Here is a 54,292-nt window from a genome sequence, read left to right as displayed (position 1 = left end):
CCGTGCCCGAGCATCGCAGCTTGCCCCAGCGCCTTCAGGCGCTGGGGTCACGGATAGCCGGGGCGCCTTTCTTTGGGTACTTTCTTGTGGCGGGACAAGAAAGTACCTCGCCCGCCGGGGCGAGTCCCGGCCTCCGGCCTCAAAACAAGGCCCTGCGCTTGCCCGCTGCGCTGAGCCCCCTTGCGCGGCGCCCAGCGCGGGGGCTAGCTCTTCTTGCGCGCCCTTGGGTGCGCCTGGTCGTAGACCTGCGCCAGGTGCTGGAAATCGAGCCGCGTGTAGACCTGCGTGGTGGTGATGCTGGCATGGCCCAGCAACTCCTGCACCGCGCGCAGGTCGTGGCTGGACTGCAGCACATGGCTGGCGAACGAATGCCGCAGCATGTGCGGATGCACCGGCGTGGTCATGCCCGCCTGCAGGCTGCGCTCGCGCAGCCGCTGCCAGATGCTGGTGGCCGACAGCCGCGCGCCGCGCACGCCGATGAACAGCGCCGCCTCGCCCGCGGCGGCCGGGTTGCTGCCGCGCAGCTGCAGCCAGGCCCGCAGCGCGGCCAGCGCGGCGCGGCCCACCGGCACGGTGCGGCGCTTGCTGCCCTTGCCCAGCACATGGACTTCGGCGCCATCCAGGTCGACCCAGCCGCGGCCGGCGCGCTCGCCCTGGGCACTGGCGCCCACATCCAGCCCCGCCAGCTCGCCCACGCGCAGGCCGCTGCCATAGAGCAGCTCGACCATGGCCTGGTCGCGCGCCGCCACCCAGGGATCGCCGCCCTGCGGCGCATGCTCGGCGAAGCGCACCGCGTCGTCTACCGCGAGCGCCTTGGGCAAGGGCTTGGGGGCCTTGGGCGCGCGCACGTCCTGCACCGGGTTGTGGGCCACCAGGCCTTCGCGCCCGGCCCAGGCGAAGAAGCCGCGCCAGCCCGAGAGAATCAGCGCAATGCCGCGGCCACTGCGGCCGGCGCCATGCAGCTGCGCGACGAAGCGGCGGATGTGCGCGGCCTGCAGCTGCAGCACCGGCACCTGGATGGCCTGCGCCATGGCCTGCAACCGCTCCATGTCCAGCGCATACAGGATCTGCGTGCGCTCGGCCAGGCGCTTTTCGACCCGCACATGCTCCAGGTACCGGAGCATCTCGGGCTCCAGCGTCACGGGTGGGGCCGCCGCCGCGCGCATGCCGCTCAGCGCAGCCGCGACAGCAGGCCGCTGGAGAGCTCGCCGATGCGGGCGAGGAAGTCGGTGCTCATCTGCGCACCGAAGCGTTCGGGGTCGGGCGAGCCCATGACCAGCAGGCCCCAGGCGGGAGAGTCGGATTCGAGCGGGCCGTCGCGCAGCGGCAGCAGCACCACCGATTGCATGTGCTGCGCATCGGGCAGCCACTGCTCCGCCTCGACGCCCATGTTCGGGCCGCAGTACGGCGCGGTGAGCGAGCCGGCGAAGCTGCGGGCGTCGTCGCTCGCGCCATGCGCGAAGGCCTCGTGCAGGTAGCTTTCGTTCACATCCCACAGCCTGATGGCGGCCTGCGGCACCTCGAAATGCTCGCGCAGCCCCTGCACGATGGCCTGCGGCAGCTGCGCCGGATTGCGCGTGCGGGTCACCTCGCAGGCCCAGTTGTGGATGCGGTCCACCGTGTGGTGGTTCTGGCTGCCGTTGCGCATCAGGTCCATGATGCGGTGCTCCAGCGCCTTGATCTTCTCGCGCAGCATCTCGGCCTGGCGCTCCTGCAGGCTCACCGCGCGGTGGCTGTGCGGGCTGACGATCTGCACCGTGGCCAGCACCTGGGCATGGCGCACGAAGAACTCGGGCGTGTTCTGCAGGTATTCGGCAATGTCTTCTTCGGTGATCGGGGGAACGGTTTCGTTGCTGTTCATGGCTTCAATCCGGGATCTGTATCTGCCCTTCGAATACGGTCGTGGCCGGCCCGGTCATCATCACCGGATCGCTTTCCCGCCCGCCCCAGGCGATGGTGAGCAGGCCGCCGCGCATCTGCACATCCACCGGCGACTGCAGCAGGCCCAGCTGGATGCCGGCCACCACCGCCGCGCAGGCGCCGCTGCCGCAGGCCAGCGTCTCGCCCGCGCCGCGCTCGTAGACGCGCAGCCGCGCATGGTGGGCATCCTGCACCTGCAAGAAGCCCGCATTCACCCGCTGCGCGAAACGCGCATGCGACTCAACCAGCGGCCCCTGCTGCGCGACCGGCGCGGTGTCCACATCGGCCACCAGCGTGACCGCGTGCGGATTGCCCATGGACACGGCGACTACAGAAATAGTAGCTGCCTGCGCTTCGCTGCCAAGGGCCAGCGGCCATTTTTGTGCAAGATTCTGTGTCTGCGGCTGCAGGCCCGCCGTGTCGAACGGCAGCTGCTCGGGCGCCAGGCGCGGCTGCCCCATGTCGACCGTGACGCGGCCGTCGGCCGCCAGCTCGGGCAGGATCACGCCGGCGCGCGTCTGCACGCGGATCGCGCTCTTGGCGGTCAGCCCCTTGTCGTGCACATAGCGCGCAAAACAGCGCGCGCCGTTGCCGCACTGCTCCACCTCGCCGCCGTCGGCGTTGTGGATGACGTATTCGAAATCGATGCCCTCGCCCGGCGAAGGCCGCACCGTCAGGATCTGGTCGGCGCCCACGCCGAAATGCCGATCCGCCAGAAAGCGGTACTGGTCCTCGCGCAGGTTCAGGCGCGCGCGGGTTTCGTCCAGCACCACGAAGTCGTTGCCGGCGCCCTGCATCTTGGTAAAGCGGATATCCATGGGCGCATTATCGCGGCCCGGCGATACCCCGGCAGCATGGGTGACAGCGCGGCCGCGCGCAAATCTCCATAATGCGGCCATGACCCGCCCCCACCAGCTGCTCCAGCCCCAGGTATCCCCCTCTCCAGCGCGCCCGGCCTCCACCCTGCTGCTGCTGCGCGACGCGCCCGACCCCGCGGGCGGCGCGGGCGCCACGCGGCTGGAGGTGCTGATCTCGCGCCGCTCCGACAAGGCGCGCTTCGCGGCCAGCAACTACGTCTTTCCGGGCGGCTCGATCGATGCCGACGATGCGCTGCACCACGAGCAGCTCGCCGCCCGCGCGCAGCAGGGCACCGCCGAGCTCACCATCGCGCAGGCCGCGATCCGCGAGACCTTCGAGGAGCTGGGCATCCTGCTGGCGCGCCACGCCGATGGCCGCTGGGCCAGCCAGGCGGACCTGGAGCGCATCGACCGCGCCCGGCCGCTGCTGCCCCAGTGCCGGCAGCAGGGCCTGACGCTCGCCGCCGATGCGCTGTGGATGCTGGCGCACTGGATCACGCCGCTGGAGATGAAAATCCGCTTCGACGTGCCCTTCCTCGCCGCCCGCATGCCCGAGGGCCAGACCGCCGTGGCCGACGAGGCCGAGCAGTTCGAGACGCTGTGGATCACACCCGCCGATGCGCTGCGGCACGCGGCAGACGGCACGCTGAGCCTGATGTTCCCCACCATCGAGACCTTCCGCCACCTCGGCCGCTACCCCACGGCGCAGGCGGTGCTCGACGTGCTGCAGGCCCAGCCGCCGGGCCAGCCGCTGTGGCGCTGCCTGCCGCGCAAGGCCATGAAGCAGGGCGAGCTCACCCGCTTCATGGAGCACGAGAGCGCCTACGGCGAGCTGGCCCTGGTCAGCCCCGACGGCCAGATGCAGCCGCCCATCGACTGGCAGCATGAGCGGGCGGTGCCGCTCGCCAGGAACCTGCTGCGACTCACCGCCGCCAACCCCGGCGTGATGACCGGCCCCGGCACCAACAGCTACCTGGTCGGCGATGCGGCCACTGGCTACATCGCGATCGACCCCGGCCCGAACCAGCCCGAGCACCAGCAGCGCCTGTTCGATGCCGCGGGCGGCGACATCCGCGCCATCGTCTGCACCCACTCGCATGCCGACCACTCGCCCGGCGCCGCGCCGCTGCAGGCCCTGGTGGCCGCCAGCGGCCGGCCCGCGCCGGTGATCTGGGGCCTGCCCTCGGCCAGCACCGCGCGCCCAGCCAGCCAGTTCCGGCCCGACCAGGTGCTTTCGGACGGCCAGCGCCTCGCCCTGCCCCACCCAGGCGGCCCCGAGTACTCGCACACGCTGCGCGCCATCCACACGCCCGGCCATGCGGCCAACCACGTCTGCCTGGTGCTGGAGGAAGATGGCCTGCTCTTCAGCGGCGACCACATCCTCAACGGCAGCACCACCATCATCGATCCGCCCGACGGCAACATGCACGACTACCTGGCCTCGCTGGCCAGGCTGGATGCCGCCTGCGAGCAGGGCGGCATAGACTTTATCCTGCCGGCCCACGGCTATGCGCTGCAGCAGCCGCGCCGCATCATCGCCCACCTGCGCGCCCACCGCCTGGCGCGCGAGGAAAAAGTGCGCGCCGCCATGGCCGCCGCGCCCGACGGCACACCCGACGACTGGGTGCGCCTCGCCTATGCCGACACGCCGCCGCGGCTGTGGCCCGCGGCGATGCGCTCGCTGCTCGCGCATGTCGAGCACATTCGCACGGTAAGATAGCCGCCCCCCGCTGAGCGCGCTGCCTGCCCCAAGGCATGGCATGCATGCCGGGGCAACGCAGATGACCGACATGAACGCCACCAACGAAATCCGCCTGTCCAAACGCCTGGCGCAGCAGCTCGGCTGCTCGCGCCGCGAAGCCGAGCTGTATATCGAGGGCGGCTGGGTCAGCGTGGACGGCACGCTCGTCGAGCTGCCGGGCGCGCGCGTGGCGCCGCAGCAGCAGGTGGCGCTGGCGCCCGGCGCGCGCGCCGAAGAGCTGCCGCCCGCCACCTTCATCCTGCACAAGCCCGCCGGCTACGAGGCCGGCCTGGGCGGCCCCCACGGCCAGGCCGCCGGCGCCAGCCCCGCCCACGGCAGCCGCAGCCAGGGCGCGCCCGCCGCGCTTTCGCTGCTGCGCGCCGACACCGAGTACAGCGGCGGCGGCCCGCCGCTGCGGCAGCGGCACCTGCGCCAGCTCGAATGCGTCACGCCGCTGCCCACCGAGGCCTGCGGCCTGGTGGTCTACACGCAAGACTGGCGCGTGGCGCGCAAGCTCACCGAAGACATCGAGACCCTGGAGCAGGAATGCATCGTGGAAGTGGCCGGCGAAATCGCCGAAGGCGGCCTGCAAAAGCTCTGCCACGGCCTGAGCTTCAACGGCCGGCCGCTGCCGCCCATCAAGGTCAGCTGGCAAAGCGAGCGGCGCCTGCGCTTTGCGCTGCAGGGCATCCGCCCCGGCCAGGTACGCTCCATGTGCGAGGCGGTGGGCCTGTCGGTGGTGGCGCTCAAGCGCATCCGCATCGGGCGGCTGCCGCTGGCCAAACTGCCCGAAGGGCAATGGCGCAGCCTGCAGCCCTGGGAACGCTTCTAAGAACCTGTTCACGATCTCTACGCAGCCGCGTTGCAGACGCAATCGGGATGAGTGCGAGTCGATGTGGCGCAGCATGCACTGGTGTGCATGCAAGACGCAGCGCGAAGCAATCGCCCGATTGCGTCCCAACCCTTAGGGCCAGTGTATTTGCGGGCGGTCTGCGGCGTTGCCTCGCCGGCCGCGCGAATCCTCGCAATAGCTGGGCTATTGCTGCGGTATCGCGCCTTGCATCCCATCCCCTAGCCGGGCGCCCGCAAATGCACTGGCGCGGCATCGTAGAGATCGTGAACAGGTTCTAACGGCGCCCCAGCTCGGCCGCTCTGCAAAAACCAGAGCTGCCAGCGCCGACTGGTAAACGATTTCCATATCAAATCGATTCAAAAGTCAAGCGCAACAATAGATACAAGCTATTGATTTTGAATTTAACAACAATCCAAGCAAAAACGTAATGAGAATCTTTACGAAAAACACCACATTGATTTACTGATGGCTACACTGGTTGCTCCAAGAGAGGGAGAACCATGTCTTTGAATCTATCCATGCCGCTGCAGGAGGCGGCAGCGCCGCCGCATTCCGTATCGCCCACCCAGCCCACGCCCTTCGATGCGCACACCAGCGCGTACGGCGTGCAATTCGAAGGCAGTGGCCGCGGCTACTTCCGCGTCTGGCTGGTCAACCTGCTGCTGACCATCGTCACCCTGGGGCTGTACACGCCGTTCGCGCGCTGGCGCACGCTGGCCTACTTCCTGAACCACACCGCGCTGGCGGGCAGCAGCTTCGAGTTCGTCGCCAGAAAGCTGCGGATGTTCCTGGGCTTCCTGCTGATCGTGGGCCTGACGGCGGCCAGCCAGATCGCGCAAAACACCGGCCACCACGTGCTCTCGGCGCTGCTGGTCCTGTGCCTTGCCGCGCTGGCGCCCTACCTGTGGGCCAGCGCCATGCGCTTTCGCCTGGGCAACACCCGCTGGCGCGGCCTGCGCATGCACTTCCTGCCGGACTGGAAGCAGGTCTACACCGCCAGCTGGCCGATGTTCGTGGTCGCGCTGGCCTGGGTCGCGCTCAACCTCGCCGTGGGCGACAAGCCCATGCCGCCCGCCCGCCCCTCCTGGCCCCTGCTCGGCGGCCTGGCCGCGATGTTCCTGGCGAGCCTGCTGTGCGCGATCCAGCTGGACTACAACTACAAGCGCCTGCTGCTGCAGCACAGCTTCATCGGCCAGGAGCAAGGCCGCTGGGAGGCGCGCTACCCGCAGCTCGCCGGCGTCTGGCTGCGCGCCATCGTCATCGCGATCGCCACGGCCGTCGCCTGCTACGCGGCCGCGAGCGCGCTGCTGTACCTCGTCGTCAAGAACGTCCCCCAGGTGCAAGCCCTGTTCATCAGCATCTTCGGCATCCTGCTGATGGTGCTGCTGATGTTCCTGCTGCTCATCGTCACCCTGCTGCCCGCGCTGGCCTACAAGCAAGCCGCCATGTTCAAGCTGCTGTGGAACCACATCCGCATCGGCCAGCTGGCGCACTTCGAGTCCACGCTGTCGGTGCCGGCCTATATGCGGCTCAAGCTGAAAAATGCCGCGCTCAACCTGGTCACGCTGGGCTTTTACCGGCCGCTGGCGCGCACCAGCGAATACGCGATGCGCTTCAACTCGCTCACCATGCACCTCAGCGGCGATCTGGACGACATCCGCGGCCAGCTGCTGGAGCAGCAGGAGCACGGCCTGGGCGATGCCCTGGTCGATGCGGCGGGGCTGGACTTCATCGGCTGAGCGATGGCCGACAGCCCCGCGCCCCTGCTGCTGAGCGGCTACTGGTTCGACGGCATCAGCAGCAAGGCCCAGCCGGTGCTGCTGCAGCTGGAGCCGTCCGCGCAAGGCCCGCGGCTGCTGGTGCACACCCAGGCCGGCGCGCAGAGCTTTGCCGCATCGCAGCTCATCTGGCCCGAAGCCTGGAGCCCGCGCTGCCCGCCCTCCAGGCCGATCGTCAACCTGCGCCAGGCGGGCAGCATCGAGATCGACGACGCGGCGCAGTGGCAGGCCGCCTTCGAGGCCGCCGGCGGCCGCGACAGCATGGCGCAGCGCATGCAAAGCCGCTGGAGCTACCTGCTGGCCGGCCTGGCCCTGGCCGCCGCCGCGCTGCTCCTCTTCTATCGCCACGGCACGCCGTGGCTGGCCGGCCAGCTGGCCGCCCATGTGCCGCTGGGCTGGGAGCAGGCCCTCACCGCAAGGGTGATGGCGCAGCTGGACGGACCGCTGCTCAAGCCCAGCAAGCTGGACGCCGCGCGCCAGCAGGCGCTGCAGCAGCAGTTCAGCGCCATGCAGGCCCGGTGGCCGCAGCAGCTGCTGCGCTATCCCGGCTACCGGCCGCCGATCCGGCTGCTGTTTCGCAGCGGCCTGCCGGCGAATGCGTTTGCGCTGCCCGGCGGCACGGTGGTGGTGTCCGACGCGCTGGTACAGCTGGCCGCCAAGCGCAATCTGCCCGACGACGCGATCCTCGGCGTGCTCGCGCACGAGGCCGGCCATGTGCTGCAGCGCCACGGCACGCGCCTGGTGATCGAGCAAGGCGTGCTCAACACCGGCCTGGGCCTGGCGCTGGGCGATGTATCGTGGGTGGTGAACTACGGCAGCACGCTGCTGACCGGCCTGGCCTACCGGCGCAGCCACGAAACCGAGGCCGACTGCTTCGCCATCGGCCACCTGCGGGCCCTGGGCCGACCCACGCAGCCCATGGGCGCGCTGCTGCTGGCGCTGGCCGAGCAAGACCCGCCCGGCCGGCCCGACGGCCACAAGCCGCCGCCCGGGCCGGCCCGCAAATCCGCCTGGCCCTCGTGGCTCAGCAGCCACCCCGACACCCAGCAGCGTGCCCAGGCGCTGGCGCAGGGGCAGGCGCCGGAATGCGGGCGTTGAAGAAGGTGTGAAGTCTGCCGATAAGCCGGATTCTGTGCACCGCGGTTGCCCGCGGCGTGACCGCCATTACTCTGGGCCGGGTGTCGCCACCACGGCTCGATGCTACCTACCCGCCAGCTCTGCGGAACCACATCAACGCTGGCCTACTTGGTATTGCTGCGCGTAGAGATTGCCCGTTTCACCTTGAGGCGCCACGCGCCTCAAGGTGGCTATGGTGCATGCAAGGCTTGCGCCTTGCATGCCTGGCTTGCGCCAGCCGTCGCGGCTTTCGCCGCGACACCATAGAACACTCCGTGGCTACGTCGCGCTCAAACTCGTCTCTGTTGCTCTGATCCTCACCTCGCGGTGGGCAGCCGTTAGCTGCTACGCTGTCCTGTGCAGTCCGGACGTTCCTCCAGTGCGGTGTTTCCACGCTTGCACCAGCGGCGGTCTGGCAGGCTTCACAGACGGCATTATCCTACGCGGCACAGAACTCGCGGCGAAATTGCTCGGGCGACATGCCAGCCTCGCGCTGGAACATGGCGATGAAGGCCGAGGGCGTGCCGTAGCCCAGGTCGTAGGCAATGCTCTGCACACTAGCGCCGGCCTCCAGCGCGTCTATCGCCTGCAGGTAGCGCATGCGCTGGCGCCACTCGCCCAGGCTAATGCCCAGCTCGCGCTGGCAGTGGCGCGCCAGCGTGCGCTCGGTCAGGTGCACGCTGTCGGCCCAGGCGGCCAGGCTGCGGTGGTCGTGCGGCGCGGCGCGCATGGCCTCCAGCACCTGCACCAGCGCCGGATGCTCGGCCGCCGGCAGGTAGCCGGACTCCACCGGCACCGCCAGCAGCTGGTCGTAGAGCACGCGCGCCAGGCGCAGGTCGGCGTCGCTGCGCGGCTCGTGCAACTCGCGCGCGGCAAAGTCGGCCAGGATGGCCCGCACGATCGGCCCGATGCGCAGCGAACAAGGCTGCGCCGGCAGCGCCGCGCACAAGGCCGGCGCCAGGTAGACCGAGCGGTAGACCACCGCCTGCGTCACATAGCAGCCATGCACCACGCCCGGCGGTATCCACACCCCGTATTGCGGCGGCGAGACCCAGTGGCCCTGCTCCGTCTCCATGCGCATGCTGCCGCGCAGCGCATAGTTCAGATGCCCCCAGCTGTGGCTGTGCGGCGGCGCCTCGGTGTGGGCGCCGAACTCGTCATAGCGGAAGAAATACTGGCCCTGCACCTGCTCGACGTTCTGGATGCGCATGGGCTGGCGTTGGCTGGGCATAGGACTGCGGACGGGGTATCGAGTGGAAAGCAGGCTGTACTTGACGGATCAGTGCCCTGTGTTGCCAGTGTCCTGGCCATCCTGCAGGATGCCTTCGTAGTCTCGGCCTCCGTAGAAAATGCCAATGACGTATACCACTTCCGCGACCACTTCGAAAGCGATCACGGCACGCTTTCGGTAATTCGTGATCCGCAGGCCGGGCCGCACATCATCTCGCCGCGCGCCACGGTGCGGGAAGGTACCCAGGCTCTCGCAATAGTCCACGATGGCACTGGCATAGCGGGCAGCAACAGCAGCAGATGCTGCCTGCGAGATGTAGCGGTACAACTCGACAAGCTGGCCCTCCGCCTCAGGTGAGAAGACGACCCGATAACCCATCACGCCTTCGCGTACTCGGCCGCCAGGCGGGCCCGCAGCTGATCTGCAGTGACCGCACGGCCGGGATCTGCCTTGAGCGCATCGTAGGCCGGCCCGACCTGGGCATGCAGCCAGTGCTCCACCGCGCGATCGCGCGCCATCAATGCGCGCAGGCCGTCCCGGATCACTTCGCTTTCGCTGGCGTATTCGCCAGAGCGCACCTTGGAGCGCACGGCATCCGCCATTTCATTGGGCAAGGTGATGCTCATCTGCTGGGTGGTTCGCATGCTCGGTGCTTGAAGACAATGGGATTCAATCCTACTCCCGCGAGAGCCGGCCGTCCAGCCGCCCGGCATGGGGAAGGTCCGACTTGCGCTATCGCTTGTCCGAAACCAGCAATGCACTTTGATTCGGACAGAGCGATGATAGCGGCCAGTCTGAGGAGTATGGCGATGGGGTCTTATCTTTTTCCGCTGACCGCGGTGCTGATCTGGTCGATCAACACGGTGGTCAGCAAGCTGGCTGCCGGCAGCATAGGCGCGGCCGAGATCGGCTTTTTCCGCTGGCTGGTGGCGGCGCTGCTGTTCACGCCCTTCCTGCTGCCGTCGATCTGGCGCCAGCGCGCCCGGATCAGGCCGCTGCTGCCGCGCCTGCTGGTGCTGGGCCTGCTGGGCATGGTGATCTACCAGAGCCTGGCCTACTATGCGGCCCACATGACTTCGGCCACGCACATGGGCATCATCGGCTCGCTCACGCCGATGATGGTGCTGGCGCTGTCCACCGCGCTGCTGGGCCAGCGCCTGAGCTGGGGCGCGGTGCTGGGCTGCCTGCTGGCGATCGCGGGCGTGTCGCTGGTGGTGTCGTCGGGCGATCCGGCCAGCCTGCTCACCCAGGGGCTCAATGGCGGCGATGCGCTGATGTTCATTGCCATGCTGGCCTATGCGGTCTACAACATCCTGCTCAAGCGCTGGGCCATGCCGCAGGTGGCCACGGTGCAGCTGCTGTACCTGCAGATCCTGGTGGCGGTGGTGGCGCAGCTGCCGCTGTACCTGCTGTCGCCCAAGACCGGGCTGAACGCGGCCAACCTGCCGCTGGTGGGCTTTGCCGGCATCATGGCCTCGATCGCCGCGCCGCTGCTGTGGATGACCGCGGTGGCGCGCATCGGCCCCAGCCGTGCGAGCATGTTCTTCAACCTGACGCCGATCTTCACCGCGCTGATCGCGGTGGCCGCGCTCGGCGAGCCGCTGGCGCCCTACCACGCGCTGGGCGGTGCGCTGACCATTGCCGGCCTGCTGCTGGCCGAGCTGTGGAAGCAGCCGCTGCGCGCGCCGCGCCCGGCGCCGACCACCTGCTGAGCGTCGCCTGCCCGCGCCGGCCACGGCGCGGGCCATAAGAAATTCTGTTCGCTGCCGCTCAGAATTTCTCGTTGGACAGTCTCCCCCCGGCTTTCGATACTGCAGCCACCGGAACACGGGCCCCGCCCGCGCTTCCACCGCGCACCGACAGCCCACAGGAGACAGCATGAGCAGCCCGACTGCCACCCACCCCCACCCCCCCAATCCCGGCCTCGCCGGCGATGCGGCGCATCCCGACATGGACGCCGCCTACCGCAAGATCGCCTGGCGGCTGATCCCCTTCCTGGTCCTACTCTTCATCCTGGCCTGGATAGACCGCGTGAACGTGGGCTTCGCCAAGCTGCAGATGCTGCAGGACCTGCAGTTCAGCGAAGCCATCTACGGCCTGGGCGCAGGCATCTTCTTCATCGGCTACTTTCTCTTCGAGGTGCCGAGCAACCTGCTGCTGGAGAAGATCGGCGCGCGCAAGACGCTGGCGCGCATCACCATCCTCTGGGGCGCGGCCTCGATGGCCATGGCCTGCGTGAGCACGCCCACCATGTTCTACGTGCTGCGCTTCGTGCTGGGCGTGGTCGAGGCGGGCTTTTTTCCCGGCGTGGTGCTGTACCTGACCTACTGGTTCCCGGCGCGCCACCGGGCGCGCGTCAACGGCCTGTTCATGACCTCGTTCGCGATTGCCGGCGCCGTGGGCGGCCCGGTCGCGGGCGCCATCATGAACGGCATGCAGGGCGTGGGCCACCTGTCCAACTGGCAGTGGCTGTTCATCCTGGAGGGCATCCCCTCGGTGATCGCCGGCTTCTTCGTGCTGGCCTGGCTGCCCGAGCGGCCCGAGAACGCCAAGTGGCTGAGCGCGGCCGAGCAGCGCGCGGTCACCGCCGCCGTGGCCGCAGAGAGCCAGCAGGGCCACAAGCAGCATTCGTTCGGCGCTGCCTGCCGCAACTACCGCGTGTGGCTGTGCGCCGCGGTGTATTTCTGCATCGTTGGCGGCAATGCGACGATCGCGTTCTGGTCGCCGTCCATCATCAAGGAGATCGGCATCCAGAACAACCTGCAGATCGGCCTGGTCTCGGCCATTCCCTTTATCGCCGGCACGCTGGCCATGGTCTGGAACGGCATGCACTCGGACAAGACCGGCGAGCGCCGCATGCACTGCGCCATCGCCGCGCTGATCGCCGCCGCCGGGCTGATCCTCACCGGCGCCCTGCTGCACGACGCGCTGCTTGCGCTGTGCGCGCTGACGCTGGCCTCCATCGGCATCCTGGCCGCCTTCCCGGTGTTCTGGTCGATCCCCTCGGCCTTTCTCGCCGGCACCGCGGCCGCGGGCGGCATCGCGCTGATCAACTCCATCGGCAACCTGGCCGGCTTCGTCGCGCCCTACATGATCGGCGCGCTCAAGACCAGCACCGGCTCGCTGTCGTCGGGACTGTACTTCGTGGCCACGCTGGAGTTTCTCGCCGCCATTCTGGTCGTGCTCTTCGTCAGGGAAGCGACCGAGCATCTCGCCAGCAACCGGCTGAGCGGGCATACGCACTCCAGCCATCGGCCGCCGCCTGCCCTGCATGCGCCAGGCGAGCGATAAGAATTTCTTTTCAACACCGCTCGGAATTTCCCGTTGGACAGGCCTGTCCAGCCTCTCGATACTGCGGACACAAGAACATGGGCAAGCGCCCGATGCCACCCGCGTACACGAGCCAGCCGCTTCGGCCGAACCGTGTGCCAGTGGCATGGATCAAAAGACAGGAGACACCATGGCAGAGCAACCCAGGAAGGTAGCGGTAAGGCCGCTCACCCCCGCAAGCTTCGCAGCCTTTGGCTGGGTCTTGGGAAAGCCACTGGCCCATGCCAGCGTGGCCTTCGCCAATGCGGCGACCGATTTCCGGAGCGAGCATGTATTCAATCCAGGCAAGAGCGGCCATGCCGAAGTCCTTTGGGTGAGCTATCGAAACAGCGAGGCAACCCTCGGCGAACTGGAGGTCCACCATCTCACCGAGCAGGCCATCGTTCCATTGGATGGCGATGTAATCCATGTCGTCGCCCTCGGCGATAGCGAGGGCGTACCCGACATGGACACGCTCGCGGCCTTTGACGTGCGCAACGGCACAGGCATCTGCATGCGCCCGGGCACATGGCACGCGACCCGCGTTCGAAACAATGGCGTGACTTGTCTGATGCTCACCCGGCAATCCACCACGCTGGATCTCATCGCCCACCTCAACGGCGTTCAACAGGCGGCCGAATCCGCCATGCGGGCCATTCCCCCGGTCTTGCTTTCACCCCTTCCCTGACCTCAACCAAGGACTCCCATGAACCTCACGAAAACTACCGCAGGCATGCTCTGCCGCGCAGCAACCGCCTGCGCTATCGCAAGCTGCGCCATGCTGGTCCCGCAAGCCGCCGCTGCCGCGGAGCCGACGGTCAAAGTCGCATCGGATCCGAGCTTCAAGCCGTTTGCCTTCATGAATACGAGCACCGGGAAAATGGAAGGCTTCGATGTAGACATCATTCGAGCGGCCGCGAAAATCGCCGGCTACCAGGTGGATATCGTGCCCATTGATTTCGCCGGCATCATCCCGGCCTTGCAAAGCGGCAATGTCGACGCCGGCGCATCGAGCATCACTATCACAGATGCGCGCAAGACCGTGATCGATTTCACCCAGCCCTACTACGACTCGGGCTTGCAACTGCTCGTGAAGCAAAGCGACGCGGCGGTGACCAGCATGGAATCCGCCAAGGGCAAGACGATTGCCGCGCTGACGGGCTCGACCGGCTACAACTTCGCCACGCAGCAACTCGGCTCTGCCGCCAACATCGTCCCTTATCCCTCATACGCTGCCGCTTTTCTCGCGCTGCAGTCCGGCACTGCAGATGTGGTCATCGGCGACCAGCCCGTTCTGGCCTACTACAGCGGCACCTCGGGCAAGGGCAAGGCCAAGCTTGTCGGGCCGCTGTACCACGGCGAGCAATTCGGCTTTGCGTTCCAGAAGAACAGCAAGTGGGTAGCGCCAACCAACCATGCGCTCGATACCCTGCGGAAAAACGGCACCTACAGCGCCATCTACAAGAAGTGGTTCAACACCGACCCTGCGGCATCCGCGCGTTGATCTCCACCGCACCATCCTCCCAATGACGGCGCGGCGCATCACGCGCCGTGCAAGCGAGTCCATCATGAACTTTCAATTTGACTGGCACGCCGCGATTGCCAGCCTGCCGATCCTGCTATCCGGGCTGCCGCTGACACTGCTGATATCGGTGAGTGGCGTCGCCATCGGCATGGTGCTGGGTGTCTTGTTCGGCCTGCTTCGACTCTCCAGAAGCACGCCCGTACGGCTGCTGGCCATTGCCTATATCGAACTGTTCCGCGGCAGCCCCGTGCTCGTGCAGGTCCTGTTCCTGTTCTATGGCCTGCCTGCCATCCTCGGCCATCCATTGGCTCCGCTGACCGCCGCAGTTGCCGCCATCGCGCTGAACTCGGGTGCCTACATATCGGAAGTCGTGCGTGGCGGCATCATCTCCATTGACAAGGGCCAAAGAGAGGCCGGCTATTCGCTGGGAATGGGCCCCGTCCAAACCTTCACCAGCGTGATCTGGCCGCAAACCTTGCGGCGCATAACCCCCGCACTCGGCAACCAGGCAATCACCAGCATCAAGGACACATCCTTGTTCTCGGTCATCGGCATTGGCGAGCTGGTACGCCAAGGCCAGATCTATATCGCGGCAACATTCAAGGCGCTGGAGGTGTATTTCATGATTGCGATGATGTACCTCGCGATCACGCTCGTCTTGTCGTTCTTGATTTCCATGTACGAAAAAAACCAGTTCTCCGGACGTTCAGGAAAGGCGGCGCAATAGCATGAAGGCCGACATCATCCAAGTCTCCCGCCTGCACAAGCACTACGGCGCAACCCATGTGCTCAAGGGCATCGACCTCGACATTCGGGAGGGCGAGGTCGTCGTCATCCTCGGCGCGAGCGGATCGGGAAAGTCCACGCTCATCCGATGCATGAACGGGCTGGAAAACTATTCCAGCGGCTCCATAGAGATCGACGGGCTGAGCCTGAATCCGGCACACACCAAGCTGGACACACTGAAAGAAATCCGGCGCGAAGCAGGAATGGTATTTCAGCAGTTCAACCTGTTTCCGCACCTGACGGTCGTGGAAAACGTAGCGCTGGCGCCGCGCAAGGTCAGGAAGCTGGCGCGCGCCGATGCGGAAAACCTCGCCATGCAGAAGCTGTCGCGCGTGCACATTGCCGAGCATGCGCACAAATACCCCGCGCAGCTGTCCGGTGGGCAGCAACAGCGCGTCGCCATCGCCCGCTCGCTTGCGATGGAGCCGAAAGTCATGCTTTTCGATGAGCCTACCTCCGCGCTGGATCCCGAGATGGTGAGTGAGGTGCTCGACGTGATGCGGGATCTCGCCAGGTCGGGCATGACGATGGTCATCGTTACCCACGAAATGGGCTTCGCAAGAGAAGTGGCCGACCGTGTCATCTACATACATGGCGGCGTGATTCTCGAACAAGGGCCTCCGAAGCAAATATTCGAGTCTCCTGCCCACGAGCGCACGCGCCAATTTTTCTCCAGCGTCCTCAGAGCCACCTGAAGGGGCAATGACGCGCCCCGATCCAGGTTGGCGCGCAGCGCTATCCCGCCTTTTCCACCCGGCATATTTTTCACCATGCAACTGCAATTCACCATCCCCGATGGCCAGACCATCGCGCCCGATCTCGACACCCTCATCGTCGCCGGCTGGGCCGGGCGCGACCGCGAGGCCATCGAGCACCACATCGAGGAGCTGGCCGCGCTCGGCATTCCGCGCCCCAGCGCCGTGCCGCTGTACTACCGCATCGCCAGCAACCAGCTGAGCCAGCGCAGCGCGCTGCAGGTGCTGGGACCGGACTCGTCGGGCGAGGCCGAGGTCTTCGTCTTCACCCATGGCGGCGAGATGTTCGTGAGCCTGGCCTCGGACCACACCGACCGCAAGCTCGAGGCCTACAGCGTGGCCTTCTCCAAGCAGGCCTGCGTCAAGCCCGTGGCCACCCAGGCCTGGCGCTTTGCCGACGTGGCCGGGCATTGGGACGAGCTGGTGCTGCGCTCGTGGATAGCGGAGGACGGGCGCGAGCTGCTGTACCAGGAAGGCACGCTCGCCAGCCTGCGCACGCCGCAGGACCTGATCGCGGGCTTTACCGGCGGCAAGCAGCTGCTGCCCGAGGGCTGCGGAATGACCTGCGGCACCCTGGCCGCGATCGGCGGCATCCGCCCGGCCACGCAGTTCGCGATGGAGCTGTACGATCCACGCAGCCAGCGCAGCATCCGCCACCGCTACCGCAGCGAGCTGCTCGATATCGTCGCCTGAACCCAAGCACAGGATGCCCCCATGACTCTCACCCTCACCCAAGCCCGTGAACGCCTGGACCAAGGCCAGGCCAGCGCCGTGCAGCTGGCCGAGCAGGCACTGGAGCGCGCCGCGCAGGGCGAAGGCCCGCGCGTGTTCACCCGCGTGCTGCGCGAGCAGGCGCTGGCCGAGGCACGCGCCAGCGATGCGCTGCGCGCCGCGGGCCTGGCGCGCTCGCCCATCGAGGGCCTGCCGGTCTCGGTCAAGGACCTGTTCGACATCGCGGGCTTCCCCACGCTGGGCGGCTCGCGCCTGCTGGCCGATGCGCCGCCCGCGCAGCGCACGGCCGAGGTAGTGCAGCGCCTGCGCCGCGCCGGCGCGGTCATCGTGGGCAGCACCAACATGACCGAGTTCGCCTACTCGGGCCTGGGGCTCAATCCGCACTACGGCACGCCGCGCAATCCCTGGCAGCGCGACATCGATGGCGGCCGCATTCCGGGCGGCTCGTCTTCGGGCGCGGCGATCTCGGTCACCGATGGCATGGCGCTGGCCGCCATCGGCTCGGACACCGGCGGCTCGGTGCGCATTCCGTCGGCGCTGTGCGGCCTCACGGGCTTCAAGCCCACCGCGCGGCGCGTGTCCATGGAAGGCGTGCTGCCGCTGTCGGCCAACCTGGACTCGATCGGCCCGCTGGCGGCCAGCGTGCGCTGCTGCGCCACGCTGGATGCCATCCTCTCGGGCGAGCCACTGGGCGAGCTGCATGCCGCACCGCTGCAGGGCCTGCGCCTGCTGGCTCCCACCAACGTGGTGCTGGACGGCATGGACGCCACCGTGGCCGCCGCCTGGGAGCGCGCCCTGTCGCTGCTGTCGCAAGCCGGCGCGCAGATCACGCATGCCGTGGTCGCGCCCTTCGGCGAGCTGGCCGGCATCAATGCCAAGGGCGGCTTCACCGCCGCCGAGGCCTGGGCCTGGCACCGTGGCTACATTGCCGAGCGCCTGGCCGAATACGACCCGCGCGTGGGCACGCGCATCCTGCGCGGCAAGGACATCAGCGCGGCCGACTACATCGAGCTGCTGGCGCGCCGCCGGCAGTGGATCGCGCAGGTCGAGGCGCAGCTGGCCGGGCACGACCTGCTGCTGATGCCCACGGTGCCGGTGGTGGCGCCGAGGATCGCCGAGCTTGAGGCCAGCGACGAGGTCTATTTCGCCGCCAACGGCCTGATCCTGCGCAACCCCACGCTGGTCAACTTCCTCGACGGCTGCGCCATCTCGCTGCCCTGCCACCGCGCCGGCGAGGCGCCGGTGGGCCTGAGCCTGGCCGGCACCGCAGGGCAGGACCGGCGCCTGCTGTCGGTGGCGCTGGCCGTCGAACCGCTGCTGGCGCAGGCCTGATTCAAGACGCCGCCGGCAGGCCGGAAACCGGCAGCCGCGCCACCGCCTGCCCCTGGTTCAGCGCAAAGGCCGTGGCCACTTCCTCGGCCGCGCGCGCCACCACCTCGGCCAGCGGGTTCTGGTGGTCGCTGCGGTAGCAGGCCACCAGCGGCAGCGACGGAAACTCGCGGTCCACGCGCAGCAGGCGCAGGCGCTGCTCGGCCAGCTCGCGCTGGATGATGGCCGGGGGCACGGCGGCCACGCCCAGGCCGTCGCAGACCACGCGGATCATGGTCGCCACCGAGGCGATGCAGTTCAGGTGCACCGAGGCGCTGCTCTCGGTCGAGAACATCTGCTCGATCACCGCATAGGGCTTGGAGCCGCGCGCAAAGCTCATGATCGGAAACGCCGCCAGCTCGGTCAGGCTCAGCGTCTCGTCGCCTATGCCCAGCTTGGGGCTGCCCACCCAGGCCATCGCGAATTCACCCAGCGAGAGATTGCCGATCGCGCTGGCCGCCACCGGCCGCACCTGCAGCGACACATCGAGCTGGCCCTTGGCCAGCTGTTCGGACATGTGGATGGTGGTGTCGCAAGCGATCTCGACCTGCAGCCGCGGATAGCGCCGCTGCAGCAGCGCCACGAAATCGGGGAACCAGCTGTGCACGATGGACTCGATGGCGCCGATGCGGATCACGCCCGCATAGGCCTGCTTGTCGAGCATGTCCTCGCGCATCTCGCGCATGAGGCGCAGCATGCGCTCGGCATGCACCAGCGCCTTGGCGCCGTCGGCGGTGAGCGTGACCTCGCGCACGCCGCGGTCGAACAGGCGCACGCCGAACTCCTGCTCCAGCGTGGCGATGCGGCTGGAGACGGCGGCCTGCGTGGTGAACAGCCGCTCGGCCGTCATGCGGAAGTTGCGCAGCTCGGCCAGCAGCACAAAGGTTTCTATGAAGCGCAGATTCATGCCGCGACTCTACAAAGGAAATCCGGCCGCCGCCAGCCTCAATGCGCCGACAGAAAGCGGATGTTGTAGAGGATCACGCCCATCAGCCCCGCCATGCCGGCCAGCATGCAGATGCCGGACCAGCGCCGCTGGCGCATCGCGAACCCGCCGATCAGCAAAAAGCAGCACAGCGAGACGGCAAGCATGTTGAAGTTCAGCAAACTCATGTCCGGGGCCTCGCAAAAGGCTCCATTATGAAAGCACGCCGCGCAGGCTCCGGCTGGCGAGGGGCCGGCCTTGAGCTGCATCAAGCCCGGCCGGGAGCATGCGGGCATATCGATATAGCAGGCAGATCGAACAACTGCGCCACAATGGGGGCCGTTCCATCCATCCGCCCACCTTGCTGGAGACCTTCATGAAAGTCGACAACATTCTGCAAACCATCGGCAACACGCCGCACATCCGCATCAACCGGCTGTTTGGCCCGGGCGCGCAGGTGTGGATCAAATCCGAGCGCGGCAACCCCGGCGGCTCGATCAAGGACCGCATCGCGCTGGCCATGGTCGAGGAGGCCGAGAAGTCCGGCAAGCTCCAGCCCGGCGGCACCATCATCGAGCCCACCAGCGGCAACACTGGCGTGGGCCTGGCGCTGGTCGCGGCCGTCAAGGGCTACAAGCTGATCCTGGTGATGCCCGAGAGCATGTCCATCGAGCGCCGCCGGCTGATGCTGGCCTATGGCGCCAGCTTCGACCTCACGCCCAAGGAAAAGGGCATGAAGGGCGCCATCGCCCGCGCCGAGGAGCTGCATGCGCAGACGCCGAACTCCTGGATTCCCCAGCAGTTCGAAAACCCCGCCAACACCGCGGTGCACGAGCAGACCACCGCGCAGGAAATCCTGGCCGACTTCCCCGATGGCGTGGATGTGCTGATCACCGGCGTGGGCACCGGCGGCCACCTCTCGGGCGTGGCCCATGTGCTGAAGGCGAAATTCCCGCAGCTCAAGGTGTTCGCGGTGGAGCCGTTGGCCTCGCCGGTGATCTCCGGCGGCCAGCCCGGCCCGCACCCCATCCAGGGCATCGGCGCCGGCTTCATCCCGCGCAACCTCGACACCACGGTGCTCGACGGCGTGATCCAGGTCGATGCCGAGCCGGCCCGCGAATATGCGCGCCGCGCCGCCCGCGAGGAAGGCCTGCTGGTGGGCATCTCGTCGGGCGCCACGCTGGCCGCGATTGCGCAAAAGCTGCCCGAGCTGCCGCCCAACGCCAAGGTGCTGGGCTTTGCCTACGACACCGGCGAGCGCTACCTGTCGGTAGAAGGCTTCCTGCCCACCTGAGCGGCCAGCGCTCCAGCCCGCCAGCCCCTGGCCCCGCGCCAGGGGCTTTTTTGGGCCATCATTTTTAATAAAGGGTTAACCCTTATTAATAAAAGGTGCAACCCATGTCACATTTCACCGCCAAGAGAGGTTGCGCCTCAACCATTCCCCTTTCCTCCAATCCACCGCTTTTCCCATGTCCACCACCATAGGCATCAAAGTCGACGACGCGCTGCGCGAGCGCATCCGCACCGCCGCGCAGCAAATGGGCCGCACGCCCCACTGGCTGATCAAGCAAGCTGTCGTGCAATACGTCGATGCGCTGGAGCGCGGCGCCACCAGCATCCGCCTGGCCGGCATGTACGACGCGGCCGACGATGCGGTGCAGGAAGAGGCGCAACCCGATGCGGCGCAAGAGGCGCAACCTTTTTTGGTCTTCGCCCAATCCATCCTGCCGCAGACGCCGCTGCGCGCCGCAATCACCGCGGCCTGGCACCGGCCCGAGCCCGAGTGCCTGCCGGTGCTGCTGCCGCTGGCCCGCGCCCAGGACGCCGAGCAGGCCGGCAAGGTGCGCGAGCTGGCCACGCGGCTGGTGCAGGGCCTGCGCGATGCGCCGGCCGGCAGCGGTGTGGCGGCGCTGGTGCAGGAGTTCTCGCTGTCCAGCCAGGAAGGCGTGGCCCTGATGTGCCTGGCCGAGGCGCTGCTGCGCATTCCCGACCGCGCCACGCGCGATGCGCTGATCCGCGACAAGATCAGCAAGGGCGACTGGCGCGCCCACGTGGGCCGCTCGCCCTCGCTGTTCGTCAACGCCGCTGCCTGGGGCCTGGTGCTGACCGGCAAGCTCACCTCCACCAGCAGCGAGAAAAGCCTGTCGTCGGCGCTGACGCGCGTGATCGGCAAGGGTGGCGAGCCGCTGATCCGCCAGGGCGTGCACCGCGCCATGAAGCTCATGGGCGAGCAGTTCGTGACCGGCCAGGACATCGCCGAGGCGCTGGCCAACAGCCGCGCCTATGAAAAGCAGGGCTTTCGCTACAGCTACGACATGCTGGGCGAAGCCGCCGCCACCGATGCCGATGCGCGGCGTTACCTGCAGGCCTACGAGCAGGCCATCCACGCCATCGGCGCGGCCTCGGCCGGGCGCGGCATCTTCGACGGGCCGGGCATCTCGATCAAGCTGTCGGCGCTGCACCCGCGCTACAGCCGCGCGCAGTACGAGCGCGTGATGGCCGAGCTGCTGCCGCGCGTGCTGCACCTGGCCGAGCTGGCCAAGCGCTACGACATCGGCATGAACATCGACGCCGAGGAGGCCGACCGGCTGGAGCTGTCGCTGGACCTGCTGGAGGCGCTGTGCGCCGCGCCCTCGCTCAAGGGCTGGAACGGCATAGGCTTCGTGGTGCAGGCCTACCAGAAGCGCTGCCCGCAGGTGCTGGACTACCTGGTGGACCTGGCACGCCGCAGCCGCCGCCGCCTGATGGTGCGCCTGGTCAAGGGCGCCTATTGGGACAGCGAGATCAAGCGCGCCCAGGAAGGCGGCCAGGCCGGCTACCCGGTCTATACGCGCAAGGTCTATACCGACGTGAGCTACCTGGCCTGCGCGCGCAAGCTGCTGGACGCGCCCGATGCGGTCTACCCGCAGTTCGCCACGCACAACGCGCAGACGCTGGCCAGCATCTACCACCTGGCCCAGGCCGTGGGCGGCAGCTACTACAGCGGCCAGTACGAGTTCCAGTGCCTGCACGGCATGGGCGAGCCGCTGTACGCGCAGGTGACCGGCCCCACCGCCGAAGGCAAGCTGGCGCGCCCCTGCCGCATCTATGCGCCCGTGGGCAGCCACGAGACGCTGCTGGCCTACCTGGTGCGGCGACTGCTGGAGAACGGTGCCAACACCTCGTTCGTGAACCGCATCGGCGATGCCTCGGTGCCGGTATCCGAGCTGGTGGCCGACCCGGTGGACGAGGCGCTGAAGATCGCGCGCCAGGAAGGCCGCCTGGGCGCGCCGCATCCGCGCATCGCGCTGCCGGCCGATCTGTTCGCCGGCCAGGGCAGCGAGGCCCGCGCCAACTCCCAGGGCATGAACCTGGCGCACGAGCAGCAGCTGGCCTCGCTGGCTGCGGCCCTGCTCTACAGCACGCGCCAGGCCTACCTGGCGGCGCCGCCCGGTTACGAACTGCCCGCCGACCCGGCCCAGGCCGAAGGCTGGCAGGCCATGCGCAATCCGGCCGAGCTGGCCGACATCGTGGGCTGGGTGCGCGAGGCCACCGAAGCCGAGGCCGCTGCGGCCGCCACGCGCGCCGCCCAGGCCGCGCCGATCTGGGCCGGCACGCCGCCCGCCGCCCGCGCCGACGCGCTGGCCCGCGCCGCCGATCTGCTGGAGCAGCGCAGCCAGCCGCTGATGGGCCTGATCATGCGCGAGGCCGGCAAGACCCTGCCCAACGCCGTGGCCGAGATCCGCGAGGCGGTGGACTTTCTGCGCTACTACGGCGCGCAGATGGCCGCGCATTTCGACAATGCGGCCCAGCGCCCGCTGGGCGTGGTGCTGGCCATCAGCCCCTGGAACTTTCCGCTGGCCATCTTCTGCGGCCAGGTGGCCGCGGCGCTGGCCGCGGGCAACACCGTGCTGGCCAAACCGGCCGAGCAGACGCCGCTCACGGCCGCCGCCATGGTGGCCATCCTGCACGAGGCCGGCGTGCCGCAGGATGCGCTGCAACTGGTGCCCGGCACCGGCGAGAGCGTGGGCGCGGCGCTGGTCTCGCACCCGCAGGTGGCCGGCGTGATGTTCACCGGCTCCACCGAAGTCGCGCGCACCATCGCGCGCCAGCTCTCGCGCCGCCTGTCGCCCACCGGCCGGCCGATTCCGCTGGTCGCCGAGACCGGCGGGCAGAACGCGATGGTGGTGGACTCCTCGGCCCTCACCGAGCAGGTGGTGGCCGATGTGCTGGCCTCGGCTTTCGACTCGGCCGGCCAGCGCTGCTCGGCCCTGCGCCTGCTGTGCCTTCAGGATGACGTGGCGGACCGCACGCTGGCCATGCTGCGCGATGCGCTGCAGGAATGGACGCTGGGCAACCCCGACCGCCTGGGCACCGATGTGGGCCCGGTGATCGACGAGGCCGCCTGCGCCCAGATCGAGGCCCACATCGAGCGCATGGCCGCGGCGGGCCAGAAGGTGACCCGCGTGGAGCGCAAGGACGGCCAGCTCAACGGCCACTACGTTGCGCCGGCACTGATCGAGATCGACAGCACCACGCGGCTGCAGCGCGAAGTCTTCGGCCCGGTGCTGCACGTGATCCGCTTCAAGCGCGAGCAGCTCGATGCACTGGTCGACGGCATCAATGCCACCGGCTACGGCCTCACTTTCGGCGTGCACAGCCGCATCGACGAAACCATCGCCCACCTCACGCAACGCGTGCAGGCGGGCAACATCTACGTCAACCGCAACGTGATCGGCGCGGTGGTCGGCGTGCAGCCCTTCGGCGGCATGGGCCTGTCGGGTACCGGCCCCAAGGCCGGCGGCCCGCTGTACCTGCACCGCCTGGTGCACGGCCCGGCCAATGCGGCGCTGGCGGCCTTTGACAGCACCGACGCCAGCGGCCACCCGGCGCTGCAATTGCTGAGCGCGATCGCCCAAGGCGCGCAGCAGTCTGCGCAGGCGCAGGCCCTGTGCCAGGCGGCACTGGCCGCCGCGCGCCTGGGCGCAAGCCAGCTGCTGCCCGGCCCCACCGGCGAATCCAACCGCTACCGCCTGCTGCCGCGCGGCCCGGTCTGGGCGCTGCCGCGCACGCCGCTGGGCCTGACGGCCCAGACGGCAGCGGCGCTGGCCAGCGGCAACCCCTGCCATGTGGTGCTGCCCGAAGGCGATGCCGAATGCGCCGCCGCCTGGCAGGCGCTGCTGGCGCACGAGGGCGCCGCGCAATGGCTGCAGCGCGCTGGCGCCGACACGCTTGCCGATGCCGCCGCCCCCATGGCCGCGCTGCTGTTCGAGGGCGATGGCGACGCGCTGCTGCAGATTGCCGCGCGGGTGGCGGCGCGCGAAGGCGCGATCGTGCGCATCGAGGCGCGCAGCGGCGACGAGCTGCACGCCGGCCGCGGCTACGACCTGGCCGCGCTGTGCCACGAGCAATCGATCAGCACCAACACCGCGGCCGCCGGCGGCAATGCGCAGCTGATGACCATGGCCTGAAATACCCATCGAGTCGCTGCGCGCCTGCCTACTGAAGGGGGTAGTCCCCTCGGTGCAGCGCGACATCCAAATCTCGAGCGACCAGCGCCCCACACATCGACAGATAGACACAACGCAAGGATATTTCATGCAATTCAATTGGAACGACCCGACGGCGATCATGTTCGCCATCTACCTGGTCGCCATGCTGGGCATCGGTGCCATCGGCTACCTGAGCACCAAGAATCTCTCCGACTACATCCTGGGCGGCCGCAGCCTGGGCAGCTTCGTGACCGCGCTGTCGGCCGGCGCGTCGGACATGAGCGGCTGGCTGCTGATGGGCCTGCCCGGCGCCATCTACGCTGCGGGCCTTTCCGAGTCTTGGATCGCCATCGGGCTGGTCACCGGCGCCTACCTCAACTGGCTGTTCGTGGCCGGCAGACTGCGCCTGTACACCGAGCGCGCCGGCAATGCGCTGACGCTGCCCGACTACCTCGCCAACCGCTTCGAGGACCGCGCCAACCTGCTACGCATCGTTACCGCGCTGGTGATCCTGGTGTTCTTCACCCTGTACTGCGCCTCGGGCGTGGTGGCGGGCGCGCGCCTGTTCGAGAACATGTTCGGCATGCCATATTCCACGGCACTGTGGGTGGGCGCGGCCTGCACCATCGCCTATGTGCTGATTGGCGGCTTTCTGGCCGTGAGCTGGACGGACACCATCCAGGCCTCGATGATGATTACCGCGCTGATCCTGGCGCCCGTGATCGCCTGGCTGGCCGTGCAAGGCCAGCTGCAGCCGGGACAGGACCTGCATGCCATCGTCGCGGCCGAGAAGTTCGACCTGCTGCGTGGCGCCAGCTTTGCGGGCATCGTCTCGCTGCTGGCCTGGGGCCTGGGCTACTTCGGCCAGCCGCACATCCTGGTGCGTTTCATGGCGGCCTCGTCGGTGCAGACCATTCCTTCGGCACGCCGCATCAGCATGACCTGGATGATCCTGTGCCTGGCTGGCGCCGTGGCCGTGGGCTTCGTTGGCATTCCCTACTTCTCGGCCCATCCCGAAGGCGCCGCCGCGGTGAACGCCAATGCCGAGACGGTGTTCATGGAAATCACCAAGCAGCTGTTCAACCCCTGGATCGCAGGCGCGCTGCTGGCAGCCATTCTGGCGGCCGTGATGAGCACGCTATCGTGCCAGCTGCTAGTGTGCTCCAGTGCGCTGACCGAGGACATCTACCGCGCCTTCCTGCGCAAGAATGCCAGCCAGGTCGAGCTGGTGTGGGTGGGCCGTGCCATGGTACTGCTGGTGGCCCTGGTCGCCATCGCCATCGCGAGCAACCCCGAGGCCAAGGTGCTGGGCATGGTCAGCTATGCCTGGGCCGGTTTCGGTGCGGCCTTCGGCCCGGTGATTATTCTGTCGCTGTTCTGGGGCGGCATGACGCGCGGCGGCGCGCTGGCCGGCATCATCGTCGGCGCCGTCACCGTACTGGTGTGGAAGCAGTTCGGCTGGCTGGGCCTGTACGAAATCATCCCCGGCTTCATCCTGGCCTGGATCGCTGCGGTGATCGCAAGCCGCATGGGCCCGCCACCCTCGCCGGCCATGCGCCAGGCCCACGCCGAAGTGCAGCGCGAATTCGCCCAGCTGCAGCGCTGATCCGCGCCGGCTCTGAAAGGAAAAAGGGAGCGTGCATCGCACGCTCCCTTTCTTGTCGCCGGGCCAGCGCCTACACGCTGTGAGCAAGCGCGGGGGGATTCTTTGCGCTCGCCACCGCAGCTCAGGCGTCCGACACCGGGGCCAGCCCGGCGGTATCCACCTTGGCCTCCAGGCGCCTGACGCGGCTCTTGCGCCAGGCCGACCAGGTCACCCCCAGCAGCAGCAGCGCGCTGATGGCAACGAAGGTGGCGCTGATCGGGCGCTGCAGGAAGACCATCATGTCGCCGCGCGACAGCAGCAGCGAGCGGCGGAAGTTCTCCTCCATCATCGGGCCCAGCACGAAGCCCAGCATGATCGGCGCCACCGAGAAGTCGAGCACCATCAGGATCGCGCCGATGATGCCGAAGGCCAGCACCTCCCAGATGTGGAACAGGCTGTTTTGCGTGGTGAACACGCCCACCGCGATGAAGAACATGGCCGACGGGAACAGGTAGCGGTAGGGCACCTGCAGCATCTTCACCCACACGCCGATCAGCGGCACGTTGAGCACCATCAGGATCACGTTGCCGATCCAGAAGCTGGCGATCAGGCCCCAGAAGATGTCCGGATGCTCGGTGATCAGCTGCGGGCCGGGCTGGATGCCCTGGATCAGCAGCGCGCCCAGGATCAGCGCCATCACCGCGTCGCCGGGAATGCCCAGGCTCATCGTGGGAATGAAGTCCACCTGCGTCTTCGAGTGCGCCGATGCCTCGGGCGCGGCCACCCCGGCGATCTCGCCGGTGCCGAACTTCTCGGGCGTCTTCGACACCTTCTGCTCCAGCGCATAGGCGATGAAGGTGGTGATGGTCGGGCCGGTGCCGGGCATGGCGCCGAACAGCGTGCCCACGCCGGTGCCGCGCACCATGGGCCAGAAGGCCTCCTTCAGCTCGGCCATCGACGGACGCATGTCGCGGATGCGCATCTTGGTGTTGGCGGTGATGGCCTTCATGCGGTTGACGTTGAGCAGGAAGTCGGCAATGCCGAACAGGCCCATCGCCACCGCCACGAGTTCCAGGCCGTCGCTGAGGTCGGGGATATCGAACGCGAAGCGGAAGACGCCGCTGTTCACATCGGTGCCGACCACGCCGCACAGCAGGCCGAACAGCGTCATGGCCACGCCCTTGACCGGCGAGCCGCGCGACATGGTCGAGCCCGCCAGCAAGCCCAGCAGCATGATCGAGAACAGCTCCGCCGGGCCGAACTTGAAGGCCACCGCGGTGAGCAGCGGCGATGCGAAGATCATCACGATGATGCCCACCGAAGCCGCGAAGAACGAGCAGATCATGGTGATGCCCAGCGCGGTGCCGCCCTTGCCCTTCTTGGTCATCGGGTAGCCGTCCAGGCAGGTCACCGCATGCGGCGGGTGCGAGGGCAGGTTCAGCAAGATCGCGCCAATCGCGCCGCCGTACTGCGAGCCGTAGAAGATGCCGGCCAGCATCAGGATCGCCGGCACCGGGTGCATGGTGTAGGTGAGCGGCAGCAGGATGGAGATCGCCGACAGCGCGCCCATGCCGGGCAGCACGCCGATCAGGTTGCCCACCAGCACGCCGAAGAACGACCACATCAGGTTGTGGCCCTGGAAGGCCACGCCGAAGCCGAACCACAAGTCTTGCAAAGATTGCTGCATGTCAGCCTCCCCACTTGACCAGCGGCATCTGCACCTGCAGCGCCCACCAGAAGATCACCACCGCGACGACCATCATCGCGGCCGACAGCAGCAGCGCCTGCCACACGGTGTTGCTGCGGTCGCCCAGCGCGCAGATGAACACGATCGCGAAAGTGGCCGGCAGCAGGCCGCAATACTCGCCCAGGAAATAGAAGGCCACCGTGCCCAGGATGATGCAGGCCGCGCCGCGGAAATCCGGTATGTCATGGTTGTGCCCCACGAGCGCCGCATCCTGCTTGCCGTTGGGCTTCTTCTTGGCGGTGAGCGCCAGCAACAGCCCGCACAATGCGAGCAGCACGCCCACCGCGCAGGGAAAGTAGCCCGGCCCCATGTGCGCCAGCGTGCCGACATGGTAGCCCTGCGAGGCATAGGCGGCGCTGGCGCCGACGATGATCATCAGCGCGCCGCCGTAGTAGTCCTTGTTGAATTTGGGCTGGCTCATGACGGCCTCCCGCGTGGGTGCAATGAATGCATGCTTGCCTCCTGAAATGGATGAACCAAGTCTAGAAAGCCAAGCTGCCAAACAGCTTCCAAACGTTGCGGCGGGTTTCAAAATACGTATATCTACGTAGCGCAGACACCGGGTCTGTGCGGGGTTTGCGGGCCCTATGGGCCCGGCGCCAAAGGCAGCCGCACACAGGCGGCCAGCCCCGCGCCATCCTCGCCATCGTGCAGCTCGATCTGCCCGCCCATGCGTTGCACCAGCGCCTGTGCGATCGACAGGCCCAGGCCCGATCCGGGCACCGGCGGCGCCGCGCCGCGCCGCTCGGCCAGGCGCTCGAAGCGCTCGAAGACCCGCGCCCGGTCGGCGGGCGCGATGCCGGGCCCGCTGTCCTGCACCCAGACCTCGCAGTGCCGCTGCAGCAGCCGCACCGAAACGCTGACCCGGCCCTGCGCCGGCGTGTAGACGATCGCGTTGTGCACCAGGTTGGCGATGGCCTCGTGCAAGGCCTCGGCCACGGCCTGCACCGGCGCCACATCGGTGGCCTCGTCGTCGGCATCGCTGCCGCGCGCATCGCACCAACCCAGGTCGATGTGCCGCCCGCGCGCCAGCGGCAGGTACTGGATCACCACCTCGCGGGCCACCGCGTTCGCGTCGCAGCGCGGCGCCTGCGCGCCCGGCTGCGGGCCCTGCGCCTCCTGGTGCACCTGGGCCAGCGCCAGCAGCTGCTCGCACACCCGCCGGCTGTGCTGCAGCTGCTGCAGCATGCCCTGCAGCGTGCGGCGCACCTCGGCCTGGTCGGGCTCGCGCAGCGCATAGCCCGCCTGGGTGTGCAAAATGGCCAGCGGCGTGCGCAGCTGGTGCGAGGCATCGGCCAGGAAGCGGCGCTGCGCCTCCAGCGCCTGCCGCTGCTGCGCCAGGTGCTGGTTCAGCGCCTCGACCAGGGGCGCGACCTCGCCCGGCGTGAGCTCCGCGGCCAGCGGCCGCAGGTCGTGCGGCGCACGCTGCTGCACCCTGCGCCGCAGTGCGCGCAACGGCTGCAGGCCCCAGCCCACACCCAGCCACACCACCGCCACCAGCGCCAGCAGGGTGCGCGCATCGCGCCACAGGGTCTGCCACAGCAGGTCGCGCTTGGCCGCATCGATGGCGCGCGTGCCCCGGGCCGCCTGCACCAGCAGCCGCCAGCGCGTGCCCTCGCGGTCCAGCGACTCGTGCAGCTGGGCCGCCACCCGCAGCGAACGCTGGTGGTAGCCGGCGTTGTAGAACACCTCGGTGCCATCGCTGGCCTGCCAGATCGAGCCGCCCGCTTTCTGCTGCGGCGGCTCGGGAAAGGCCTGCGGCCCCAGCAGCACGCGCCGCACATGGCCATCCAGCGAGCGCAGCTCCACCCGCAGGTACTGGTTGGAGCTGCCCAGGGATTCGAGCATGGACATGATGTGCACCACGTCGGTCACATCCACGCGGCCCTGCTCGTCCCAGACCACGCGGTCCACCAGCGCCTGCAGCGGCTCCATCAGGCTCTGGTCGTAGGCCTTCTCCAGCTCCTGGCCCAGCGTGCGGGTGTCGTTCCAGCTGTCGAAGACGAAGAGCACCGCCAGCACCGGCGCCAGCACCAGCAGCAGCCGGGCGCGCAGGCCCAGGGCCGCGCCGAGCCGGCTACGCGGCATCGGGCGCGGACTCCAGCATGTAGCCCAGGCCGCGCACGGTGACGATGTGCACATCGCTGCCCGCGAGCTTGCGGCGCACGCGGTGCAGCACCTGCTCGATCGCGTCGGGCCCGGCCGTGCTGTCCTGCGGAAACACCCGCGCCGCCAGCCGCGCCTTGCCCACCGGCGCGCCGGCGCGGGCCAGCAGCGCCTCCAGCGCGGCATGCTCGCGCGGCGTCAGCGCCAGCAGCTCGCTGCCCAGCCAGAACGTCTGGTGGTTGCTGTCGAAGCGCAGCGAACCGCACTCGACCATGGCCTGCGCGCGGCCCTGGCTGCGGCGCTGCAGCGCGGCCAGCCGCGCCTCCAGCTCGGGCAGCTCGAAGGGTTTGGTCAGGTAGTCGTCGGCGCCGCGGTGCAGGCCTTCGACGCGGTCTTGCAGCGCGCCCTGCGCGGTCAGGATCAGGATGGGCGTGCGCAGCCCCTGCGCGCGCATCTCGCTCACCCAGTCGAAGCCGTGCTGGTCGGGCAGTTGCAGGTCGAGCACCACCACGTCGAACTCGGCGTTCTGCGCCATCGAACGGCCCAGCCGCGCATCGGCCGCATGCTCCGCGGTCATGCCCGATTGCCTGAGCGCGCGCACCAGCCAGGCAGCCATCTCCAGTTCGTCTTCGATCAGCAAAATGCGCATGGCGGGGGTGGTTCGCAGAGGGAAAAGTCAATGATACGCCGCACTGGCAATGCGGTTAATGCCCGCCAAAAAATAAATGAAAGCTATTATTTATAAATCATCGATAGCACCAACAATCAATTGCTATCGTGATACTCATGAAATATGCGCGAATTTTCACAAAACTGTCAAAAATAACAAGCCATCCACACTGTTCATATTTCATTTTTAGAGTCATTTTTCATCCATGCGGAGGGAGGAAGATCATGAAAAAACATGAAATCAGATCGTGCATGGCAGCACTGCCGCTGCTATTCGCTCATCTTTCAGCGGGTGCTGCGGGCTACTCAGATGTCATAACCTATGGAAATATGTCCGGCTGGGCATGCCTGAGCGAGAATCCAGATTTCCAACCGGAAGTAGTCATCAAAAGAGATGACGGCCACATCATTGCAACAGTGACTGCGAACCAGCCAAGAGAAGATGCAGTAAGGGTAGCCTGCAACAGCAGCACTTCGGCACACGGATATTCACACATATATTCTGTTGCCAAAGTGGCGTTGATTGGAACCGGCGACCACAGCAAATGGCATTGGGTGCATGTCTATGTGAAGAAAATGGATGGTTCCCTGGAAGAGCTTGCAAACTCCCCCAAAAACCTATATTTCGGCCATGGCATCCCCATCACCAATGTTGATGTCAACACATGGCCGCCACAAGACAGCAACAAGCCACTTCCACCCGGGATTAAATCTCCTCCGATAACAGTGTGGCCCAACAATCAGCCTCCCACCAACATCCCGCGCCAGCCGCCCCCCAACTGGCCTTGTGGAATGACCTGCTCCGAAAGCCACGACTTTGCAAAACCTCGATCACGGATCAACACCTTCAATCCAGATTACATCTCTCGCCCCGAAAATCAAATCTTCTTCGATAAGGTCAGGGAGGAAAAGTACACGAACATCAATCATCTAGATGAGCGCACCCGCGAGATCGTGACCAACAGGGCCAGGGAATTATATTTAAAAATCAAGGAAATAGACCCCAAGGCAGCAGACGACTACGCAAACGCCATAGAGGACTAACGGGAATGAGGGAGGAAACAATGAACACGATCAAAAAGACAGTTCTGGCTCTGGGCATTCTTGGCTTGTCCGCACCCGCCCAATCCTTTGACGCATTCAGCAGAGCATGCAACATGCTTGAGGTTGACGGCTACCGCTTGCTGCGGCCGGCATTGAAATTATTCAATCTCATAGGCATGCCAGACAAGTACCTGAACATTCCAGAAAAGACCCATGCCGAAAAAAGAAGATATTGGGTCAACGAATCATTTACCACCGACATAGCAAAAACACCAACGTACTATCTGTATGCGGAAAACAGAGTCTATCAAAAGTCCAATATTGGCGGGGTGGGTGGCTCTTCAAGCTATCAACTTTACAGGTCCTACCAAAGCGGGCTTGACTCCAAAAAATACTCCGAACTGACACGCGAGGCAAGAGAGCTTTACGCGGTTACCAGCAGGCACCTCATTTTCTTTGCCCGGGCTGGAGAAGCGGAGATCATGGACTACCTTCCAAATGCCAGCAAAATAATGGTCTTTGGGCACCATTACGCCATATCTCCCGCCTCGAAGAGAAAAGTATACATAGAGAACAGCAAGGCAACAACCTGCAATCCACTGGGAGGAATCATAAAATGGCCGCTTTAAACAAAACCCATATTCTTTGCTTTTTTTCAGCAGTCTTCTCCACCCATGCGCTTGCCGAGCTATATGACTGCCCAGGAAAGGATTTGATCGAGATATCAGGCGATTACAAGAAAACCACCGATCTGCAGTGGAATGACGCAGTCATTCCAGACATGTTCATCATCGACCCCACAGGGATCATCGGCAAAAGCCCCCGGCAAATTCAAAAGGTGGCAAAGAAATATGCGTTCGAGAAGCCGGAATCCATCATCGGGTACACCATAGACGACGACAGCAGGGCGATAGCCGTGTACCAGACGCCGCTGGGAGCGATGCTGATGGGCAAGATCCTGATGAAAAGGGCGCGGGGAGCGAGATCGTGCATGCCGGGCTCGTCGATACAAGGCCTGTTTCTTGGCATGCCGACCGCGCTTATGCATGTGAAGGGCCAGGAAGACAAGTCCAAATGCATGTGGCAAGTGGAGATGCTGGACATCGAGAACTCGGTGGACTACACGATCTACCATCCCGTCCAGTGCGCGCAGGCCCCCACCAGGGAGTACTCGCTGCGCCTGCTGGAGACCATCAAGGGGCTGCTGCCGCCCCAGCTCGCCACGCGGCGCTGATGGCGCATAGCAGGCGGCCCGCCGCCTGCCCCGCCATCGCCAAACGCGATGTGTCATTGCGCATAAGACGATTGCCACCCGGGGGATAACCCCAGGCGGCCGGTCACTACAATTTTTGCGTTCCAAAAACATGAAAGAGAGACCCGCAATGCGCATGATCCGCCGCACCTTTTTCGCCACCACCGTGGCAACCGCCGCCGCGCTGGCTGCCGGCGCCGCCTTCGCCCAGGCCAAGGAAGTCAAGATCGGCTACGCGCTGGCCGTGAACTCGCACTACGGCGCCGCCGCCCAGGCCTGGGCCGACTCGGTGGAGAAGGCCAGCAACGGCGCGCTCAAGTTCAAGCAGTTCCCCTCGTCGGCGCTGGGCGGCGAGCGCGAGCTGGTCGAGGGCCTGCAGCTGGGCACGGTGGAGGCCGCCATCGTCTCCACCGGCGCGTTGAGCAACTTCGTGCCCGACGTGGGCGTGGTGGACATTCCCTTCCTGTTCCGCGACACGCAGCATGCCCGCCATGTGCTCGACGGCGCCTTCGGCCAGGAGCTGCTGGCCAAGTTCGGCAAGCGCGGCCTGGTGGCGCTGGCCTGGGGCGAGCAGGGCTTTCGCCACCTGACGAACAACAAGCATCCGGTCAACGGCGTGGCCGACCTCAAGGGCCTGAAGATCCGCGTGACCGAGAACCCGGTGCACATCACCGCCTTCCGCACGCTGGGCGCATCGCCCACGCCCATGTCCTGGCCCGAGGTGATCGGCGCACTGCAGCAGGGCACGATCGACGGCCAGGAGAACCCGGTCTCGGTGCTGGCGTCGGCCAAGCTGTGGCAGGTGCAGAAGTACCTGACGCTGACCGCCCACGTCTATGCGCCGGTGGCGCTGCTGGTGTCGCCCAATTTCTGGAACACGCTGAGCGACAGCCAGAAGGCGGCCTTCACCGAGGGCGCGAAGAAGGGCGCGCTGGCCTCGCGCGCCTTCGTCGACGCGGTCGAGAAGAAGGGTGTCGAGGAGGCCAAGGCCAACGGCATGCAGGTGGTCGAGAAGGTGGACCAGGCCGCGTTCCGCGCGGCGCTGGAGCCGGCGTACAAGGAGTACGCGAAGAAGTTCGGCCAGAAGACGCTGGACACCATCGCCAACGCCAAGTAACTACCAGTTGTGCGTTGGGTGCTTTGCGTGGAGCGTAAGGGCTTTGTCGCAAAACGCTCAACGCCAAACGCTCGACTATGCTTGACCGAATCGAACGCGCCCTGGTGGCCAGCAACCGCTGGCTGCTGATCGTGCTGCTGCTGGCCATGGCCTGCATCGTGTTCGCCAACGTGGTGCTGCGCTACACCACGGGCGACTCCATCGTCTGGGCCGAAGAGGTGGCCCGGCACATGATGATCTGGGTTACCTTTCTCGGCGCGGGCCTGGTGCTGCGCTTCGGCGGCCACGTGGCCATCGACAACCTGCACCGCGTGGTGGGCACGCGGCGCGCGCGCATGCTGCGCCGGCTGATCGTGCTGGGGCTGGCGCTGTTCTTCGTGGTGATGGCGCTGGCCTCGTCGCAGTATGTGTACGCCACGCGCTTCCAGACCACCGCGGCCACCGACATCCCGATCTCCTACATCTATGCCGCGATGCCGGTGGGCTTCGTGCTGATGCTGGTGCACCTGCTGTTCATCGCCCGCGGCTACATCCATGCCGGCGCGTTTGCCGAGTCGGACGAGATGGATGCCGACGCCGCAGCATCGATCTGACCCCCCAGACTAACTACAACACCATGGGAATCACCCTCTTCCTCGCCATCGTCGTCCTGCTTGCGCTGGGCTTTCCGGTGGCCTTCGCCCTGGCCATCTCGGCCTCGCTGGCCGTGTTCGTCGGCGGCCGCTATCCGCAGCTCGTGGTGTTCAAGGAGATGTTCACCGGCATCGACAGCTTTCCGCTGATGGCGGTGCCCTTTTTCATCCTCGCGGCCGAGCTGATGTCGGGCGGCGCGCTCACGCATGTGCTGCTGCGCTTCGCGGCTCAGTTCGTGGGCCACCTGCGCGGCGGCCTGGGCTATGCCAACGTGCTGTCGCTGACGCTGTTCTCGGGCATCTCGGGCTCGGCGCTGGCCGATGCGGCCGGCCCCGGCTCGATGATGGTGAAGATGATGGACAAGGCCGGCTACGACCGTCCCTATGCGGCCGCGCTCACGGCCAGCACCGCCATCGTGGGGCCGATCATCCCGCCGTCGGTCAGCATGATCATCTATGCGCTGCAGGACGAGCATGTCTCGGTCGGCGGTCTGTTCATCGCCGGCTTCATCCCCGGCATCCTGATCTCGATCGCGATGGCGGCGGTGAACTGGTGGGTCTGCAAGAAGCGCGACTACCGCTCCACCGAGCCGCGCCCGAGCGGCCGCGAGATGTGGCTCAACAGCTTCAAGGCGGTGCCGGCGCTGATGCTCATCGTGCTGATCGTGGTCGGCATCCGCTTCGGCATCTTCACGCCCACCGAGGCCTCGGTGGTGGCCGTGTTCTACGCGCTGATCTGCGGCAAGTGGGTGTACCGCACACTGCGGTGGTCGGCGCTGCCGGGCATCCTGGCGCGCTCGGCCATGCTCACCGCCTCGGTGCTGCTGGTGATGGCCACGTCGGCGGCCTTCGCCTGGGTGCTCACGGTGGAGGGCATTCCGCAGTACCTGTCGGAGCTGATCGTGGGCTGGAACCTGTCGCCCACCATGTTCCTGGTCGCGGTGAACATCCTGCTGCTGCTGTTCGGCATCTTCATGGAGCCGCTGCCCGGCGTGATGATCCTGGTGCCCATCCTGGCGCCGATCGCGTTCAAGCTCGGCATCGACCCGACGCACTTCGCCATGGTGGTGATCGTCAACCTCACGCTGGGCATGATCACGCCGCCGGTGGGCGGCCTGCTGTTCGTGACCTCGGTGGCCACGCGCGTGTCCATCACCGATCTCACGCGCGAGATGCCGCCGTTCCTGCTGGCGCACTTCGTGGTGCTGTGCGTGCTGACCTTCGTGCCCGCGCTGTCCACCTGGCTGCCGCATACGCTGGGATTTCAATAGCGCGGAACCCGATTTACAGCCGCCATGGCGCTGCGCATAATGCGCGCCTCACCCGAGGACCGCCAGCGCCATGCATTCCCCGCCCTCCCCCGCCACCACCATTGCCGCGCGGCAGCGGCTGTGGCAGGAGCTGGACATGCTGTGCCGGCTGGGCCTGGGGCTGGCGCCGGTGGCGCCCGATGTATGCGCGGTGCTGCGCGCCCTGGTCGGCGCGGATGCGGTGGCGCTCTTCTGGCTGGATGAGCAGGGCCTGCCGGAAGGCTTCTTCCACGAGGACTCGCCGGCCTCGGTGCAGAACCTGTTCCTCAACGAATTCCAACGCCTGTTCGTCGGCGCGCACGAGACCAATGTGCTCGCGCTGGCGCAGCCGCAGGGGCCGCGGGTCGGCCGCCTGCTCGCGCCCGATGCCGGGTATTTCCGCTCCAATACCTACAACCTGCTGGTGCGCGCCAGCGGCCACCACCACACGCTGGACCTGCGCGTCGAGGCGCCGGGCCCCGCCGACCCGGTGACCCGCGCCGTCGTCGCATTGTTCCGCGCACAAGAGAGTGGCTTCGGCAGCGGCTTCGGCGCTGCCGAGGCCGCCCTCCTGGAGCGCGCGGGCGCGAGCCTGCAGCGGGCCTTCGCACGCATGCCCGCCGGCAGCCTGGACACCCGCCACGACGCTGGCGCGGTAGGCCATGTGCTGCTCGATGCCGGCAGCCTGCGCCCGGTGCTGGCCGATGCCACTGCGCTGCAGCTGCTGCGGGGCGCCAACCTGCGCGGCCTGGGCCTGCGCGGCGAGGCCGGGGCGGCACTGCCGGCCCATTTCTTCGGCCAGCTCGGCCTGCAGCCGGGCCAGTCCGCCCGCATCGCGGTGCCGCACGGCGTGCTCGACATTCGCATGCACCCGCTGTACCCCGTGGCCGCCGATGCCGGCCAGCCCGGGCAGTGGCTGCTGACGCTGCAGCTGCAGCGCCCGCGCCAGATCGACGTGGTGCGCCGGGTGCTCGCGCTGCCGCTGTCGCCGCTGCAGCGCGAAATCGCCCTGCTCGCCGGCCTGGGCCACGCGCGCAGCGACTGCAGCGGGCTCACCGGCGTCGGCGCCGCCGCGCTGAAGAAGCACTTGCGCACCATTCTCGAAGCCGCCGGCGCCAGCGACTGGGAAGCGCTGGGGCACGGCCTGCGCCGCTGACGCCGCGCTTGCGCCGGCCGTACCCCATGGGGGAATGGCGCTGGCGGCGGCCGGCTTCCAGAATGCGAACGCTGCAGCGCCGGGTTGCAGCCGTTCCTCCACTTTTCCCCATAGCCACCACCATGAAGCCACCGTCCGAAGCCAAGCTTTTCACCGCCCCCGCCACCACGGCCGCAGCGCCGCGCATGGACATCTATGCCGGCATCCACAAGGCCTTGCGCGCCATGATGATGGACACGCTGCACGCCGTCGGGTGCATGGACGTGCACGATGGCGCCGAGCTGCACGCCGTCTGCGAGCGCGTGCTGGAGCTGGGCGACGCCTGCACCGGCCATCTGGAGCATGAGAATGATTTCATCCACCCCGCGATGGAGGCGCGCCGGCCCGGCTCCTCGCGCCATGTGGCCGGCGAGCATGCCGAGCACTTGGCCGCGATCGCCGAGCTGCGCCGCGCGGTCTCCGGGCTGTGCGCCGCCAGCCCCGGCCCGGCGCGCGAGCAGGCCGCGCTGGCGCTGTACCGCAAGCTGGCGCTGTTCGTGGCCGAGAACTTCGTGCACATGCATGCCGAGGAGATCGAGCACAACCAGGTGCTCTGGGCCTGCTATGGCGACGACGAGCTGCAGGCGCTGGAGGGGCGCATCGTGGCCTCGCTGCCGCCTGCGGAAAACCTGATGTACCTGCGCTGGATGGTGCCGGCGATGGCGCCCGCCGAACGCGCCGCGCTGCTGGCCGGCATGCAGGCCGCGGCCCCGGCCCCTGTGCTCGCTGCCGTGCTCGACACGGTGCAGCCGCACCTCAGCCAGCGCGACTGGGCCAAGCTCTCCAGCGCGCTGGCGCCGGCCAGGATGCCGGCCTGGATCGTGGCGTGACCGGAGACTAGAGCTTGGGAATCCGGATGCGGCTGATCATCAGCGAGCCCGACAGCGCGAACAGCAGCACCAGCGGATGCAGCGTGAAGCCGCCGAGCTTGACGCTGCCCCACCACAGCTGGTCGCGCAGCGCGCCCACCGAGGCGGCCAGCGCCAGCAGCGCGACCAGCACGATCGAGGTCGGTATCGGCGTGCCCTCGAAATGCTTGACCTTGCCGGTGCCGCCCGACAGCTCCTCGGCGGTGATGTTGAAGCGCGCCAGGCGCGACACGCCGCAGGCCACGAAGTACGCCAGCACGATGCGGTCGTACAGCCCCTGCATGCCGCAGCCGTAGGCGATCAGCGCCGGCGCCACGCCGAACGAGATCACATCGGCCAGCGAATCGAGCTCGCGCCCCATGGCCGAGCTTTTCTGGCGCCAGCGCGCCACCCGCCCGTCGAGCACGTCGAACACCAGCGCCGCCAGCACCAGGGCGCAGGCGAAGTACACATGGCGCACATCCGCCCGCTCGATGTAGGTGATGATGGAGAACAGCGCACCCACGCCGCAGACGGCATTGCCGAGCGTGAACCAGTCCGCGAGGTGGAACTCGCGGATCATAGAGAAGCGTTTGGGGGAGGAAGTCATGGCTGCATTATGGAACGCCGGCCAAGTGCTTTTCCCAAGCCGCCGGCAGGCATTCGATTCGCAGGCCTGAGCCGGCAGTTGTTCGGCCTGATTCACGCCGCTCAGCGCGTGCGCGTTTGCTGCCGCTGCCCCACCACGGCGAGTACCGTCACGGTTTGCTTCCGATCATCGATTTCATAGAGGACATGTTGCCCGAGAGTACTGATGCGGCGAACGCCGTCTCCATAGGAAGGGGCCGCTTCATATAGCCTGGGGAACTCAGCCAGATGCCGGGTGCTGTTCACCAGCCGCTCGCACAGACTGCGTGCCTCCCACAACGAGGCTTGCTCCGCAAGGTAATCAAGCAGCGCCTCCATATCCTCTAACGCGGATGCGCTCCATGCAACCTCATACGGCACCGCGCAGCCTTTCATAGCGAGCATGAAGCCGCTGCGAGACCTCGTCGACGGTGAAGGTCGGCCGGGTGTCTGCCCTGGCGCTGGCAACCTTGGTGCGCACCCATTCCTCGTGCTGGGCCTGTGCCAATTCCTCGTCGGCCAGCCGCTGCAGCAGCGCGGCCTGGGCAGCTGTGTGACCTTGTGGCCGGATACGCGGCAGGCTTTCCGCCAGTTCACGCAGGAAGCTGGCATTCTCGTAATGGCTGGCAATGCTCATGCGATGTCCTCCAATCGTTGCCGGCGGCAGGCCTGCTGGTTACCGCCATGATTCCATGATGATAGGGGAAATGCCGCTCCACGCCTAAGCATCATCCTTTTCAAGGTGTTGTGCCGTCGTGAGCGCCCATGGCGCTGCAGGCCGTTGAGCGTTGAGGGTTTGCGTTGAGCGTGAAAGCCGTAAACCCCCGGGCGCACAACGCTCAACCTCTTGGCCACGTAAAGAAAGCCTGTTCAATGCTCAAGACCTTGAAGGGGTGCGCCTAAGCATCCCTGCCCCCATCACCCCCGCCCCAGCACCGGCGCCAGAGCCTTGCCGGTATGCGTGCCGATGCGCACCAGGTCCTCGGGAGTGCCGGCGGCCACGATGCGGCCGCCGCCCGAGCCGCCTTCGGGGCCGAGGTCGATGATCCAGTCGGCCTCGGCGATCACGTCGAGGTCGTGCTCGATCACCGCCACGCTGTGGCCGCCGTCGACCAGGCGGTGCAGCACGCGGATGAGCTTGTCCACATCGGCCATGTGCAGGCCGACCGTGGGCTCGTCGAGCACGTAGAGCGTGTGCGGCGCCTTGTTGCCGCGCCGGGTCACGTCGTCGCGCACCTTGGTGAGCTCGGTGACCAGCTTGATGCGCTGCGCCTCGCCGCCGCTGAGCGTGGGCGAGGGCTGGCCCAGCGTGAGGTAGCCCAGGCCCACGTCCTTCAGCAGCTGCAGCGGGTGCGCGATGCTGGGCATGCTGGCGAAGAAATCCACTGCCTCGTCCACCTCCATCTGCAGTACGTCGCCAATGCTCTTGCCGCGCCAGGTGACCGCCAGGGTCTCGGGGTTGAAGCGCGCGCCGTGGCAGACCTCGCAGGGCACTTTCACATCGGGCAGGAAGGCCATCTCGATGGTGCGCATGCCCTGGCCTTCGCAGCCCGGGCAGCGGCCTTCGCCGGTGTTGAACGAGAAGCGCCCGGCCGCATAGCCGCGTGCCTTGGCCTCCAGCGTTTCGGCGAAGAGCTTGCGGATGGTGTCCCAGAAGCCGATGTAGGTGGCCGGGCAGGAGCGCGGCGTCTTGCCGATGGGCGTCTGGTCGACTTCAAGCACGCGGTCTATGGTCTCGAAGCCCTGCAGGCCCTTGCAGCCGATGAGCGCCGGCGCCTTGCCGGCATCCATCGCGTCGCGCCCGGCCTTGGTGGCGCGCTGGCCCACCCAGGCCGCCACGTTGGCCAGCAGCACGTCGCGCGCCAGCGTGGATTTGCCCGAGCCGCTGACGCCGGTGACGGCCACCAGGCGCTTGAGCGGCAGGCGCAGGTCCACGTTCTGCAGGTTGTGCAGGTGCGCGCCGCGCAGCGTCAGCCAGGGCAGTGCGCGGTCTGCTTCTGCCGCTATGTTTTCAGTAGCTTTTAGCGCTTTCTTCTTGCGGTTTTTAGATATATTTACATCTACATCGCTTGCTACATCGGCGCTAGCAGCTTCCGAAACCATAGCATCCGCCACGGCAGGCGGCACGCCCTCGCCCACCCAGCGGCGCGGCTGGAACGGGTGGCGCATGGCATGCAGCAGGTAGCGGCCGGTCTGCGAATCAGCGGCGGCCATGATGTCGGCTGCCGAGCCCTCGGCCACCAGCTGGCCGCCGCGCTTGCCGGCGCTGGGGCCGATGTCGATGATGTGGTCGGCGCGGCGGATGGTGTCTTCGTCGTGTTCGACGACGACCAGGGTGTTGCCCTTGTCGCCGAGCTTGTGCAGGGCGTTGAGCAGGATATGGTTGTCGCGCGCATGCAGGCCGATGGTGGGCTCGTCGAGCACGTAGCACACGCCCTGCAGGTTGCTGCCGAGCTGCGCCGCGAGGCGGATGCGCTGCGCCTCGCCACCGGACAGCGACGGCGCGCCGCGGTCGAGCGTGAGGTAGGACAGGCCCACTTCTTCGAGGAAGGCCAGGCGGCCGACGATCTCGGGCAGCAGGTCGCGGGCGATGTCGGACTCGCGCCCGGAGAGCTGCAGCCCCTCGGCCCAGCGCCGCACCTCGCTGACCGAGAGCTGCGCGATGTCGGTGATGGACATGCCATGGAAGCGCACCGCGCGCGCCACCGGGTTCAGCCGCGTGCCCTTGCAACTCGGGCAGACGGCATCGCCCACGTCTTCGGCCTCGGGCTCCTCGAAGCTCTGCTCGCGGCCGCGGTTGTCCTGGGCCATCACCGAGTCGTCGAAGACCTTGCGCTGCTCCTTGCTGAGCTTGACGCCGGTGCCCACGCAGTCGGGGCACCAGCCATGCTTGCTGTTGTAGGAGAACAGCCGCGGGTCCAGCTCGGCATAGCTGGTGGCGCAGACCGGGCAGGCGCGCTTGGTGGAGAACACCTCCACCCGGCCGATGCCGGCGGTGTCCGCGCCGGCCTGCATCGCGCCTTCCAGCGCGTCTATGCCCGACAGCAGGTGCAGCACGCCCTTGCCCAGCTCCAGCGCGGTGGCCAGCTTGTCGCGCAGCAGCGCCTCGTTGGCGGGCAGGGCCACCAGGCTGGCCACCGGCAGCTCGATGGTGTGCTCCTTGAAGCGGTCGAGCCGGGGAAAGCCGGTGGTCGGCAGGAAGGCGCCATCGACGCGCAGGTGCGTGTAGCCGCGCGGGCGGGCCCAGTCGGCCAGCTCGGTGTACACGCCCTTGCGCGCCACCACCAGCGGCGCCATCAGGCCGATGAGCTGGCCGCGGTACTGCGTGAGCAGCTGCGCGGCGATGCTGTCCGGCGTCTGCGGCTGCACGGCGGCATCGTCGTGGATGCAGTGCTGCACGCCGAGCTTGACGTAGAGCAGGCGCAGGAAGTGCCAGACTTCGGTGGTGGTGCCCACGGTGGACTTGCGCCCGCCGCGCGACAGGCGCTGCTCGATGGCCACGGTGGGCGGTATGCCGTAGACCGCGTCCACCTCGGGCCGGCCCGCGGGCTGCACGATGGAGCGTGCATAGGCGTTGAGCGATTCGAGGTAGCGGCGCTGGCCTTCGTTGAACAGGATGTCGAAGGCCAGCGTGGACTTGCCCGAACCCGACACGCCGGTGACCACATTGAACTTGCCGCGCGGCACATCCACGCTCAAGGCCTTGAGGTTGTGCTCCTTGGCGTTGACGATCTCGATGGCCTCCGGCCGTTGTGCGTGGCGCGTCGAGGGTTGAGCGTGGACCACCCAAGGCGGCGCGGGCTCCTGCACGCTCAACGCCAAACGCTCAACGCTGAACATGTCTTCATAGTCGCGCAGCGCCTGCGCGGTGTGCGACTGGCCGCTCTTGCGTACTTCTTCGGGCGTGCCCTGGGCCACGATCTCGCCGCCGTGGTCGCCGGCGTCGGGCCCCAGGTCGATCAGCCAGTCGCTGGCGCGGATCACGTCGAGGTTGTGCTCGATGACGATCAGCGAGTGGCCGGCCTCCAGCAGCTTGCGCAGCGCACGCATGAGCTTGGCGATGTCGTCGAAGTGCAGGCCGGTGGTGGGCTCGTCGAACAGGAAGAGCATGCCCTTCCTGGCCAGCGACTGGCGCGACTTGGACTGGCTCTTGGCCGCCTCGGCCAGGTAGCCCGCGAGCTTGAGGCGCTGCGCCTCGCCGCCGCTGAGCGTGGGCACGGGCTGGCCGAGCTTGACGTACTCCAGCCCCACGTCGACGATGGGCTGCAGCGCGCGGATCACGTCGCGGTCGCCGGCAAAGCACTGCGCGGCCTCGCTCACCGTCAGCTCCAGCACGTCGGCCACGCTCAGGTGCCTGCCGCCGCGCTCGATCTTCACTTCGAGGATCTCGGGCCGGTAGCGCCGGCCGTCGCAGTCGGGGCAGCGCAGGTACACGTCGGAGAGGAACTGCATCTCCACATGCTCGAAGCCCGAGCCGCCGCAGGTGGGGCAGCGCCCGTCGCCGCTGTTGAAGCTGAACTTGGCCGCGGTGTAGCCGCGCTGGGCCGACAGCGGCGCGGTGGCGAACAGCTCGCGGATGGCGTCCCAGGCGCCCACATAGCTCACCGGGTTGGAGCGCGCGGTCTTGCCGATGGGCGACTGGTCGACGAAGACCACATCGCTCAGGTGATCTGCGCCCAGCAGGCGCCGGTGCGCGCCGGCGGCCTCGGTGGGCTTGCCGAAGTGCCGCATCAGCGCGGGCGCCAGCACGTCCTGGATCAGCGTGGACTTGCCCGAGCCGCTGACGCCGGTGACCACCACCAGCCGCTGCAGCGGAAAGTCGACATCGAGATCGCGCAGGTTGTGCTCGCTGGCGCCTTCGAGGATCAGGCGCGGCGTGGCCTCGGTGACCATGCGCTTGGCGCCCATGCCCACCTGCTTGCGGCCGCCCAGGTAGGCGCCGGTCAGCGTGTCGGCGCGGCGCAGCGCGGCGGTGGGGCCGTCGAACACGATCTGGCCGCCTTTCTCGCCGGGGCCGGGGCCCATGTCGATCATGCGGTCGGCGGCGAACATGACGGCCGGGTCGTGCTCCACCACCACCAGGGTATTGCCCGCGTCGCGCAGCCGCTTCATCGCCTCGGTGATGCGGTCCATGTCGCGCGGGTGCAGGCCGATCGACGGCTCGTCGAGCACGAACAGCGTATTGACCAGCGAGGTGCCCAGCGCGGTGGTGAGGTTGATGCGCTGCACCTCGCCGCCGCTGAGCGTGCGGCTTTGCCGGTCGAGCGTGAGGTAGCCAATGCCCACGTCGCACAGGTACTTGAGGCGGTTGCTGATCTCCTCGTGCAGCAGCTTCAGCGCCTGGGCGTCGCCGTCGTTGCTGCGGCGGATGTCCATGCGCTCGAAGAACAGGCGCAGCCGCTCGATGGGCAGCAGCATCAGATCGTGCAGGCACAGGCCGGGCAGCGCCTCGAGCTGCGCGCGCGTCCAGGCCGTGCCCTGCGGCATGAATCTCTCAAACTGCTTACCCCCACGCTCGGCACTATCGTGTCCTTGCTGCCCCCCGAGGGGGCTATCGCCGCTTGGGGCAGCCCAGCGCGGCGATGGCGCCAGCGCGGCGTCGGCGTCCTCCTTGCTGCCCACACGCCACAGCAGGCTTTCGGTCTTGAGCCGCGCGCCGGCGCACACCGGGCACGGCGTGTAGCTGCGGTACTTGGACAAGAGCACGCGGATGTGCATCTTGTAGGCCTTGGTCTCCAGGTACTCGAAGAAGCGGCGGATGCCATACCACTGGCGGCTCCAGTTGCCCTCGCGGTAGTCGCTCTGGCCATGGATGACCCAGTGCTTCTGCGCCTCGGTGAGCTTGGCCCAGGCGGTGTCGCGCGGTATGCCCTGCGCCTCGGCATGGCGCATCAGGTCGTCCTGGATCTCCTTCCACGCCGGGGTCTGCACCGGCTTGATCACGCCAGTGCGCAGCGTGAGCTTGTCGTTGGGGATGACCAGGCTCCAGTCCACGCCGATCACGCGGCCAAAGCCCCGGCAGGCCTCGCAGGCGCCGACGGCCGAGTTGAACGAGAACATCGACGGAATGGGCTCGTGGTAGCGCAGGTGGCTTTCGGGGCAGTGCAGGCCGGACGAAAAGCGCCACAGCTCGGCTTCGGCGCCCTCCTCGCCAGCCAGGCGGTACACCGTCATGTGCCCGCTGCCGCGCTTGAGCGCCACCTCGATGGCCTCGATCACCCGCGCCTTCTCGGCCTTGGACATGCGGAAGCGGTCGGCCACCACGTCGAGCAGCTTGACGCGCGCCGGCGCATCGCCGGCCTTGGCCTTCTTGCCCTTGGGCTCTGCGCGCAGCGGCGCATCCACCTCGCGCTCGGCCTGCACCTTGGTGAAGCCGCTGGCCGACAGCCACTGCGCCACCTCGTCGGCGCTGGTGTTGGCCGGCAGCTCGACCGGGAAGGTCAGCACCAGGCGGGGATCATCCTTTGCGGCGCGCTGCAGCAGCTGCGCGTAGATGCTCTCGGGCGTGTCGTGCTGCACCGGCAGCGCGGTCTCGCGGTCGAACAGGTGGCCGGCCCGCGCCACCAGCAGCTTCAGGTGGTCGTTCAGCTCGGTCATCGTGCCCACGGTGGAGCGCGAGCTGCGCACCGGGTTGGTCTGGTCGATGGCAATGGCCGGCGGCACGCCCTCGACCTTGTCCACCGCCGGCTTGTCCATGCGGTCGAGGAACTGGCGCGCATAGGCGCTGAAGGTCTCCACATAGCGGCGCTGGCCCTCGGCATACAGCGTGTCGAACACCAGGCTGGACTTGCCCGAGCCGCTGGGGCCGGTGACCACCGTGAGCTCGCCGGTGCGGATGTCGAGGTCGATGTTCTTGAGATTGTGCTGGCGCGCGCCGCGGATGCGAATCTGTCCCTGGGTCATACCGTTCTCGTCTCGGTGGCGAAGGCAGACCATTCTAGGGAGTTGCCCCGCAACACCTTCCGGCGCCTGGAATGACCCTGCAAACTACTGTACATAAAAACAGATTTGCTTTTATATTGATAGCAAGAAGAGCCTGATTTACATATGCGTTCGCAACATGCAACAGGACTTGCAGCTTTTTAGCAGCAGATCGGCTAAGCGATGATCTCGCCAGTCTGGATGAATCGTTCCGCGATGGCGGCAAACTGCCTCATCAGGTGGCAATGCGCAGGGGTTTTCATGGAGGCGATCGCATGGGCGTGCGGCTCATCAAGAATGAAGAGCAGCAAATGCCCTTGGTAATGGTCCGAGGCATAGACCAGCGCCCTATCGCTGGTCTTCCGTGAACGGTGGCGCCAAGCCTTGTTCCAATGCGCCAATTGCTCCGCATTGGCCAGCGGCACCAGATGCACATGGCGTAGCACATTGCTTTCGCCATTCACCTCGGGGCGCCAGTATGCAGCATCCTTGCCGAACAGATAGCTGCTGTACTCCCCAGCAGCGCCAAGCGCCTTCCAATGGTCAAATTCCGCCAGGAAATTGTCGGCATCCGTGCCACGCTCCTCGAACAAATCCCGAAGCGCCTTCGTCATCCGGGTCGCCAAGGCTGCCTACCTCAAGCTCAGGTTTTGACCTGGGAAAAGGCCTTCAATGCGGCATCCAGCGTGAACAAGCCGGCATTGGCCGAAGCAGAGATCATCTCGAAACTGCGACGTGTTTTCTCCGAGATGGCAGGCATCTCGCGCCGCTTCTTCAGCAGCGGACGCACGCCATAGCCGCCAGCCAATGCGGGGCGGATGCGATGCCGTCTGGTAAGTGCTGCGTGCATGTAGTTCTCTGTAGGTCGAAAAATAATCAACTGTGGGGAAATCTAGCATAGATGCAGCAAAAATGTTGATGCGATCAGGAAAACCTGTTGCAGTGTCGATGGGTGACAGCCACAAAAAAACCCGCACCTCGTGAGAGATGCGGGCGAGCGCCTGTCAACCTTGCCCGGAACTCAACGGGCGAGGATGGAGTTGAACCTTAGAAGTTGTGGCGGATACCGACGGCCAGCGAGCTGAAGTCCATGCCCGCCACGCCGGTGCCGTAGGCTGCGTTGGCCTTGTTGTCGATCTTGGTGTAGTAGCCATACACCTTGGTGCGCTTGCTCAGGTTGTAGTTGTAGCCCAGGGTCCACTGCAGCGCGGCCGAGGCGTCGAGCTTGCTCCACTTGTTGGCGCGGCCCACGTTGACGTGGAATTCCGATGCGCCCAGCGCATACATGCCCGACACGCGGAAGTTGTTGCGCGAGCCCAGCAGGTCGTCGTCGTTGCGCTGGTAGTAGCCGCCCACGGTGAACTGGCCGAAGGTGTACAGCGCGCGCAGCGATGCCTGCCAGTTGCTGTCCCACTTGCTGTAGCCCGCGCCCAGGTGCACCGGGCCGGTGTTGTAGTTGGCGGCCAGGTCGTAGCCGTTCTTGTTGTTGGTGCCGGCAACCTTCTCGTGCATCGAGATGGCGCCTTCGGCGGTGAAGCCGCCGAAGCTGGGCGTGCGGTAGGCCACCTTGTTGCCGGTGCCGATGCCGCCAGCGCCGCCTTGCATGGGCACGCCCGCGCCCATCCAGTTCGGGTCGATGTACAGCGCGTCGGCGGAGGAGCCGGTGTCATGGTTGTGCATGCTCACATAGTCGGCCGAGGCGAAGTACGACTCGGGGAACCAGTTGCCCAGGCGCACCATACCGAAATTGCCGGACAGGTTCACTTCGCTTTGGCGCTTGAAGGTCAGGCCCGGGGTGGAGCCGGTGCCGGAGCCGGTGTCGGAGTTGAAGCCGGATTCCAGGATGAAGCCAGCCTTCAGGCCACCGCCCAGGTCTTCCGTGCCACGGAAACCGATACGCGAGGAGTTGTTGAACAAACCGGTCAGGGTGTCGCCGCCGATCTTCTGGCGCTCCACCGTGGTGTTCACGCGGCCATAGACTTGCACGCTGCTCTGGGCCAGCGCAGCCGAGGTACCGGCCACCGCCAGCACGGCAATCATCAAACGGTTCAAACGCATACGAATCCTTCCAAATGGTCAATGGGTTCGGCAAACGATGAATGAAATAAACGCCCGGGTTACAGGCGTTCACATCGTTTTGCACATGAGCGAAATTCTAGGCGGGTTGTCAGCCAGATCCTTCAAAAGAATAGGATTTGGCTGACAGATTGACGCGCCGCCGCTACAGCCTATGGTTTACCCCAGCATGACAGCTGTGGCGCGCGGCACACAGCGCTCAGTCGGCGGCGTAGATGTCCACGTCCTTGGTTTCGCGGATGAACAAGGTGCCCAGCACGAAGGTGATGCCGGCGATGATGATCGGATACCACAGGCCGTTGTACATGTTGCCGGTCTGCGCCACGATCGCGAACGAGGTGGTGGGCAGCAGGCCGCCGAACCAGCCATTGCCGATGTGGTAGGGCAGGCTCATCGAGGTGTAGCGGATGCGGGTCGGGAACATTTCCACCAGCATGGCGGCGATCGGCCCGTAGACCATGGTGACCAGGATGACCAGGTAGGTCAGCAACGCGATCATCAGCAGCTTGTTCATCTTGGCCGGGTCGGCCTTCGCGGGATAGCCATCCTTGGCCAGTGTCTCGCTCACCGCCTTCTTGAACGCGGCGTCCTTGGCCTTGAGCTCGTCGGCGGCCAGCCCCTTGGCGCTGTAGCTGGGGATGGCCTCGCTGCCGATCTTCACCACGGCCGGCGTGCCGGCCGGCGCCTCCTGGTTCTCATAGCTGACCGAGCTGGCGGACAGCAGCTGCTTGGCGATGTCGCACGAACTGGTGAACTTGGAGGTGCCGGTCGGGTTGAACTGGAACGAGCACTCCTTGGGGTCGGCCACCACCACCACCTGGTTGCGCGCCTGCGCCGAGGCCAGGTCGGGGTTGGACGCGGCAGTCAGCGCCTTGAACACCGGAAAGTAGGTGAGCACCGCCAGCAGGCAGCCGGCCATGATGATGGGCTTGCGGCCGATCTTGTCGGACAGCGAGCCGAACACCACGAAGAACGGCGTGCCGATCAGCAGGGCCACGGCGATCATCAGGTTGGCGGTGACCGCATCGACTTTCAGCTGCTGGGTCAGGAAGAACAGCGCATAGAACTGGCCGGTGTACCAGACCACGGCCTGGCCCGCGGTCAGGCCCAGCAGGGCCAGGATCACGATCTTCAGGTTCTTCCATTCGCCGAATGATTCCTTCAGCGGCGCCTTTGACGTCTTGCCCTCGGCCTTCATGCGCTGGAACGCGGGCGACTCCGACAGCGACAGCCGGATCCACACCGACACCGCCAGCAGCAGGATCGACACCAGGAACGGAATGCGCCAGCCCCAGTCGTTGAAGGTGGGCTCGCCCATCAGCGTGCGGGTACCGAGGATGACCAGCAGCGACAGGAACAGGCCCATCGTGGCGGTGGTCTGGATCCACGAGGTGTAGGCGCCGCGCTTGCCCTGGGGCGCATGCTCGGCCACATAGGTGGCCGCGCCGCCGTACTCGCCGCCCAGCGCCAGGCCCTGCAGCATGCGCAGCACGATCAGGATGATCGGCGCGGTCACGCCGATGCTGCCGTAGTTGGGAAGAATGCCGACGATGAAGGTCGACGCGCCCATCAGCAAGATGGTGACCAGGAAGGTGTACTTGCGCCCGATCATGTCGCCCAGGCGCCCGAACACCAGCGCGCCGAACGGGCGCACGATGAAGCCCGCGGCAAACGCCAGCAGCGCGAAGATGAAGGCGGATGTCGGATCCAGCCCCGAGAAGAACTGCTTGGCGATGATCGCGGCCAGCGAACCGTACAGATAGAAGTCGTACCACTCGAAAACGGTGCCCAGCGATGATGCAAAGATCACCTTGCGTTCTTCCGGCGTCATGGGCCGGTCCTGCGCAGTAGTTGCCATGGATGTCTCCTGATTTCTTGGTTGCAATGGCGGGCGGCACCCGTGGGCCTCGCCCTGCGACACACTATCGAAACGATTCCTGACCAAATCCTTACAAACACTTTTCACATCCGGTTACGAGCACAACATTCTCATCAGGACTTACCCGCGGATTCGCCGTGGCGCGCCTGGAAGCCGGGGGTGCGTAAGCAGTTCGTCAGTTGCGCTTTCCAGAATCCGGCGCAAGCAGCACTGCGACTGCTGTGATCCACCCGGCCTACTTATTGGAGACAGACATGAACGACCCCGTCGTTGCAAAAATCCAAGCCAATCCCCGCTACCAGGAGCTCAAGCGCAAGCGCAACGCCTTTGGCTGGACGCTGACCATCCTGATGCTGATCGTCTACTACGGCTATATCGGACTCATCGCGTTCGACAAGGAGTTCCTCGCCCAGCCCCTGGGCGCGGGCGTGACCACGCTGGGCATTCCGATCGCCCTGGGCGTGATCATCTTCACCATCGTCATCACCGGCTTCTACGTGCGGCGCGCCAATACCGAGTTCGACGCCCAAACCCAGCAAATCCTGAAGGACGTCGGCCAATGAGCACCCGCACCCTGCCCCTTTTGAGCGCGCCGGCCGCCATGCTGGCGTTCGCAGGCGCGGCGCATGCCGCTGGCGGCGACCTGGGCGAGACCGCCAAGCAGGCCACCAACTGGACCGCCATCATCCTGTTCGTGGCCTTCGTGGCCGGCACGCTGTGGATCACCAAGTGGGCCGCCGGCCGCACCAAGTCGGCGTCGGACTTCTACACCGCCGGCGGCGGCATCACCGGCTTTCAGAACGGCCTGGCGATCGCGGGCGACTACATGTCGGCCGCCTCCTTCCTGGGCATTTCGGCCTCGGTCATGGCCAGCGGCTACGACGGCCTGATCTACTCCATCGGCTTCCTGGTGGGCTGGCCCATCCTGACCTTCCTGCTGGCCGAGCGCCTGCGCAACCTGGGCAAGTTCACCTTCGCCGACGTGGCCGGCTACCGCTTCTCCCAGACGCCGTTCCGCGCCTTCGCGGCCAGCGGCACGCTGGTGGTGGTGGCCTTCTACCTGATCGCCCAGATGGTGGGCGCAGGCCAGCTGATCAAGCTGCTGTTCGGCCTGGACTACTGGATCGCGGTGGTGCTGGTGGGCGCGCTGATGATGATCTACGTGCTGTTCGGCGGCATGACCGCCACCACCTGGGTGCAGATCATCAAGGCCTGCCTGCTGCTGGCGGGCGTGACCTTCATGGCCTTCATGATCATGGCCAAGTACGGCTTCAGCCCCGAGGCGCTGTTCGCCGAAGGCGTGCGCGTGAAGACGCAGATCGCCGCCAACGGCGGCGCCGCCCCGGATGTGGCGGCCAAGCTCGGCCTGTCGATCATGGGCCCCGGCGGCTTCATCAAGGACCCGGTCTCGGCCATCAGCTTCGGCATGGCACTGATGTTCGGCACGCTCGGCCTGCCCCACATCCTGATGCGCTTCTTCACCGTGCCCGATGCCAAGGAAGCGCGCAAGAGCGTGTTCTGGGCCACCACCTGGATCGGCTACTTCTACGTGGTGATCTTCATCATCGGCTTTGGCGCCATCACCATGGTGCTGACCGACCCCGAGCTGGCCGATACCGCCAAGGGCGTGATCAAGGGCGGCGCCGGCACGGCCAACATGGCCGCGGTGCTGGTGGCCAAGGGCGTGGGCGGCGATGTGTTCTACGGCTTCATCTCGGCCGTGGCCTTCGCCACCATCCTGGCGGTGGTTGCCGGCCTCACACTGTCGGGCGCATCGGCCGTGTCGCACGACCTGTACGCCACCGTGTTCAAGCATGGCAAGGCCGACAGCGCCTCGGAGCTGCGCGTCTCGCGCATCACCACGCTGGCGCTGGGCCTGATCGCGGTGCTGCTGGGCATCGTGTTCGAGAAGCAGAACATCGCCTTCATGGTGTCGCTGGCCTTCGCGGTGGCGGCCTCGGCCAACTTCCCGGTGCTGCTGCTGTCGGTGCTGTGGAAAGGCTGCACCACCAAGGGCGCGGTGATCGGCGGCTTCCTGGGCCTGATCTCGTCGGTGGCGCTGACCATCGTCTCGCCCTCGGTCTGGGAAGCCACGCTGGGGCATCCCAAGGGCTCGGCCTGGTTCCCCTACACCTCGCCCGCGCTGTTCTCGATGACCATCGGCTTCGTCGGCGTGTGGCTGTTCTCGGTGCTGGACAAGAGCGACCAGGCCGCCAAGGAGCGCGACGCCTTCGCCGCGCAGCAGGTGCGCTCCGAAACCGGCCTGGGCGCCGCGGGCGCATCGGGGCACTGACAGTGGCCGTGCATTCGGAAAAACCGGGCTCGCCCGGTTTTTTTTCGCCTGGCTTTTGCGGTAAGCTGGCCAAGGTCTACTCTGGAGACTACACATGATGCAAGACATGGCAAGCGGCTTCAATCCCTTTGCGCCGGGATTCGACTTCCTCAAGCAACTCACCGAAGGCAAGGAACGCCTGGCCAGCAGCCAGTTTCCGCAGTGGACGGACTGGGTCGCCCCCACGATGAACGTGCAGGAGCTGGACAAGCGCATCAGTGAACTCAAGACCATCCAGTTCTGGCTGGAGCAGAACCAGCGCGCACTGGCCGCCACCATCCAGGCGCTGGAAGTGCAGAAGATGACCCTGGCCACGCTGCAGACCATGAACGTGCCGATGGAGAACCTCACCGCATCGGTGGTCCAGGGCTGGCGCGACCTGGCCTCGGCCGCCGAGGCCAGCGCACCGGCTGCCGCGCCTGCGGCACCTGCGACGCAAGCCGCCAATCCCTACAGCAAGGCCTTCAGCTCGCACGCGCCCGCTGAGCCTGCCGCGCCCGCCGAGCCCCAGGCCGCATCCGGCCCGGCGCCCAATGCCGCAGGCGCCTCCGGGGTGGACGCCATGCAATGGTGGGGCGCGCTGACCCAGCAATTCCAGCAGATCGCCAGCCAGGCCATACAGGACGTGGCCCAGCGTACGATGGCGCAGGCCGCAGCGGCCAACCAGGCGGCGGCTGCGGCATCGGCCGAAGTGATGCACAAGGCCGAGCAGGTCCGCGCCGGCATGGCCGCCGCCCCGGCCAAGGCCGCCGCCCGCCGCGCCGCCGCGCCCAGCCCCCAAAAGGCCGCGCCGGCCCGCTCCGCGCCAAGCGCGCCCAAGCGCAGCACCGCTGCAGGCAGCAAGGCCAAGGCCAAGAGCAGCCCGCCCAAACCCCGCGCGCGCTGAATCGGCATTCCCCATCGACCGCAGCTGCGCTGCGGATGAAAGGCCCGCTTGAAGCTGTTCCCCTACGGACATGCCACCCACCCCGCCTGGCGGATCGCGGTGGCGCTGGTGGTCGCGCAGATCCGGGCCCGCATGGCCACGATGAACTACGCGCCTTCGGCCCGCCTGGGACTGCTGTATTTCAGCGACCACTATGCCCGCGATGCGCATGCCATCCTGGAGGCGCTGCAAGACGAATTCCCCCAGGTGAGCGACTGGGCCGGCTCGGTCAGCGTCGGGGTGATGGCCGCGCATGCGGAATACATGGGCGACGCGGCGCTGAGCGTCATGCTGCTGGATCTGCCGGCGGATGCGTACCGCATCTATTCCGGCATCGCCCCCATGCCAGGCCTGGCGGGCGCCAGCGGATTCCAGGCCGAATCCGCGCTGGTGCATGCCGACGGCGCCCTGCCCGAGCTGGACAACCTGCTCGAAGAGCTGGCAGAGCGCACCAGCCTCCAGACCCTGGCCGGGGGGCTCAGCTCGGGCATCGTCGCCCCGGTGCAGGTGGCCTGGAGCAAGGCGCTCGCGCCGGGCCATGATGGCATCTTCACCGGCGGCCTGTCGGGCATCGCCTTTCGCCACGGCGCGAATGCGCTGATACGCCTGACCCACGGCTGCAACCCCGTCAGCGCGCCCATGGCCATCTTCGCCGCCCAGGACAATGTGGTGCTGGCGCTGGACGGACGCCCGGCGCTGGACGTGCTGCAGGATGTGCTGCAGGTGGACATCGCCCTGCATCCCGAGGACGCGGTCCGCAAGATGCCGCATTTTCTGGCCGGCCTGGATGATGGCGGCAGCCCGCCGCCGGCCAAGGGCCATGCCGGCCTGCTGCCCTCGGCGCGCATGCGCCCGCTGCTGGGGCTGGATCTGCAGCGGCGCGGCATCGTCCTGCCGGAGCCGGTTGCCGCCGGCCAGCGGCTGACCATCTGCCAGCGCAGCCTGAGCACCGCGCGCGGCGACCTGGTGCGCATGGGCACCGAAGTGCGCGAAGAGCTGTCCGCCAGCGCCGCCCTGCCGCAGGCACAGGGCCTGGCGCAGGGCGCTCCCGCCCCCAATCGCTATATCGCCGGCGCGGTCTACATCAGCTGCATAGGCCGTGGCGGCCCGTACTTTGGCGGCGAACACGCGGAGCTGGAGCTGCTGCACCAGGCGCTCGGCGATGTTCCATTGATCGGCTGCTTCAGCAACGGGCAGATCGCGGACCGGCATCTGCACCGCTACAGCGGGGTGCTGCTGGCCTTCTTGCGGCAGCGCTGAAGCGGCTTGCCATAACCCCAAAGGCCCCCACGCTTGCTCACTGCGTGTAGCCGCTGCCCCCCAAGGGGGCGATTTTTGCCTTTGGGCGGCCCGGCGGCAAAAAAAACCTGCTGGGCACACAGGCACAGCAGGTTTCGATCATCTTGGTTGCGCGAGAAGGATTTGAACCTCCGACCTTTGGGTTATGAGCCCAACGAGCTACCAGACTGCTCCATCGCGCGATAAAGATTATAACCCGGAAAAACCCTAGGAAGACCGCTCAATACTAAAAAAAGCGGTTCCGGGAAGAAAAGCGCCGCAGGCGGGCGCCGATGCTTCAAAAGCAAAAAGCCTGCTGGGCACACAGGCACAGCAGGCATTGGTCAACTTGGTTGCGCGAGAAGGATTTGAACCTCCGACCTTTGGGTTATGAGCCCAACGA

General features: G+C 66.9%; 46 protein-coding genes, 1 tRNA gene, 1 other RNA gene and 1 pseudogene. 27 read left to right on the top strand and 22 right to left on the bottom strand.

Annotation, left to right across the window (positions count from 1 at the left end):
* Positions 1 to 203 precede the first annotated feature (203 nt).
* Genes ACODRX_RS21085 through dapF form a run of 3 tightly spaced genes read right to left on the bottom strand, consistent with a single transcriptional unit; the run spans position 204 to position 2,738 of the window.
* Positions 204 to 1,166 carry a tyrosine recombinase XerC gene (locus ACODRX_RS21085; RefSeq protein ID WP_488873499.1) on the bottom strand — a complete coding sequence of 321 codons (963 nt, stop codon included), beginning with the start codon at positions 1,164 to 1,166 and terminating at the stop codon, positions 204 to 206.
* A gap of 5 nt (positions 1,167 to 1,171) precedes the next feature.
* Positions 1,172 to 1,861, bottom strand: a complete 690-nt coding sequence (locus ACODRX_RS21080) for a DUF484 family protein (protein WP_488873498.1) — start codon at positions 1,859 to 1,861, stop codon at positions 1,172 to 1,174.
* Positions 1,862 to 1,865: 4 nt separating this feature from the next.
* A complete protein-coding gene (gene dapF, locus ACODRX_RS21075; RefSeq protein ID WP_488873497.1) occupies positions 1,866 to 2,738 on the bottom strand; it encodes a diaminopimelate epimerase in 873 nt (290 codons plus the stop codon).
* Positions 2,739 to 2,817: 79 nt separating this feature from the next.
* On the opposite strand from dapF, the gene ACODRX_RS21070 reads away from it, so the two are divergent.
* The 4 genes from ACODRX_RS21070 (at position 2,818) to ACODRX_RS21055 (ending at position 8,247) form a co-directional block, all read left to right on the top strand.
* Entirely contained in the window at positions 2,818 to 4,497 is a 1,680-nt protein-coding gene (locus ACODRX_RS21070; RefSeq protein ID WP_488873496.1) for an MBL fold metallo-hydrolase, read from the top strand.
* Between the two features lie 61 nt (positions 4,498 to 4,558).
* Complete coding sequence (locus ACODRX_RS21065) at positions 4,559 to 5,350, top strand: RNA pseudouridine synthase (protein ID WP_488873495.1); 792 nt, start codon at positions 4,559 to 4,561, stop codon at positions 5,348 to 5,350.
* Positions 5,351 to 5,871: 521 nt separating this feature from the next.
* Positions 5,872 to 7,110 (top strand): YjgN family protein, encoded by a 1,239-nt coding sequence (locus ACODRX_RS21060; protein ID WP_488873494.1) that lies wholly within the window; start codon positions 5,872 to 5,874, stop codon positions 7,108 to 7,110.
* Positions 7,111 to 7,113: 3 nt separating this feature from the next.
* A complete protein-coding gene (locus ACODRX_RS21055; protein WP_488873493.1) occupies positions 7,114 to 8,247 on the top strand; it encodes a M48 family metallopeptidase in 1,134 nt (377 codons plus the stop codon).
* 5 nt (positions 8,248 to 8,252) lie between these two features.
* On the opposite strand, the gene rnpB is transcribed toward ACODRX_RS21055, so the two are convergent.
* The 4 genes from rnpB to ACODRX_RS21035 all read right to left on the bottom strand — a co-directional run bounded on the left by rnpB (position 8,253) and on the right by ACODRX_RS21035 (position 10,140).
* Positions 8,253 to 8,689: RNase P RNA component class A (gene rnpB / locus ACODRX_RS21050), an RNA gene on the bottom strand.
* A 15-nt stretch (positions 8,690 to 8,704) separates the two neighbouring features.
* Positions 8,705 to 9,496: an AraC family transcriptional regulator gene (locus tag ACODRX_RS21045; RefSeq protein ID WP_488873492.1), complete on the bottom strand. Its 792-nt coding sequence runs from the start codon at positions 9,494 to 9,496 to the stop codon at positions 8,705 to 8,707.
* 48 nt (positions 9,497 to 9,544) lie between these two features.
* Positions 9,545 to 9,874 (bottom strand): type II toxin-antitoxin system RelE/ParE family toxin, encoded by a 330-nt coding sequence (locus ACODRX_RS21040; RefSeq protein ID WP_488873491.1) that lies wholly within the window; start codon positions 9,872 to 9,874, stop codon positions 9,545 to 9,547.
* Positions 9,874 to 10,140 (bottom strand): ribbon-helix-helix domain-containing protein, encoded by a 267-nt coding sequence (locus ACODRX_RS21035; protein ID WP_488873490.1) that lies wholly within the window; start codon positions 10,138 to 10,140, stop codon positions 9,874 to 9,876. The genes ACODRX_RS21040 and ACODRX_RS21035 overlap by 1 nt, the downstream gene beginning before the upstream one ends.
* 165 nt (positions 10,141 to 10,305) lie before the next feature.
* On the opposite strand from ACODRX_RS21035, the gene ACODRX_RS21030 reads away from it, so the two are divergent.
* The 8 genes and pseudogenes from ACODRX_RS21030 to ACODRX_RS20995 all read left to right on the top strand — a co-directional run bounded on the left by ACODRX_RS21030 (position 10,306) and on the right by ACODRX_RS20995 (position 17,935).
* Positions 10,306 to 11,208, top strand: a complete 903-nt coding sequence (locus ACODRX_RS21030) for a DMT family transporter (RefSeq protein WP_488873489.1) — start codon at positions 10,306 to 10,308, stop codon at positions 11,206 to 11,208.
* A 166-nt stretch (positions 11,209 to 11,374) separates the two neighbouring features.
* Positions 11,375 to 12,694, top strand: a pseudogene (locus ACODRX_RS21025) (MFS transporter); the annotation flags it as partial.
* Between the two features lie 262 nt (positions 12,695 to 12,956).
* Positions 12,957 to 13,493: an ureidoglycolate lyase gene (locus ACODRX_RS21020; protein WP_488873488.1), complete on the top strand. Its 537-nt coding sequence runs from the start codon at positions 12,957 to 12,959 to the stop codon at positions 13,491 to 13,493.
* Between the two features lie 18 nt (positions 13,494 to 13,511).
* A complete protein-coding gene (locus ACODRX_RS21015) occupies positions 13,512 to 14,309 on the top strand; it encodes a transporter substrate-binding domain-containing protein (RefSeq protein ID WP_488873487.1) in 798 nt (265 codons plus the stop codon).
* Positions 14,310 to 14,373: 64 nt separating this feature from the next.
* Positions 14,374 to 15,057 carry an amino acid ABC transporter permease gene (locus ACODRX_RS21010; protein WP_488873486.1) on the top strand — a complete coding sequence of 228 codons (684 nt, stop codon included), beginning with the start codon at positions 14,374 to 14,376 and terminating at the stop codon, positions 15,055 to 15,057.
* Position 15,058: 1 nt separating this feature from the next.
* Positions 15,059 to 15,811 (top strand): amino acid ABC transporter ATP-binding protein, encoded by a 753-nt coding sequence (locus ACODRX_RS21005; RefSeq protein ID WP_488873485.1) that lies wholly within the window; start codon positions 15,059 to 15,061, stop codon positions 15,809 to 15,811.
* A gap of 75 nt (positions 15,812 to 15,886) precedes the next feature.
* Positions 15,887 to 16,564: a DUF2848 domain-containing protein gene (locus ACODRX_RS21000; RefSeq protein ID WP_488873484.1), complete on the top strand. Its 678-nt coding sequence runs from the start codon at positions 15,887 to 15,889 to the stop codon at positions 16,562 to 16,564.
* 21 nt (positions 16,565 to 16,585) lie between these two features.
* Positions 16,586 to 17,935, top strand: coding sequence for an amidase (locus ACODRX_RS20995; protein WP_488873483.1), 1,350 nt, complete (start codon positions 16,586 to 16,588; stop codon positions 17,933 to 17,935).
* A gap of 1 nt (position 17,936) precedes the next feature.
* On the opposite strand, the gene ACODRX_RS20990 is transcribed toward ACODRX_RS20995, so the two are convergent.
* Positions 17,937 to 18,878, bottom strand: coding sequence for a LysR family transcriptional regulator (locus ACODRX_RS20990; protein WP_488873482.1), 942 nt, complete (start codon positions 18,876 to 18,878; stop codon positions 17,937 to 17,939).
* A 38-nt stretch (positions 18,879 to 18,916) separates the two neighbouring features.
* The gene (locus tag ACODRX_RS20985; protein WP_488873481.1) at positions 18,917 to 19,084 is read right to left on the bottom strand and encodes a hypothetical protein; all 168 of its coding nucleotides are present in this window, start codon (positions 19,082 to 19,084) and stop codon (positions 18,917 to 18,919) included.
* A 188-nt stretch (positions 19,085 to 19,272) separates the two neighbouring features.
* Between ACODRX_RS20985 and cysK the strand changes: the two genes are divergently transcribed.
* The 3 genes from cysK (at position 19,273) to putP (ending at position 25,973) form a co-directional block, all read left to right on the top strand.
* Positions 19,273 to 20,190 (top strand): cysteine synthase A, encoded by a 918-nt coding sequence (gene cysK, locus ACODRX_RS20980; RefSeq protein WP_488873480.1) that lies wholly within the window; start codon positions 19,273 to 19,275, stop codon positions 20,188 to 20,190.
* Positions 20,191 to 20,365: 175 nt separating this feature from the next.
* Positions 20,366 to 24,346: a trifunctional transcriptional regulator/proline dehydrogenase/L-glutamate gamma-semialdehyde dehydrogenase gene (gene putA, locus ACODRX_RS20975; protein WP_488873479.1), complete on the top strand. Its 3,981-nt coding sequence runs from the start codon at positions 20,366 to 20,368 to the stop codon at positions 24,344 to 24,346.
* 127 nt (positions 24,347 to 24,473) lie between these two features.
* A complete protein-coding gene (gene putP, locus ACODRX_RS20970) occupies positions 24,474 to 25,973 on the top strand; it encodes a sodium/proline symporter PutP (protein WP_488873478.1) in 1,500 nt (499 codons plus the stop codon).
* Positions 25,974 to 26,094: 121 nt separating this feature from the next.
* On the opposite strand, the gene ACODRX_RS20965 is transcribed toward putP, so the two are convergent.
* The 4 genes from ACODRX_RS20965 to ACODRX_RS20950 all read right to left on the bottom strand — a co-directional run bounded on the left by ACODRX_RS20965 (position 26,095) and on the right by ACODRX_RS20950 (position 30,454).
* Positions 26,095 to 27,639 (bottom strand): tripartite tricarboxylate transporter permease, encoded by a 1,545-nt coding sequence (locus tag ACODRX_RS20965; protein ID WP_488873477.1) that lies wholly within the window; start codon positions 27,637 to 27,639, stop codon positions 26,095 to 26,097.
* Position 27,640: 1 nt separating this feature from the next.
* Complete coding sequence (locus tag ACODRX_RS20960; RefSeq protein WP_488873476.1) at positions 27,641 to 28,120, bottom strand: tripartite tricarboxylate transporter TctB family protein; 480 nt, start codon at positions 28,118 to 28,120, stop codon at positions 27,641 to 27,643.
* Positions 28,121 to 28,284: 164 nt separating this feature from the next.
* Entirely contained in the window at positions 28,285 to 29,787 is a 1,503-nt protein-coding gene (locus tag ACODRX_RS20955; protein WP_488873475.1) for a sensor histidine kinase, read from the bottom strand.
* On the bottom strand, positions 29,777 to 30,454 hold the full coding sequence (locus ACODRX_RS20950; RefSeq protein WP_488873474.1) for a response regulator: 678 nt from the start codon (positions 30,452 to 30,454) through the stop codon (positions 29,777 to 29,779). The genes ACODRX_RS20955 and ACODRX_RS20950 overlap by 11 nt, the downstream gene beginning before the upstream one ends.
* A 245-nt stretch (positions 30,455 to 30,699) precedes the next feature.
* Between ACODRX_RS20950 and ACODRX_RS20945 the strand changes: the two genes are divergently transcribed.
* From ACODRX_RS20945 to ACODRX_RS20910, 8 genes are all read left to right on the top strand, one after another.
* Positions 30,700 to 31,518, top strand: coding sequence for a hypothetical protein (locus ACODRX_RS20945; protein ID WP_488873473.1), 819 nt, complete (start codon positions 30,700 to 30,702; stop codon positions 31,516 to 31,518).
* A 20-nt stretch (positions 31,519 to 31,538) separates the two neighbouring features.
* Complete coding sequence (locus ACODRX_RS20940) at positions 31,539 to 32,147, top strand: hypothetical protein (RefSeq protein ID WP_488873472.1); 609 nt, start codon at positions 31,539 to 31,541, stop codon at positions 32,145 to 32,147.
* Positions 32,135 to 32,752: a hypothetical protein gene (locus tag ACODRX_RS20935; RefSeq protein ID WP_488873471.1), complete on the top strand. Its 618-nt coding sequence runs from the start codon at positions 32,135 to 32,137 to the stop codon at positions 32,750 to 32,752. Before ACODRX_RS20940 ends, ACODRX_RS20935 begins: the two co-directional genes overlap by 13 nt.
* 148 nt (positions 32,753 to 32,900) lie before the next feature.
* The gene (locus tag ACODRX_RS20930; protein ID WP_488873470.1) at positions 32,901 to 33,887 is read left to right on the top strand and encodes a TRAP transporter substrate-binding protein; all 987 of its coding nucleotides are present in this window, start codon (positions 32,901 to 32,903) and stop codon (positions 33,885 to 33,887) included.
* A gap of 77 nt (positions 33,888 to 33,964) precedes the next feature.
* Positions 33,965 to 34,480, top strand: a complete 516-nt coding sequence (locus tag ACODRX_RS20925) for a TRAP transporter small permease (RefSeq protein WP_488873469.1) — start codon at positions 33,965 to 33,967, stop codon at positions 34,478 to 34,480.
* 23 nt (positions 34,481 to 34,503) lie between these two features.
* Positions 34,504 to 35,790 carry a TRAP transporter large permease gene (locus tag ACODRX_RS20920; RefSeq protein WP_488873468.1) on the top strand — a complete coding sequence of 429 codons (1,287 nt, stop codon included), beginning with the start codon at positions 34,504 to 34,506 and terminating at the stop codon, positions 35,788 to 35,790.
* A 70-nt stretch (positions 35,791 to 35,860) separates the two neighbouring features.
* Positions 35,861 to 36,964 (top strand): hypothetical protein, encoded by a 1,104-nt coding sequence (locus ACODRX_RS20915; protein WP_488873467.1) that lies wholly within the window; start codon positions 35,861 to 35,863, stop codon positions 36,962 to 36,964.
* A 122-nt stretch (positions 36,965 to 37,086) separates the two neighbouring features.
* A complete protein-coding gene (locus ACODRX_RS20910) occupies positions 37,087 to 37,833 on the top strand; it encodes a hemerythrin domain-containing protein (protein ID WP_488873466.1) in 747 nt (248 codons plus the stop codon).
* Positions 37,834 to 37,840: 7 nt separating this feature from the next.
* Here the strand turns inward: ACODRX_RS20910 and pssA are convergent, their stop codons facing one another.
* The 8 genes from pssA to ACODRX_RS20870 form a co-directional block, all read right to left on the bottom strand.
* Positions 37,841 to 38,461: a CDP-diacylglycerol--serine O-phosphatidyltransferase gene (gene pssA / locus ACODRX_RS20905; protein WP_488873465.1), complete on the bottom strand. Its 621-nt coding sequence runs from the start codon at positions 38,459 to 38,461 to the stop codon at positions 37,841 to 37,843.
* A gap of 101 nt (positions 38,462 to 38,562) precedes the next feature.
* Positions 38,563 to 38,883 carry a type II toxin-antitoxin system RelE/ParE family toxin gene (locus tag ACODRX_RS20900; RefSeq protein ID WP_488873464.1) on the bottom strand — a complete coding sequence of 107 codons (321 nt, stop codon included), beginning with the start codon at positions 38,881 to 38,883 and terminating at the stop codon, positions 38,563 to 38,565.
* The gene (locus tag ACODRX_RS20895) at positions 38,849 to 39,115 is read right to left on the bottom strand and encodes a plasmid stabilization protein (protein WP_488873463.1); all 267 of its coding nucleotides are present in this window, start codon (positions 39,113 to 39,115) and stop codon (positions 38,849 to 38,851) included. The genes ACODRX_RS20900 and ACODRX_RS20895 overlap by 35 nt, the downstream gene beginning before the upstream one ends.
* Before the next feature lie 281 nt (positions 39,116 to 39,396).
* Positions 39,397 to 45,381: an excinuclease ABC subunit UvrA gene (locus ACODRX_RS20890; RefSeq protein WP_488873462.1), complete on the bottom strand. Its 5,985-nt coding sequence runs from the start codon at positions 45,379 to 45,381 to the stop codon at positions 39,397 to 39,399.
* A 194-nt stretch (positions 45,382 to 45,575) separates the two neighbouring features.
* Positions 45,576 to 46,013: a type II toxin-antitoxin system YafO family toxin gene (locus ACODRX_RS20885; RefSeq protein WP_488873461.1), complete on the bottom strand. Its 438-nt coding sequence runs from the start codon at positions 46,011 to 46,013 to the stop codon at positions 45,576 to 45,578.
* Positions 46,014 to 46,042: 29 nt separating this feature from the next.
* A complete protein-coding gene (locus tag ACODRX_RS20880; protein WP_488873460.1) occupies positions 46,043 to 46,249 on the bottom strand; it encodes a hypothetical protein in 207 nt (68 codons plus the stop codon).
* 197 nt (positions 46,250 to 46,446) lie between these two features.
* Positions 46,447 to 47,457, bottom strand: a complete 1,011-nt coding sequence (locus tag ACODRX_RS20875) for a porin (protein WP_488873459.1) — start codon at positions 47,455 to 47,457, stop codon at positions 46,447 to 46,449.
* A 217-nt stretch (positions 47,458 to 47,674) separates the two neighbouring features.
* Positions 47,675 to 49,333 carry an MFS transporter gene (locus tag ACODRX_RS20870; protein ID WP_488873458.1) on the bottom strand — a complete coding sequence of 553 codons (1,659 nt, stop codon included), beginning with the start codon at positions 49,331 to 49,333 and terminating at the stop codon, positions 47,675 to 47,677.
* Between the two features lie 275 nt (positions 49,334 to 49,608).
* Between ACODRX_RS20870 and ACODRX_RS20865 the strand changes: the two genes are divergently transcribed.
* The 4 genes from ACODRX_RS20865 (at position 49,609) to ACODRX_RS20850 (ending at position 53,871) form a co-directional block, all read left to right on the top strand.
* Positions 49,609 to 49,917, top strand: coding sequence for a DUF485 domain-containing protein (locus ACODRX_RS20865; protein WP_488873457.1), 309 nt, complete (start codon positions 49,609 to 49,611; stop codon positions 49,915 to 49,917).
* Positions 49,914 to 51,647: a cation acetate symporter gene (locus ACODRX_RS20860; protein ID WP_488873456.1), complete on the top strand. Its 1,734-nt coding sequence runs from the start codon at positions 49,914 to 49,916 to the stop codon at positions 51,645 to 51,647. The genes ACODRX_RS20865 and ACODRX_RS20860 overlap by 4 nt, the downstream gene beginning before the upstream one ends.
* Positions 51,648 to 51,741: 94 nt before the next feature.
* Complete coding sequence (locus ACODRX_RS20855) at positions 51,742 to 52,572, top strand: PhaM family polyhydroxyalkanoate granule multifunctional regulatory protein (protein ID WP_488873455.1); 831 nt, start codon at positions 51,742 to 51,744, stop codon at positions 52,570 to 52,572.
* 48 nt (positions 52,573 to 52,620) lie between these two features.
* Positions 52,621 to 53,871, top strand: coding sequence for an FIST signal transduction protein (locus tag ACODRX_RS20850; protein ID WP_488873454.1), 1,251 nt, complete (start codon positions 52,621 to 52,623; stop codon positions 53,869 to 53,871).
* A gap of 144 nt (positions 53,872 to 54,015) precedes the next feature.
* Here the strand turns inward: ACODRX_RS20850 and ACODRX_RS20845 are convergent.
* A tRNA-Met gene (locus tag ACODRX_RS20845) sits at positions 54,016 to 54,092 on the bottom strand.
* Positions 54,093 to 54,292: the final 200 nt, after the last annotated feature.

Source organism: Comamonas sp. FG99 (genome assembly GCF_057808605.1).
Note: the sequence above shows the minus strand (reverse complement) of the source record. Positions and strands in the feature narration are given on the sequence as shown.

Excerpts from the sequence above, each read along its gene's own strand:
- ACODRX_RS21000 (WP_488873484.1), top strand. The coding sequence starts at position 15,887 with ATGCAACTGCAATTCACCATCCCCGATGGCCAGACCATCGCGCCCGAT.
- ACODRX_RS20930 (WP_488873470.1), top strand. The coding sequence starts at position 32,901 with ATGCGCATGATCCGCCGCACCTTTTTCGCCACCACCGTGGCAACCGCC.
- ACODRX_RS21035 (WP_488873490.1), bottom strand. The coding sequence starts at position 10,140 with ATGCGAACCACCCAGCAGATGAGCATCACCTTGCCCAATGAAATGGCG.
- ACODRX_RS20935 (WP_488873471.1), top strand. The coding sequence starts at position 32,135 with ATGGCCGCTTTAAACAAAACCCATATTCTTTGCTTTTTTTCAGCAGTC.
- ACODRX_RS20890 (WP_488873462.1), bottom strand. The coding sequence starts at position 45,381 with ATGACCCAGGGACAGATTCGCATCCGCGGCGCGCGCCAGCACAATCTC.
- ACODRX_RS20950 (WP_488873474.1), bottom strand. The coding sequence starts at position 30,454 with ATGCGCATTTTGCTGATCGAAGACGAACTGGAGATGGCTGCCTGGCTG.
- ACODRX_RS21045 (WP_488873492.1), bottom strand. The coding sequence starts at position 9,496 with ATGCCCAGCCAACGCCAGCCCATGCGCATCCAGAACGTCGAGCAGGTG.
- ACODRX_RS20985 (WP_488873481.1), bottom strand. The coding sequence starts at position 19,084 with ATGAGTTTGCTGAACTTCAACATGCTTGCCGTCTCGCTGTGCTGCTTT.
- ACODRX_RS21055 (WP_488873493.1), top strand. The coding sequence starts at position 7,114 with ATGGCCGACAGCCCCGCGCCCCTGCTGCTGAGCGGCTACTGGTTCGAC.
- ACODRX_RS20895 (WP_488873463.1), bottom strand. The coding sequence starts at position 39,115 with ATGAGCATTGCCAGCCATTACGAGAATGCCAGCTTCCTGCGTGAACTG.
- ACODRX_RS20995 (WP_488873483.1), top strand. The coding sequence starts at position 16,586 with ATGACTCTCACCCTCACCCAAGCCCGTGAACGCCTGGACCAAGGCCAG.
- putP (WP_488873478.1), top strand. The coding sequence starts at position 24,474 with ATGCAATTCAATTGGAACGACCCGACGGCGATCATGTTCGCCATCTAC.
- ACODRX_RS21085 (WP_488873499.1), bottom strand. The coding sequence starts at position 1,166 with ATGCGCGCGGCGGCGGCCCCACCCGTGACGCTGGAGCCCGAGATGCTC.
- ACODRX_RS20965 (WP_488873477.1), bottom strand. The coding sequence starts at position 27,639 with ATGCAGCAATCTTTGCAAGACTTGTGGTTCGGCTTCGGCGTGGCCTTC.
- ACODRX_RS20860 (WP_488873456.1), top strand. The coding sequence starts at position 49,914 with ATGAGCACCCGCACCCTGCCCCTTTTGAGCGCGCCGGCCGCCATGCTG.
- ACODRX_RS20955 (WP_488873475.1), bottom strand. The coding sequence starts at position 29,787 with ATGCCGCGTAGCCGGCTCGGCGCGGCCCTGGGCCTGCGCGCCCGGCTG.
- ACODRX_RS20945 (WP_488873473.1), top strand. The coding sequence starts at position 30,700 with ATGAAAAAACATGAAATCAGATCGTGCATGGCAGCACTGCCGCTGCTA.
- ACODRX_RS20990 (WP_488873482.1), bottom strand. The coding sequence starts at position 18,878 with ATGAATCTGCGCTTCATAGAAACCTTTGTGCTGCTGGCCGAGCTGCGC.
- ACODRX_RS21010 (WP_488873486.1), top strand. The coding sequence starts at position 14,374 with ATGAACTTTCAATTTGACTGGCACGCCGCGATTGCCAGCCTGCCGATC.
- cysK (WP_488873480.1), top strand. The coding sequence starts at position 19,273 with ATGAAAGTCGACAACATTCTGCAAACCATCGGCAACACGCCGCACATC.
- ACODRX_RS20910 (WP_488873466.1), top strand. The coding sequence starts at position 37,087 with ATGAAGCCACCGTCCGAAGCCAAGCTTTTCACCGCCCCCGCCACCACG.
- ACODRX_RS21080 (WP_488873498.1), bottom strand. The coding sequence starts at position 1,861 with ATGAACAGCAACGAAACCGTTCCCCCGATCACCGAAGAAGACATTGCC.
- ACODRX_RS20900 (WP_488873464.1), bottom strand. The coding sequence starts at position 38,883 with ATGCTCGCTATGAAAGGCTGCGCGGTGCCGTATGAGGTTGCATGGAGC.
- ACODRX_RS20915 (WP_488873467.1), top strand. The coding sequence starts at position 35,861 with ATGCATTCCCCGCCCTCCCCCGCCACCACCATTGCCGCGCGGCAGCGG.
- ACODRX_RS20855 (WP_488873455.1), top strand. The coding sequence starts at position 51,742 with ATGATGCAAGACATGGCAAGCGGCTTCAATCCCTTTGCGCCGGGATTC.
- ACODRX_RS20865 (WP_488873457.1), top strand. The coding sequence starts at position 49,609 with ATGAACGACCCCGTCGTTGCAAAAATCCAAGCCAATCCCCGCTACCAG.
- ACODRX_RS21030 (WP_488873489.1), top strand. The coding sequence starts at position 10,306 with ATGGGGTCTTATCTTTTTCCGCTGACCGCGGTGCTGATCTGGTCGATC.
- ACODRX_RS20960 (WP_488873476.1), bottom strand. The coding sequence starts at position 28,120 with ATGAGCCAGCCCAAATTCAACAAGGACTACTACGGCGGCGCGCTGATG.
- ACODRX_RS20920 (WP_488873468.1), top strand. The coding sequence starts at position 34,504 with ATGGGAATCACCCTCTTCCTCGCCATCGTCGTCCTGCTTGCGCTGGGC.
- ACODRX_RS20880 (WP_488873460.1), bottom strand. The coding sequence starts at position 46,249 with ATGCACGCAGCACTTACCAGACGGCATCGCATCCGCCCCGCATTGGCT.
- dapF (WP_488873497.1), bottom strand. The coding sequence starts at position 2,738 with ATGGATATCCGCTTTACCAAGATGCAGGGCGCCGGCAACGACTTCGTG.
- ACODRX_RS21005 (WP_488873485.1), top strand. The coding sequence starts at position 15,059 with ATGAAGGCCGACATCATCCAAGTCTCCCGCCTGCACAAGCACTACGGC.
- ACODRX_RS20885 (WP_488873461.1), bottom strand. The coding sequence starts at position 46,013 with ATGACGAAGGCGCTTCGGGATTTGTTCGAGGAGCGTGGCACGGATGCC.
- putA (WP_488873479.1), top strand. The coding sequence starts at position 20,366 with ATGTCCACCACCATAGGCATCAAAGTCGACGACGCGCTGCGCGAGCGC.
- ACODRX_RS21070 (WP_488873496.1), top strand. The coding sequence starts at position 2,818 with ATGACCCGCCCCCACCAGCTGCTCCAGCCCCAGGTATCCCCCTCTCCA.
- ACODRX_RS20940 (WP_488873472.1), top strand. The coding sequence starts at position 31,539 with ATGAACACGATCAAAAAGACAGTTCTGGCTCTGGGCATTCTTGGCTTG.
- ACODRX_RS21040 (WP_488873491.1), bottom strand. The coding sequence starts at position 9,874 with ATGGGTTATCGGGTCGTCTTCTCACCTGAGGCGGAGGGCCAGCTTGTC.
- ACODRX_RS20925 (WP_488873469.1), top strand. The coding sequence starts at position 33,965 with ATGCTTGACCGAATCGAACGCGCCCTGGTGGCCAGCAACCGCTGGCTG.
- pssA (WP_488873465.1), bottom strand. The coding sequence starts at position 38,461 with ATGACTTCCTCCCCCAAACGCTTCTCTATGATCCGCGAGTTCCACCTC.
- ACODRX_RS21015 (WP_488873487.1), top strand. The coding sequence starts at position 13,512 with ATGAACCTCACGAAAACTACCGCAGGCATGCTCTGCCGCGCAGCAACC.
- ACODRX_RS20875 (WP_488873459.1), bottom strand. The coding sequence starts at position 47,457 with ATGCGTTTGAACCGTTTGATGATTGCCGTGCTGGCGGTGGCCGGTACC.
- ACODRX_RS21020 (WP_488873488.1), top strand. The coding sequence starts at position 12,957 with ATGGCAGAGCAACCCAGGAAGGTAGCGGTAAGGCCGCTCACCCCCGCA.
- ACODRX_RS20870 (WP_488873458.1), bottom strand. The coding sequence starts at position 49,333 with ATGGCAACTACTGCGCAGGACCGGCCCATGACGCCGGAAGAACGCAAG.
- ACODRX_RS21060 (WP_488873494.1), top strand. The coding sequence starts at position 5,872 with ATGTCTTTGAATCTATCCATGCCGCTGCAGGAGGCGGCAGCGCCGCCG.
- ACODRX_RS21065 (WP_488873495.1), top strand. The coding sequence starts at position 4,559 with ATGACCGACATGAACGCCACCAACGAAATCCGCCTGTCCAAACGCCTG.